Here is a 44,475-nt window from a genome sequence, read left to right as displayed (position 1 = left end):
ACCCCGCTTTCCAGACCCCAGTTGTACAGGTATAACTCGGCTTCGTTTCCGTTCAAATAGCCATGCCCGCCATTGGTCACTGTACCGCCCGACACGCGGGCTTGTCCCGCTACGCTACCGTCCGCTGCCTCATGGATGATTACGTCCCCGGTTCCCCACTGTACCGGCTCGCTAAACGTCATGTTCAGCCAAGGGGTTAAGCTCGCTCCGCTGCCTTCCGGACTCTTGTCCACCAGCTGCGGCGCCGTTTGGTCCATCGTCCGGAAGCTCCACGTCCAGGGGCCGCGAATGCCGCCAAACCCTTGCCCCGCTCCATCCAGGAACATTCCGGAGGTGATTTCCACGTAATACGACGTGTCGTCTACCAGCGGAGAGTTCAGGCTAATAATCGCCATATTCCCGCTCAACCGCACGTTCCCTCCGCTCAGCCGGTCTACCATCTGGTTGTCCGACTCCCGGTACACCGCGATTTCTCCGGTTCCGAGATGAATCGTTTCGCTAAAGCGAATCGTGAGCTCTGGCTGCAATGCCGAGCCCCCGCTTTGCGGCCACAGGTCCGTATAGTACGGTGCTTGATCTAACGTTGTAAACGACCACTCTCCTACGCCAAGAACTCCCGCAAACGGGTTCCCGCTCCGGTCCACCAGCGTTCCCGGCGTGACTTCCACGTAATACGATGTCCCGCTTTCCATCCAGTTGTACAGGTGCAACTCGGCTTCGTTTCTGTTCAAATAGCCATTGCCGCCATCGGTCACCGTACCGCCCGAAACACGGACTTGTCCCGCTACGCTGCCGTCTGCTGCCTCATGGATGATTACTTCCCCGGTTCCCCACTGTACCGGTTCACTAAACGTCATGTTCAGCCACGGGCTTAGGCTTGCTCCGCTGCCTTGTGGACTTTTGTCCATCAGTTGCGGCGCGGTTTGGTCCATCGTTCGGAAGTTCCACGCCCAGGGGCCGCGAATGCCGCCAAACCCTTGGCCTGCCCCGTCCAGGAACATCCCGGAGGTGACTTCCACGTAATACCTCGTGTCGTCCGCCAGCGGAGAGTTCAGGCTAATGATCGCCATATTCCCGCTTAACCGCACATTCCCTCCGCTCAGACGGTCCACCATCTGGTTGTCCGACTGCCGGTACACCGCGATTTCTCCGGTTCCAAGATGAATCGTTTCGCTGAAGCGAATCGTAAGCTCCGGCTGCAATTCCGAGCCACCGCTTTGCGGCCACAAGTCCGTATAATACGGCGCCTCGTCCCGCGTCGTGAACGTCCACTCGCTCGAACCTAGGACTCCCGCAAACGGATTTCCGCTCCGGTCCACTAGCGTCCCCGGCGTGACCTCCACGTAGTATGACACCCCGCTTTCCAGACCCCAGTTGTACAGGTATAACTCGGCTTCGTTTCCGTTCAAATAGCCATGCCCGCCATTGGTCACTGTACCGCCCGACACGCGGGCTTGTCCCGCTACGCTACCGTCCACCGCTTCATGGATGATTACGTCCCCGGTTCCCCACTGTACCGGTTCGCTAAACGTCATGTTCAGCCAAGGGGTTAAGCTCGCTCCGCTGCCTTGTGGGCTCTTGTCCACTAGCTGCGGCGCGGTTTGGTCCATCGTCCGGAAGTTCCACGTCCAGGGGCCGCGGATGCCGCCAAACCCTTGGCCTGCTCCATCCAGGAACATCCCGGAGGTAACTTCTACGTAATACCTCGTGTCGTCTGTTAGCGGAGAGTTCAGGCTAATGATCGCCATATTCCCGCTTAACCGTACGTTCCCTCCGCTCAGCCGGTCTACCATCTGGTTGTCCGACTGCCGGTACACCGCGATTTCTCCGGTTCCGAGATGAATCGTTTCGCTGAAGCGAATCGTAAGCTGCGGCTGCAATGCCGAGCCCCCGCTTTGCGGCCACAGGTCCGTATAGTACGGTGCTTGATCTAACGTTGTAAACGACCACTCTCCTACGCCAAGAACTCCCGCAAACGGGTTCCCGCTCCGGTCCACCAGCGTTCCCGGTGTGACCTCCACGTAGTATGACGTCCCGCTTTCCAGCCCCAAGTTGTATAAGTATAACTCGGCTTCATTTCCGTTTAAATGCCCATAGCCATCGGTTAAGGTGCCGCCCGATACATGGGCTTGTCCCGCTACGCTACCGTCCACCGCTTCATGGAGGATTACGTCCCCGGTTCCCCACTCCACCGGCTCGCTAAACGTCATGTTCAGCCACGGGCTTAGGCTTGCTCCGCTGCCTTCCGGACTCTTGCTCACCAACTGAGGCGCGGTTTGGTCCATCGTCCGGAAGTTCCACGTCCAGGGGCCGCGAATGCCGCCAAACCCTTGCCCCGCTCCATCCAGGAACATTCCGGAGGTGATTTCCACGTAATACGACGTGTCGTCTACCAGCGGAGAGTTCAGGCTAATAATCGCCATATTCCCGCTCAACCGCACGTTCCCTCCGCTCAGACGGTCCACCATCTGGTTGTCCGCCTGCCGGTACACCGCGATTTCTCCGGTTCCAAGATGAATCGTTTCGCTGAAGCGAATCGTAAGCTGCGGCTGCAATGCCGAGCCACCGCTTTGCGGCCACAGGTCCGTATAGTACGGCGCCTCGTCCCGCGTCGTAAACGTCCACTCGCTCGAACCTAGGACTCCCGCAAACGGGTTCCCGCTCCGGTCCACCAGCGTTCCCGGTGCGACCTCCACGTAGTATGACGTCCCGCTTTCCAGCCCCAAGTTGTATAGGTATAACCCGGCTTCATTTCCGTTTAAATGCCCGTAGCCATTGGTCACCGTGCCGCCCGACACGCGGGCTTGTCCCGCTACGCTACCGTCCACCGCTTCATGGATGATTACGTCCCCAGTTCCCCACTGTACCGGTTCGCTAAACGTCATGTTCAGCCAAGGGGTTAAGCTCGCTCCGCTGCCTTGTGGGCTCTTGTCCACTAGCTGCGGCGTGGTTTGGTCCATCGTCCGGAAGTTCCACGTCCAGGGGCCGCGGATGCCGCCAAACCCTTGGCCTGCCCCGTCCAGGAACATCCCGGAGGTGACTTCCACGTAATACCTCGTGTCGTCCGCCAGCGGAGAGTTCAGGCTAATGATCGCCATATTCCCGCTTAACCGCACATTCCCTCCGCTCAGCCGGTCTACCATCTGGTTGTCCGACTCCCGGTACACCGCGATTTCTCCGGTTCCGAGACTTGGTTCCTGATCAAATAGCAAACTAAGCAAGGGAGTCAACGAAACTCCACTGCCATAGGGAAGCATTTGCAATAGTTCCAACGGATCGTCGGCCATTATATAAAAGGTTTGCGGTCCAACATCATACGTTGAATCCGTAACGGTTACGGCATTGTCCGGGTCGGCGTAATGGATTGGGTCTTGTTCCGTCAACCCATTCGCATTCGCATAAAACGGATTCGTCAGGTTTATGACTTGTGAGGTTAATAAAGTAACTTTTAATATATGATCAACTTTTTCCAGCTTTCTTTTTTTTCTGGCCATAGTCATGTCTCCTAACCCATGTTAGTAATATGAAAGCGATCTATGATATCTTTGGAACTTGCATAATCCTGCTGGCAGCTCCACACAAAATCTCCGAAATGCAAAACAACCTTATGAGCTTTGCTTAATGTTTGGCGGTCATTTTTAATAGAGTTCATTTTGCTGTATAAAAACTCGTACCCCATCCGGTTTCTCGGTAATATGTATAATTTGAAATACGGATTGCTGATCATATCGGCAAATAAATCGTCAAAACGGGCTAAAGCCGTACCTGCCTTCTCTTCTGAACCGGATTTGACCAAATAGGCAAGTTCCATCAGTTTTTGCTGCAGTTGCTCAAAAATCCTCCGGAACAGCTCCCCATCCTGCTGTAGTTTATGTATGTTCCTCCTAAAAAAGGAGATATCGTAACCGGAAGAGTCCTTGTCAAACAACCATCCCGTGTCGACGATTTTTTCATGAAGCCTCTGCCTGATCACCTCGTCCAGAAACGCAAAATTCGTCCCTTCAATCCGTGCGCCCTCCCGGGTCGTGTTGATAAACTCAACCCCCGAACTAGAACGGATGTAGAACTCCATCTCCTTTTTCATTTTGATAAAGGAAGGATTGCTTACCACCTTCTCCCCATTCACGCCTTCAATCTGAATCATCCCTTCCCCATAGGGAACTCCCGTTGAATTCGTTACCCCGGAAGCATAGTATTTCTGGCTGCGGTAAGCCAGATTTTGTCCTACCAGGATAATCGTACTTGCTCTCATCCGAACCATACATTGTAAGGCAATCACGGCAACAGATGGAGCATCATTGATAATTGAAGGCGCTTCGCCCGATTCTCTGCGAAGCAATCGGGTCGATACCTCATCCTGGGATATAATGACGTGCATTCGAGGACCTGGATAAGTATCGAGGGTATTTCTGCCAACCGTACTTCCAAAAATAAGCGGAATCGTATCGATCTGTTCATCAATTATTTTTCTGATAACGTTCAAGTTATAGGGATTCGGATCGTAGCTAAAAGTGCCGTGTGGGTATATTCCGTGTTCTATTAAGGCATTGATTGCCGATCCTACTGAAAAAATATAGGCAAGCCCCTTCTCTTTTATCGTTCGCAGATGCTCTATTTCATCATTAAGCGAAGGTCCGGCCGACACAATAACAACTGGTTTTCCTTCAATGGATGGTTCTCCTTTTTGCAGAAAATTAGGAGTATTTAATACAAACGGTAGGTTATGTATGCTATTTAATGCCCATTCTTTTTCATAGATTTGATTCACTTTCATTCTCTGTTGCTTATAGTTCACTAATTGGCGGAGGGTGTCATTAAATTGCTTGAGCTCATCCGGGAATATCCTCGCATAACCAGGCCAAATGGCCACCATGATTCTGGAGACCCGGTCGATAAGTTCCGCTAGCATAGACACCGTTTTTGCTAAAGGATCTCCTAACATAATTTGATCGGCAGAAGACAAAATCTCACACTCATTGGAAGTACTTTGCTCTAAGAAAGCCGACATAATTCCCGCGTTGGGTTCGAAAATGGAAAAAGGAATTTCGGGATGTATACGTTGAAAAGCCTTAATATGATACCCAAGGCCGATGCCGAAAAAAATAACATGCGATTCCTTCATCACATGTTCAAATTGGGCAACCCAAGCCGCGATTTGAGTTCCAGAATCAGCTTGTTCATAAATAAAATTTTCTGCACCATTTTGAACTACCATTAGATTGTTGCCCCCGCTTCCAGCAGGAACAAGCTTAATATCATCCCTGGATGTTAATTGCGCCAAGTGCGGAAAACGCTGTTGGATGATGAAATCGCAACGACTTTGCATCGATTGTCATTCCCCTTTGGTTCTATGTTTTTGATTCAATTCTCCCCATGAAATTAATCCCTTTCTGGTAAATTCGACCTACTTCAAAAAAATTCCTTCATTTTCGACATTGCCTTTGAGCGACAATAGATAGAGGCAGGTGTCCTCGCTGATGCGATCGAGGTCGAAGACACCACGCATGTCGGTACCGCCTTTTAAACGGGTTTTGGCTAACTTTTACACTACTAATGCCTATGAGCTGCTCATTGCCGATTTCTACGAATCATGTCCGGGATGGACGCAAGTTTTGGATTGATGAGGCGGAAGGGATCAAAGCGCTGCGGATCATTTCGGAGTTGTACCGTTCGTCGCGAACGAAATAAAAAACGCCGTCCTTGAATGAGGGTGAGAAGCGCGGTGCGTGACCTTTCGGTTACAGCAGTCTTCTCATCTTCATTAGGATCGGCGTGAGCAAGGACCCGCGTTTCTTTTCGCGCGAAGCCTCATTCCGCATTGACTTGGCCTGCTCTTTGGCCAGCCGCCGCATCTGTTCGCCTACCCTGTACCTCTCAATCTCCATCTGAAGATCGCGGATATGTTGTTTGGCAATATCCAGGTTGTTGATGTTCATTCATTTCATCTCCATTCATCAGTGATTCATTGTGTTGGGGTTTCAATAATGCTTAGGGTTGGCATTCCACTTTCTTGCCCTTTCTCATCATAAAGCTCCCAATGCAGCAAAGCCAGGTACAAAACGGTTTTAATTCTTTTTTCCAGAAATGCAAAAAAAACCGGCCTCTCGTTTGTTCGGAGAGGTCGGCTTTTGGAGTTTGGCTTGCGCGCTTTAGGAAATTCCCTTCACTAGTTGGCTAAGAGCTTCTTTGGTAGGCGTAAGCGGGCGGCCGAGCACTTTTTCAAAATCATTGCTTTCGACTTCCAAAGTGCCTTCGCGAATGCCTTGCTGAATCCCTACCAGCATCGGATTGACGAAATCCGGGACGCCGGCGGCTTTCATGATCTCCGCATAAGCGGCGTCGTCCACTTGCTGCACTTGCACGTCCTTACCCAATACGGTCCCAAGTGCGGAAGCCAGCTCTTCCTGCGTCAACAGCTTGCCGGAGAGCTCGTAGGCCGTATTTTCGTGTCCGTCTCCCGTCAATACCGCTGCCGCCGCTTCCGCGTATTCTTGTTGAAGCGCCCAGCCCACCTTGCCGTTTCCTGCCGAAGTCACCCAAGGGGCTCCCGACAAAACGGCCTGAATGCTCGAAGTTTCATTTTCCAGGTACCAGTTGTTGCGCAGGAAAGAGTAAGGAATTCCCGTTTTCAAAATTGCCTCTTCGGTAGCCTTATGCGTCGGTGCCAGCATGTTTTTGCTTTCCTGGGCATTGGCGATGCTCGTGTAAGCTATAAATTTGACTCCGGCACGCTCAGCAGCCGTTACGGCATTTTGGTGCTGCCGGATTCTCGTTTCGTTATCGCCATCCGCAGAGATGAGCAGCAAGCGGTCAACACCTTTAAAAGCCGTTTCCAACGTTTCCGGATGGTCAAAATCGCCTTGCCGCACCTCTACGCCCCGCGCCTTAAGTCCTTCCGCTTTCTCCGGGTTTCGCACGCTCACAGCCAGATCGCCGGCCGGTACGGACTTAAGCAGCGTTTCAACCACTTTCGTACCCAGTTTTCCTGTTGCGCCAGTCACTAAAATTTTCATCGGCTTTTCCTCCATTATAAATGTTGTAGTTAGTCTAGTTATAACGCATTTGGTTACAACTGATGTATAAATAAAAGCTCTTATGTGAGCTTTTATTGAAACTTTTCGATGAGCTGACTTAATGTCGTTTGTGCCAGCCTATGTTCCATCGCCAATTGAGCGTCTTTCAATTCCGCTTGGAGGACGTTTTCGATATTCCGTCCCACCGGACAAGCAATATTGGAATTTTTGTGAATACGGAACAGTTGGTTCTCCTCCGCCACATTCACGGCCCGATAAACATCCAGGAGCGAGATCCGGTCCGGTTCCTTGAGCAAGACGGCTCCTCCCACCCCTGGCCGCACATCCACCAACCCCGCTTTTTTTAGCATCCCCATAATTCTTCGGATGATCACGGGATTCGTGTTCACGCTGCCCGCGATAAAATCCCCGGTGCAATCCGGAGTAACCGCAATCAGGGAAAGGGTGTGCACGGCAATCGAAAAGCGCGTACTGATCTGCTTCAAAGAGTATCACCACCGTTGTAACCAGTATAGTTACAAATGTTTGCTTTGTCAACTGCCTCGACGCACGTAGTAATATGCGTACTGGCGCTTTCAGCTGTTAAAGCATTACCGCCCCGCTCACTTATAAGGGTAAAACGGGAGCAAAAATAACAACCGCTTTTTTGAATTTTTTTGCCCCCATCCCCTTTGGCGAAAAAAAGCCGGCAATAGTGCCGGCTTTTGGCAGAGCGTACGCTTCAGGAACTTTTCATCATCCGGGACATCTCCTTGATCATCTTCCGCTTCCATTTGTTCACTCCTTGTTGCGTCATATTCAGCTCGCGGGCAACTTCCCCTTCTGTCTTGTCCTGCAGATATATTTTGTAGATGATCTTTTTCCCCGTATCGGAGGGAAGCGCGTTAATCAACTGTTTCACAACGATTTTGTCATCAGAAGACGAGGTGAAGCAAGTTTCCGACGGTTCGAATCCGTTGAACGAACATTCCCGCTTTCTTACCAATTTGGCTTTGTACTGAATCCTCCAAGCGATCCGATAAACTTCTTTCCGATATTGCTCGTACACGGTTGGCTGTTCTTTCATAACTACTTCCCCCTTTCATTCATCTTCTACCTATAGGGAAATCCAATGGGCCAATTTACAACCAAAAATGCTTAGGTAATTAGTATCATTTCATTTTTTTCTAATTACTGGTTTTTATTCGCCTTGGGTAGAGTATTTGGGGATATTGAACTACTCCATCACCAACCCGCCCGTTACAGGCGTATACGTTCCCGTTACGAACCCGGCATCGGGGCCAGCCAGAAAAGAGATAACACCGGCTACGTCATCAGGTTCCGCAACCCGGCCAAGCGGGGTGAAGCGGCTGATCATTTCTTTTTCCTTGTCCGGCATGAACGCCGTGGCATCGGTCTGCACCAAGCCGGGAGCGACGACGTTGGCGGTGATTCCGTAAGAACCGAACTCCTGCGCAATATATACGGCGAACGTATCCAATCCGCCTTTGGCGGTGCCATGGGCAATCATGTTCGGCGAAGGATCTTTACCCAGGGTGCTGGATACGTAGATGATTTTCCCGAAACGCTGCTCGACCATCGCCGGAATCACCGCTTGCGTGGTGACGAAAGCCGCTTTCAGTTCATCATTCAGCTTTTGCGAGAACTCCTCCCAACACATTTCGGCAAAAGGCTTAAAAGGAAAGCTCATGTTGGCGTTGCATACCAAAATATCGACCCGGCCAAACGCCGCCTTGGCTTGAGAAACGAGCTGCTGAACCTGGTCTCCCTCGCGTACGTCTGCCTGAACGGCGATCGCTTCCCCGTCTTTTGCCCGAATCTCGCACACCACCGCTTCCGCCGCTTCAGCGTTCGATAGATAGTTGACGACGACCTTCGCTCCGCGTTCCGCCAACATTAAAGCAGTTGCCCGGCCTATCCCCCGGGCCCCGCCCGTTACGATCGCCGCTTGACCTGTCAATTTCATAGAAAAATCCTCCTTTGAACGCTTTTTTATTAAGCTGCCTGCTCCTTCGCGGCACTTCCTATTCAGCTTTTCTTACGCTCGTATGGCTGCCGTCATACAAAGCCACGATCTTCAGCGCTGCCTCTTGAAGCTTTGCCGCCATGTAGGGAGGCTCCAGAATAAGCAAATCCGTCCCGAATTGCAGCAAAAAATTCGTCAGCCACTTGGACTCCGGCAGCGAAGTGCGGATCAGAAAGGTCCCATCGGCCTGCCGCTCGATTTCGTGGTCCTCAAAACGATCCGCAGCATGCACCTTGGCATCCCCGGAAATTTGGAGAACCAGATCGATCTTCGGACAGTTCGCGTCCCTCTTCCATTCCCGGCGCGGGCTCTGATCTTCCGTCAAATCACGGCGGGTAAAGGATTCCTCCAGCACCTGGAGTTCTCTAATCCGGGACAGTCTGAACGTCCGAAAGGCCTTACGGGACAAGCAATACCCGTGCAAATACCAAACGTATCCTTTCAGCGCAAGGCCCGTTGGCTCTATGCAGCGTTTCGTGTCCTCACCCTTCGCATTCAGGTAATGAAACCGGATCCGTTTCAGCCCTTTGACGGCCTGCTGCAGAGACTCATATTTTTTGCGCTCCGAGTCGCTGTTTTTCCACGGGGCAAAATCGATCTGGAGCTGATGACCGCCGGAGAGCCGCTCCTGCTCGGCTTGGCTCACCAGGGTTCCGACCTTTTCCAGAAGACGGTCGATATTGGAGGCTTCCAGCGCCTGTGTTGACTGAAGACCGCGAAGTGCGGTCACCAAAGCAGTCAGCTCATCAAACGTCAGCATCTGCCGATCCAGGCGATAACCTTCCATAATTTCATAACCGCCGTCCGTCCCGGTATACGAGACTAAAGGGATTCCCGCTAGGCTAAGCGACTCCAAATCGCGGTAAATCGTCCGTAGCGACACCTCCAGCTTGTCGGCGAGTTCCTGGGCCTGCACCCTTTTGCGGTTCAATAAAATCATGGTGATCGCCATGAGACGTTCCAGCTTCATCGTGCTCCCCCTTCCTAAATCCGTTGCTTTCTATCATCATAAACGATACCGGCTGCCCTACAAAAGCGAGTTAATGGGAGGGAACATAACCGTCTTGTTGAGCTTGAGCCCCGTCCGCCTGCTGCGGCAGTTCCAGTTTTTCCTTTGTCATGAACAGCGCCGAAACAAGCGCCAGCACAGCCGGGATCAGGCTCCAGGCGAAGGTTCCCGCGATCGACGAAGCCAAACCTTCCGTGATTGCACCAAGGGTGGCCGGATCCAGCGATTGGCGCAGCTCCGGATTGAGCAATACGTAAGGATCGCCGAAATCGATCCCTTCTCCGGCGGCTCCCGCTCCGCTGCCCCCTAAAGCTTCGGTCAGCTTGGCGGTCAGCGCATGGCTTTGCAAGATCCCGAAAATCGTAATGCCCAGCGTCATTCCGAGCGAACGGTTAAAGTTCAGCGTCGAGGTTGCCGCCCCACGCTGCGCCGCCATGAACGGGTGAATGGCCGCGCTGCTCAGCACCGAAAAGGTTGAGCCGATGCCAAGACCGACAAGGGTCATATAAAGCGTGATCAGCATCCGCGGGGAATCCGCATGCAGTGTCGTTAACAGCGCAAGTCCTGCGATAAGAAGCAGCAGCGTCGATGCCAGCACGGAACGGTACGGAAATCTGGACACCAGATACCCGCCTGCGGTTGCCGTCACGACCGAGCCGACCATCATCGGCAGCAACACAAGCCCCGAATTGGCGGCCGTCCCGCCGAGCACCCCTTGGATATAAATCGGGATGAACACGGATGCAGTCATAAACGCTGCGCCTCCCAGCATGCCGACGAGATTGCTCGTCGTAAACAGCCTGCTTCGGAACATCCGGTAGGAGATGATCGGTTCGGCCGCCCTTTTTTCCACAAAAACGAGCAGTACCGCCAATACGAGAAATCCGGTGAACAGCCCTAAGATTTGCGGGGAGTTCCACGCATATTGCTTGCCGCCGAGCTCCAGTGCAAACATGAGACATACGACAGCGCCGACCAGCAGGATTGCGCCCAAAATATCGATTTTCTGCTTGACGTGCTTCGCCGATTCCCTGTAATAGAACGCGATCAAAACAAATGCAATCAAACCGAGCGGCAGGTTAATGTTAAAAATCCACTCCCAATGAAGATGCTCCGTAATATATCCGCCAAGTAGCGGGGCCGCAATGCTCGCAAAGCCAAACAGAGCCCCGAACATCCCCGTCATTTTGCCCCGGTTCGCTGGCGGAACGACGTCAAACATGATCGTGAAGGCGATCGATACCATCGCGCCGGCCCCGATCCCCTGAAGCGCCCGGTATAAGCTGAGCTCTACAATAGATCCGGCGGTCCCGCATAATGCCGAGGCGATCATAAAAACGAGGATTCCAAACACGAAAAACCGTTTGCGTCCATACATATCCGACAGCTTGCCGAAAATCGGCATTCCCGCCATTTCCGCAACCATGTACGCCGAAGTCGCCCAAACAAACTTGTCGAGCCCTCCGATCTCGCCGACGATCGTCCCCATCGCGGTAGCGACGATCGTATTGTCCATGGAAGCCATCAAAATGGCTAACAGGAGCCCGGTAATGACGACTCCTATTTTATTGCTTGCTGCTTTAGTCACGAAAATCCATCCTTCCCTGCCATCAAAGTTGTTTTCTGGAACCAGTGTAAAACACCGTTGTTGACAACTGCGTGTCAGGAAGGGGGAGCATTTTTTTAATCAAAAATAAAAAACTTTGATCCGGTGGATTCGGTGATAGGAGGATTGAGTAGAAGTTTGAAGAACAAGTAAAAAGGTTGTTTCTCTCAATAGGAAAGGAGTGGTTATCATGCATTTCAAACTATCGGAAGCCATCGAGATTTTGGCGCGTACGCCGGTGGCTTTGGAAGCTTTTTTATCCGGCTTAAGCGAAGATTGGTTAGTGTGCAACGAAGGCGAAGGCACTTGGAATGTCTCGGAAGTGGTCGATCATCTTATCGAGGGGGAGAAGAGCAATTGGATGCCGCGGCTGGAATCGATTCTTCACGATGGTGGAAGCAAGCCTTTGCCTCCCTTTGACCGGTTCGCTCATTTGAATGAACAATTGAATCCTCCGATTGAACAACGGCTGCGGGAATTCAAAGCCCTCCGGATGCAAAATATCGAAAAAATCAAGACGCTCGTCGATCCATCCTCGCACCTGGAGCGAACGGGCATCCATCCGGAGTTTGGCGAAGTGAAGCTAAGGGAGCTGCTGTCGACGTGGGTGGTTCATGATTTAACGCATCTTGCGCAAATTTCCAGGGTTATTGCTAACCGATACAGGGAGGATGTCGGGCCGTGGGTGCAGTATTTGGGGATATTGAGTAGGTAATCGAAAAATACAGGAAAGTGGCAAGCCACGCCGCCTTGAATATTGTTTGGCCTAGTAAAAAAGAAATGCCCGCCCGGTTGTCCGTCCGGTAAGCGGGTCCATTTTTCTATTTTGGGGAACGATGAGGGCCTCTAACTGCTCTCAACCTGGCTGAATTAACGCTTTCGTCTGACACACATTTTCTCATCCGGGTGATGTCATCTCCAAATCCCCGGTGCCGTAATGCCCGATGTTCCCTTACATCTCATCCCTTTTGGGAACGGTTTTATTCAATTAATGATAGAGATAGCTCGTTAAGTAAATCTTTAACTTTCAAAATGATCTTTTGTGCCTATTCTCGATGGATATTGATTAAACATGACATATTGTCCACCCTGGTTATATAAGTAATCAAGTAAATAAAGAGTACTTGATCGAGTTTTACCCCGATATTCTGCCCCAATAACTCAGTCAAATCATCTTGATCAAAATAATTTGACCCCAACGTCCCTTTTTGCTTCAAGCAAATTGCCCGCAACAAAGACTTAACCGCCATCTCACCAAGTATTATCTCAGGCATATACATATGGTCTTCCAACAGCAGTTCTGCCAGATTCATATAGTTTCTTGATAATTCACATCCAGACTGTATTGGGTCGCTTTTATTTTGGCTATCCATCATAATTGAATCACTCCATTAGGAGTACGTTTAAATCATTCCAGTATTCATATTCTAGCATTCTATAAGTATTGTAGGCAATAGCCTACAGAAAATCCCTTTAAGAAAATCGTACGCTATTAATTAACTACCAAAATAAGGGGTTAAAACTGTGGAAAATCAAAATAAACCAAGGGAACTCCTCACCTTCGGAAGAGTTTTAAGGAAGCTCCGAAAAGAAAATCAAATGACGCAAGATCAATTGAGCTTGTATTCCCGTGTTGATCGATCATACATAAGCGAGTTAGAGAATGCGGAGAAAGCCCCGTCCTTGTTGACCATTATTTCATTGACTAGGGCACTCCACATTAGCACTGCGGCCTTTTTCGAGAGATTTGAGGAAGAGATGTAGCTATAAATTGAATTTGATTCATTATAATTCAAAATCGCTCACTACTAAGCACGATAGCCTACTTACCATTATTTTGTGATTATTGAAATCTACCAAAAGTTCAAAGGGGCTTCCTTCGTCTATTTATTTGTATCTTTGAGTTTACAGAAAGCTTTAATTACTATTCTGATTTTGTTTAATCAGCCTAATTTAAAAATCATAAGTTTATGTTCAGGGATACCGTTAACCAGGAAATTAGACTTTAAGTTCCACTAAGATCAGATAAAACTGGCATATCGGACAAACCTTGAATTGAATTCGGTATTTTATATCTCACTACGTTCAGATAAAACGGACTGACGTTCTATGCTTTTTAGAGTTCCCTTTGCTACTTTATATCCCACTACGCTCAGATAAAACCCTCATTTTTTGCAGCCAGAAAACCTTGTTGTATCAGTATATTCAGGTTAGACTGTTTATTCATTTTGCATTGAACCGCGAGTCCTGTAAATAGAGTCTCCTTAAAATTCGCTCTTAGCCCTTACAGTATAAAGGATACGGTCGATTCGACAAATTTTTCGTCCAATGCAGATTGGAAGTAATCGCACCTTAGTCATATCTCTTTTATACTGCCCTTAGGTTTTCAATAATCCCTAGTTTAAAGCATTCGGCACAATTCCCTGACTTTCCTCCAAAATATTCACAAGCATATATTTTGTTCATTTTACGCCTCTCCCAACCAATTAAGAGAAACGCCCGCCGGTGTCCTTTAGTGGCTCTGACTTCTACTTTGGATGCTGCTCTAACGGACACCATGGACCTTATCCGCCTATTTCCCGGGTATTTCCCAGCCTAACGGACACAGGCGTCCCTATTTCGCTCTAAACCTGTTCACCCAGGACGATTTGAGGTAAATAAGGTCTTCTGTGTCCGTTACATTTTGCAAACTCCCGTTTTTTCGCAAATAACGGCTCTGGTGTCCCTTAGCCCCCAGATTCCTCTTCTCCTCCCCTCTCTACCTGCGCATCGCTCTCTACCCATGCCCGAAATTTTATAAATATTATGTAAAAAATAAAAGACCGGCATCCTCCGGTCCTTACAATAAACTGATTATGAGATTTCTTCCAGATCGTATTTTTTGATTTTATTGTAAAGGGTGGCCAGGGAGACGCCGAGCATTTGCGCGGCTTGTTTGCGGCCTTCTAAAGTATTGTCCGTCCGCTTTAGCACTTGGGCGATCCCGGCGCGTTCCGCTTGCTCGACAGCTTCTTTTAAGCTTCCGCCGCCTTGACTGGCCGGCCGCCGCTCCGCGTGCTCCTGGCGGATGTAATCCGGCAGGTCGCGCGGCTTGATTGTGTTCCCCTCGGCCATGCAAACGGCGTAATCGATCACGTTTTTGAGCTGGCGAACGTTGCCGGGCCAGTGATACCGGGCGAAAATATCCATCACCTCCGGCTCCACGACGTACGCTTCGGCATCCTGGCCGTTGGCCCGCGTCTCGTGCTTCAGCATGGAATCCACAATCGCTTCGATATCGCGGTGCCTGGCGCGCAGCGGCGGCAGCTGCAGCATGAAGGCGTTAAGCCGGTAAAAAAGATCCTCCCGGAACCGCCCCTTCTCCACCATCTGGGCCAAATCCTTGTTGGCCGCGGCGATCACCCGCACGTCCACCTCCAGCTCGCTAATGCCGCCCACCCGGCGGATGGCCGATTCCTGCAGCACCCGCAGCAGCTTGGCTTGAATATCGTAAGGCAGCTCCGAAATTTCATCCAAAAAAAGCGTGCCTTGATGCGCCAACTCAAACAAACCGAGTTTTCCCCCTCGTTTGGCGTTCGTAAAAGCGCCTTCCTCATAGCCAAACAGCTCGCTTTCCAGCAGCGCTTCGGGGATGGCGGCGCAGTTGACGGCCACGAACGGCTTATTGCTGCGGTCGCTCTCATTGTGAATCGCCTGAGCCAGCAGCTCCTTGCCGGTCCCGCTCTCCCCGTAAATCACGATTGAAATCGCGGACCGGGCCACCTTTTTCGCCTTGGCGATCACCGCTTTCAGGTCACCTTCCGCGCCGATGATATGCTCGAAGCTGTATTTGGCTTTGCTCAAGCTGTTCATGCCTTGCTGCAGCCGTTTGAGTTCCTTGCTGTTCTTTTCCAGTTTCTTCACCAGCTCATGGACCTCGACGGCGCCTTTGCAGATCGATACCGCTCCTTCCACCCGACCGCCCAGAACGATCGGGGCCATATCGACGACGTACTCGACATTCCGCTCCTTCCGCCGTATGCCAACCACGACCTTATTCTGTTTCATCACCTCCACCAACTGTGCGTTGGGGCGAACCGACAGCAGCGGCTTGCCGACGATCTCCGCTTCGGTCACCCCGGTGATCCGGGTATATTCGGGATTGATGAACAGAACGACCCCTTCCTTGTCAATGACCAGCAGCCCATCCTGAATCGAGCGGAGCAACGCGAAAAAGTAATCATCCAACGTGCCGGACGGAAACTGTCCCTTTTTATCCCACATAACGCCTCCTTGAATACGGTTTCATCCTATTTTAAAAAAAGAAAGAAGCGCGATCAATGCGCAAACCGCGCTTCTTTTGCCGTCATACGCACGGCACAGCATGCTTCTTTACCGGCCACCTGCATAGCACACTATTCTAATCCAGCTCGATCTCCAGCTCCAAAAACGCCGAGGAAAGGCTTTTGCCATGCATATCGATCGCCAGCGAACGGGTCACTCCGCCGCCCAACGCCTTGGACATAACGAAGTTCAAAGCATGCAAACGCGGCAGTTCATAACGTACCACTTCACCCTGGACAATATCGCTAAAAAACTCCCGCACCTTCTCCGCGGTAACCTGTGCCTTTACGGCTTCATAATCGGCTTCCTTGTACACGATCAGTGAAATGTTGGAGATATCGCCTTTGTCGCCTGTCCGGGAATGGGCAATTTCACGCAGCTTCATCCTCTACACCTCCTCGTAAAATACGGCAATCTCAATATCATCGGCCGGCACCAACACGGACGCAATCGAGACGATCTCTTTGACGCCCGCCCGGGCTCCCCCGCCTCCGGCCGGCCCGTTCGTGTACAGCGCCTCCACTTCATTGCCGATCAAGGCCGCATGCTTGCGTTCGAGCGTTCTTCCCGCCACCCGCAGGCGGACTTCGCTTAGCCCGTTAAAATCAGCATTAATCATACGGGAAATTTTATTTCCGTACAATGAATTTACTCCGATGTAATCCACGCGCAGCTCCTGGATCGGCACCTGCAGCAGCTCCAGCCGTTTGGCCACGATTTCTCCGGCCAGCTTGGCCCGTTCGTAAGCCCCGCTGCCGCCGTAGCTCATCTCGCCTTCGCCGATATAACAATCCTGATATCCCACGCTCGTCTTATAAAAGCCCGTCTTGGCTTTTCCCTTTGCCCCCGTCACTCTAACCTGGTTCAAGCCGATTTCTTCAACGGTCAGCTCCGTAAAATCGGCCACCACATCAGGGGTCAGATAATTGGCCGGGTCGTGAATTTCGTACAGCAGCTGTTCTTTAATCGTATCCTTATTGACCACGCCTCCGGTATCCGGGAGCTTCTCGATCACAATATTTCCGGCGCTGTCGACCTCGGCGATCGGAAAGCCGATGTTCCACGGCTCCGGCACGTCTTTGTAGCCCGGATCGGCGTAGTAGCCCCCGGTAACCTGCGCTCCGCACTCCAGCAGATGCCCGGCCACCGTTCCTGCGGCCAGCAGATCGTAATCCTCCATGCTCCAGCCAAACTCGTGAACGAGCGGGGCGATCGCCAGCGCCGGGTCGGCCACACGGCCGGTGACAACGATATCCGCTCCGTTATCCAGCGCTTCCACGATTCCTGCGGCCCCGATATAGGCGTTGGCCGAGACGATCGAGGAGCGCAGGGAACCAAGCTTCTCGCCAGTTTCGATGGTCGGGTAGTCGATATATCGGTCGATTTTGTCCGCGATATCGTCACCGGTCACAGCGGCGATCTTAAGGCCGGTAATGCCGAGGTTCTCGGCGATCTCTTTGATTTTTTGCGCCGCGGACAGCGGGTTGGCCGCCCCCATATTTGTAATGACTTTCACATTGTGCTGCTTGCAATGGGGCAGCACTTTGACCATCCGGTGCTCTAGCAAATGGTTGTAGCCCTTGGTCGGGTCCTTCAATTTCTGCTGCTGCGCGATCGCGATGGTGCGCTCCGCCAGACATTCGAACATGATATAGTCGAGGTTGCCTTTTTCCATCAGCTCCAAGGCCGGTTCCAGACGGTCACCGGCATACCCCGCTCCCGCGCCGATACGGATTGCTTTCATTGCTTATCAGTCCTCCACTTTTTTGTCTTTATATCGATATGGTTCCTGTGATGAGCGCTATCGCGGTAAACACAAGCGACGTGCCCCAAGCCCACTTGAAGGTAAACTTCTGGTGTTCCGCCAGGTCCACCTCGGAGAGGGCGACGAGCAGAAACGTCGACGCCGTCAGCGGGCTAAGCGGAAAGCCGACGGTCATTTGTCCGAAGATGGCGGCCCGCCCGATTTCGATCGGATCCATCCCGAAGTTGGCCACCGCTTGGGCTAAAATCGGCAGCATCCCGTAATAGAACGCGTCCGGCGTAAACACCAGACTCAGCGGCATGCTGATGACGGCCAGAATCAACGGCAGGAACCGCGCCATCGAATCGGGCACGAGCGAGACGAGCGAATCGGCCATCGCGGCGATCATCCCCGTGCCATTCAGGATGCCGGAAAAAATCCCGGCCGCAAAAATCATGCTGGTCACGAGCACAATGCTTTTGGCATGCGCGTTCAAACGCGCCGACTGGTCTTTCAGGTTGGGATAATTGACCAGCAGGGCGACCGCAAACCCAATCATAAACAAAATCGTATGCGGAAAAATATGCGTCATCAGACCGACGATCAACAGCACCGTAAACACCGCGTTAAACCAGAACAGCTTGGGACGGCGCATCGCCTTTTGTTCCTCGGTCAATTCTTCTTCCATGTTGTAGTTGAAATCAATGACGCCCAGCCGCTTGCGCTCCTTTAAGCCCAGGAAAAAAGCGACCGCCAGCACATAGATAATCCCGCCGGCCATGGACGGAAGAATCGCGGTGAACATCTGGCTGGCATCGGTTTGCAGCGCGGACATCGCCCGCGCCTGCGTCCCCGACCAGGGAACGAGATGCATCGTCCCTGCCCCCAAAGCGACCACACAAGGCAAGATCAGCTTGTTGATTCCGATGCGCTTGTAAATCGGCAGGAAAGCGGTGATCGTAATCATGAAGGTCGCGGTCCCGTCGCCGTCCAGATGCACGAGCATCGTCACCGCCGCCGTGCCGACAATAATTTTCAGCGGATCGCCTTTGACGGCGGACACCACTTTTTTAATTATAGGGTCAAACAAACCGGCATCGGACATCAGCCCGAAGTAGAGAACGGCGAACATGAGCATAATGCCCGTCGGAGCCACCTGGATCACGCCGTTTAAAGTTGCCTCCCCCAGCTGATCCCAAAATCCGCCGATCACCGCGAACAGAACCGGTACGATCACCAGCGCGACAATGACCGAAACCTTTTTGGTCATAATTAAATACAGAAATAGAGCAATCGTCAAAACACCTAGCAAAGCCAGCATATTCTAACCTCCGGATACAGACTGTACTGCAAAATAAGCCCCAAGCGCTATACCAGCTCCACGATCGTGGACACGCCCATGCCGCCGCCGATACACAGCGTAGCCAGGCCGCGTTTGGCACTGCGCCGCTTCATCTCGTACAGCAGCGTAACGAGCACCCGCGCGCCGCTGGCTCCGATCGGATGACCCAGCGCCACGGCGCCGCCGTTGACGTTCAGCCGGTCCTCCGGAAAGCCCAGCTCGCGGGCCACCGCCAGCGCCTGCGCCGCAAACGCCTCATTGGCTTCGATCAGATCGATGTCGGCTACAGTCAAGCCCGCTTTGGCCAGCGCCTTGCGGGTGGCCGGGATCGGCCCGGTGCCCATGATCGCCGGATCGACGCCGGCGCTCGCGTTGGCGCGGACAACGGCCAGCGGCTTAATGCCGAGTTCCTCGGCCTTGCTCCGGCTCATCAGCACCAGCGCGGCCGCGCCGTCGTTGATCCCCGACGCGTTGCCCGCCGTCACGCTGCCCGCCTCGGTAAAGGCCGGTTTCAGCTTTGCCAGTTTCTCTACTGTAACCCCTTCCCGCGGGCTCTCATCTGTGGCAAAAATCACAGGCTCGCCCCGGCGCTGCGGCACGGATACGGGTACGATCTCCTCGGCGAACACACCTTTGCGGATGGCCTCAACCGCTTTTTGCTGGCTGCGGGCGGCGTACTCATCCTGCTCTGCGCGGCTGATGCCATACTTCGCAGCGATGTTTTCCGCCGTAATCCCCATGTGGTAGCCGCCCATGGAGCAGGTCAAGCCGTCGCTCACCATGCTGTCCACCACCGCCCGGTCGCCCATCCGGTACCCTTGGCGCGCTCCGGGCAGCACGTAAGGAGCGGTGCTCATCGATTCCATGCCGCCGGCCACTACGATCTCCGCCTCCCCGCTATAGATGGCCTGGGAAGCAAGGTGAACCGCTTTCAACCCGGACCCGCACAACAAGTTCAACGAAGTCGCCGGCACATCCTGCGGCAATCCCGCCAGCAAAGCGGCGCGCCGCGCCGGGTTTTGCTTTTCGCCAGCCTGAAGCACGTTCCCCATAAACACTTCATCCACCATGTCCGCGGAAATCTGCGCCCGGCTTACCGCTTCCCTGATTACGGCGGCCCCAAGCTCCGCGGCGTGAACTTCCCCAAGCGCCCCCATAAAAGCCCCAATCGCCGTACGTACGGCGCTTACAATGACTACCTCGTTCAAATCGCTTCCTTCCTTTCGTTTAAAGAGATTGTTCTTCCCGGTGCCGGAAAACCGGACTTTATGAGCTCGCACTTAAAGTTGCGGCAGATTAACGGCAAAAGACGCCGTTGTTTTTGCTTTTACCGTGTCCAGGTCTACACCGTCCGCCAATTCGATCAGCTCCAGCCCCCGCTCCGCAAAGCGGAACACCGCCAGCTCGGTGACGATCAGGGACACCACACCGACGGCCGTCAGCGGCAGCGTGCAGCGCTTGACGATTTTCGCCGCGCCGTCCTTGGCGCAATGCTCCATGGCGATGATGACTTTTTTGGCGCCGGTGACCAAATCCATCGCTCCGCCCATGCCCGGCACCATTTTTCCCGGAACCATCCAATTGGCCAGATTGCCCTGCTCATCCACCTCAAGTCCGCCGAGCACGGAGACGTCCACATGACCGCCGCGAATCAGCGCAAACGACATGGAGCTGTCGAAATAGCTGCCTCCGGGGCGAAGGCCGGTCGGCTGGCCGCCCGCGTTCACCAGATCCTTGTCCGTCTGTTCGTTCACATCCGTCAGGCCGATAAACCCGTTTTCGGATTGAATCTGGATATCGATCCGCGGGTCCAAAAAAGCGGGGATCAATGTGGGCAGCCCGATGCCGAGATTCACCACATCCCCGTCGCGGATTTCCAACGCCACCCGTTTGGCGATTTTCTGTTTGGCCGTCAGCGCCTCCGTTTCGCTTCCTTTCATTCCCGTTCACCTCCGCCTTGCACGATTTTGTCCACCAATATCCCTGGAGTGACAATACTGTCCGGGGCCAGTTCGCCGGTCTCCACGATTTGTTCAACTTCCGCAATCACCAGATCCGCGGCCAAAGCCATGATCGGGTTAAAATTGCGCGCCGACTTGCGGAACACCAAATTGCCCGCGCGGTCCGCCTTGTAAGCTTTCAGTAGAGCCACGTCGGCGTGCAGCGGGGTTTCCAGCAAATATTCCCGGCCATCCACAGTCACCTTCGGCTTGCCCTCTTCCACCAGGGTGCCGAGCCCCGTGCGGGTCAACACGCCGCCCAAGCCGGCGCCGCCCGCGCGGATCCGTTCGGCGAACGTACCTTGCGGGGTCAGTTCCACTTCCAGTTCGCCGGCGATCATTTGCCGGCCCGTCTCCGGATTGGTGCCGATATGGGAGGCGACCAGCTTCTTCACCCGGCGCTGGACGATCAGCGGCCCGCAGCCTTTGTCCACCGTCCCCGTATCGCTGGAGATCAGCGTCAATTGATCCAGCCCGCTGTCCAGGATCGCCCGCACCAAACCCTCCGGCGCGCCGACGCCCATGAATCCTCCCATCATGACCGTCATTCCGCTCCTCAGGAACGAAAGCGCCTCTTCGAGCCGAATTACTTTGTCTTTCAACTTTCCCTTCACCTCGTTGCAGCTCAAAATGTGTTTCAATTAAACTAACAAGCAAAAACCGTGCCAAACTTCGATGCCAGTGGCGAAAAGGCCCGGCGCTCCAGCAAAAAATAAAAATCCGGAGGCAATGTCTCCGGACTGGACGGCCGCCAATATTTCCAAACATTTAGAACAGAACCCGCTCCAAGGAAGATGGTTCCGCGATCTGCAAGCGTTCCAGCTTTTCATAATGGAATCCCAAATATTTAGAAGAAAAGAAAGCAAACGATGCGTTATCGCTCATTTTTGAACCCAATGTGAACTTTGGCCAAAAAAACTTTTTTCTCCGCATAAAACAGTCAAGGCTAACTTCTTTTTGCAGGGAGGCGGTGTATCATATTAAAAAATCGCGCTGCCCGGCGTGGCGTGAATCACCACCGTTATTTGGAAAGGAGTTCATCCGCGTGCGTACCCAAATCCAGACCAAGCAAAACCAATCCGCGCAGTTGAACGTCAATCCGCAAATGCTCCAGACGTTTCGGCTGCTTGCGATGCCGGATGGCGAGTTGGAACGCCTGATCCGCGAAAAGGCGTATACCAATCCGTTTATTGAAATCCTGCCGCCGCGGTCAAATAGACGTATGTCCGCCAGCCTATCCGGCCAAGCCACCATGGGCTTGGCCACCGAGTTCTTGGGCTACAAGTTGAAAGCGAAAACAACAAGAGAAGAGGAGATCTGGGAGGAGTTAAAATTCGGTGTGGACGATCCTGCGGTGAAAAAAGCTCTGCAATTCCAGATCGGGAATTTGGACGAGGCAGGATACTTGCCCCCGGACATTGATCGCCTTGCCGAGCGGGCCGGCATTTCTCGCGCCGTGTTTGCCAAGGCGCTTCGGCTGCTGCAGCAGGAAGGCGCGCCCGGGATCGGCGCCCGTTCATTACAGGAGTGCCTGGAACTGCAGTTGATTCGCGAAGGACAGAAAAATTCCTTAGCCTATGTGATGGTCCACCGCTATATGGAGGAAATGGCGCGGGGCGACTTACAAACCATTGCCAAGGAAACCGGAGTTCCTCTTGCAAAAGTAGCGGAAAGCCTGGCCTGCATCCGCAGACTGCAGCCCCGGCCGGGATTCGTGTACGGAGACGCCGGGCCATCTCCTGCAGCAAAGGATATCGCCGCCAGCGTCACATCAGACGGCGGCCGCCTGATCATCGTCTTAAATTCGGTCAAGACCGGCCTGTATGAAGACACCGGCTATCTCGAAAGCATAAAAGAGGCATGCTCCGGGGAGTTATGGCAGCAAATCGACGAGGCGCGGACGCTGGCCCATCAATTGGATTACCGCCGTACGGTATTGTTAAAAGTGGTAACCGCGATTGTACGGAAGCAGCGGGCTTTTTTTCAAGGCGGCATCCATGAGCTCAAACCGCTTAAGCTGGAACAAATCGCCCGCAGCACGGGGATGCATCCGTCCACCGTCAGCCGCGCGATCAAAGACAAATGGCTGGATACGCCCTGGGGCGTGTACAGCTTCAAATATTTTTTGGCGGGAGGAATCGAAGCGGGGTCCGGTGATATGCTCGCCGCCAGCGCGGTCAAACAAATCATCCGCGAGTTGATCGCGGACGAGGATAAAACGAAACCTCTTTCGGATCAGCTTATCGCCGATCTGCTCCAGGAACGGGGGATCTCCATTTCCAGAAGGACGGTCGCCAAATACCGGACGCAAGCAAAAATCCCCCCAGCCTCGCAGCGTAAAATGAACCTCCATCTATAAAGGTAAAATAAACCCGGAAATAACAACGTGTTTTTGTGAACTTTCTGTGAATTAGAAAAATCTCGCCGCTGGCGAGATTGGCGAGGTCCGCTGGCGAGGTCTTTTGCCCGCGCAATCCCAAACCTTGGATGCGCAGGAGGGTCTAACGGACACCAGCGACCTTATCCGCCCATTTCCCGGGTATTTCCCAGGCTAACGGACACTAACGCCCCTATTTCGCTCTAAACCCGTTCATCCAGGCCGTTTTGAGGTAAATAAGGTCTTCTGTGTCCGTTTACATTCTGCTAACCTCCGTTTTTTCGCAAATAACGGCTCTGGTGTCCCTTACCTTAGCCCCCAGACTCCTCCTCTTCTCCTCCCTCGGAATTTTTCTACTTTCTGATATGTTGAAAAAGCCTGCAAAGTGCAGGCTTTTCCGTATCCTAGCGCCCTCAGTCCTTCCGCTCCTTGATCATCTCCAGAAACTCGAGAATGATATCGGAAACGGCGTCTTCTTCAGACATATGGATAAACTTGCTTGTATGCAAAATGTCGCCTTTAAACAACTCAATCAGCTTTAACGTCGATTCGGGATCATTTTCCCTTGCTTTGCGCAGCAAATTCAGGAACTCTTCATCATCCGGGACAACTCTTTGATCATCTTTCGTTTCCATTTGTTCACCCCTTGTTGAGTCATATTCAACTCGCGGGCGACTTCCCCCTCTGTTTTGTCCTGTAGAAAGAGTTTGTAGATGATCGTTTTCCCCGTATCGGAAGGAAGCGCATTGATCAACTGTCTCACAACGATTTTGTTATCAGAAGATGAGGTGAAGCAGGTTACGGCCGGCTCGACTCCATTGAACGAACATTCCCGTTTTCTCACAGTCTTGGCTTTGTACTGAACCCTCCAAGCGATCCGATAAACTTCTTTGCGATATTGCTCGTACACGGTGTGTTGTTCTTTCATAACTACTTCCCCCTTTCATTTTCATCTTCTATATATAGGGAAATTTTGGGCTATTATATACAACCATAATTATAAAGCTAATTATTATTATAACATTTTTTCTAATTATTGGTTGTATTTTATCCAAATAAATTTCTCTATATAAGTGAAAGGCCCAAAAAATCAAAGGAGGTATTAGCATGCAAGTTGCGGATATCGTGTCGTTGGTTGCCAATGTCGGGTTTCCTGTAACGCTGTGCTTCATTCTGATCAAGTATGTGCTGCAGACCGTCGGCGATAAATTGGGCAAAATCGAAACCTCTCTAGAAGAGCTTTCCGAGCAGGTGCAGCAGTTGGAAAGCATGGTGGACGATGAAAAAACGGGAAACGCGTTCTCCACGAAAAAAATAATCTAGCAAACTTTCAGACATCCGGACTGGAAAGGTTGTACCGCCGGGGCGGCTATAAGCTGCCCCTTATTATACATATTCCCGGTTGCTCCATTTTAGAACATTCGTCCAATGATTTTGACAGAAAAAAATCCCGCCAAGGCTCCCATAGCCGGCGGGACAGAAATTATGCTTGTTTCTCAAACGGATAACGCAGTCCCCACGGTTCGCGGATTTTGTCAAGCAGGCGCATGATGGCCAGCGATTCGTCCAGGGGGATTTCCGCGCTTTCGGTCAGCCCGGCGCTCAAGGCCCGTCCGACCTCCTCCGCTTCAAACACATATCCCTTCGTTTTACGGTCGTCGACGAACGTTTCCGCTTCTTCCCCATCCGCGTACAAGGTGGCGGTTTTGGCGTTTAAGAAGCCAGGGATGTATATTTTCCCGTGGGTGCCGTGAATGTACGCATCGTTGCCGATCGCCAGCCGGACGGCTCCGTTCAGGGAGGCGATTTTGCCGTCCTCATAGGTAAGCAGCACGGAAAAATGCTCGTCCACTCCAGTTTCCCCCAGGTGAGCTGTGCTTTGGATGCGCTGCGGATTGGCGCCCAGCACCATCGCGGCAAAGGAAACCGGATAAATGCCGGCATCCAGCAACGCGCCCCCGCCCAAATCCGGATTGAGCAACCGGCCGGCCGGATTCCAGTCCACACGGAAGCCGAAGTCGGCTTTCACCAGACGCACCTCGCCGATCCGCCCGGCGTTCAGCCACTCCCGAACCTGGCGAATCGCAGGCAGAAACCGCGTCCACATCGCTTCCATCATAAAGAGCTTGCGTTCCCGCGCGTAAGCGATGAGCTCCTCCAGCTCGGCGCTGTTCACCGTAAATGGCTTTTCGCATAAAACCGCTTTGCCGGCCCGCAGCGCCAACATGACATTGTCCTTGTGCAAAGGATGCGGAGTGGCCACATAAACCGCGTCCACGTTCGCATCCGCCAGGAGCTCTTCATAACTGCCGTAAGCCTGCGGGATACGGTATTTATCCGCAAACGCCTTGGCCTTTTCCAGCGAACGAGATCCTACTGCGTATGCCTCTCCATTCCCGGCATGGGCCAGATCCTCCACAAATTGCTCGGCAATCCAGCCTGACGCCATAATGCCCCATTTGATTTTCGCCGTATCTCCCACTTGCCAATCCCCCTCCTGAGCCAAACGAATAATTTTCTCCATGATTATACTCTTTTCGGAAGACGCAAGGAAATCACCTGCATATATCCGAAAGGAAAATTCAAAAAACTAGATTCCAAATATTGATATTGTTGCTGAATAAGGATATTATTGGATATAGATGCGGCCGGAGGTGCACATCTGGAAGCGCATCCAACGGTGGAAGCAGCATACGTTTTTGACCCACCGAAAAATTTCGTTGGAGAAAGGATGGATGTGATTTGAAAAAAGCCCTAGCCCTCATTTTGTCCAGTGTAATTTTGGTAGCGCTATCAGGAGTATCACCAGCGAAAGCCGCGTCCCCTATCGTAGTCAATTCAACGATTCTGGTGAAAGCGGGGGAAACGTTTGACGGGAAAGGCCAGACTTATGTGGCGAATCCCGACACCTTGGGGGACGGCGGCCAAGGAGAAAACCAGAAGCCGATTTTCAAATTGGAAAACAACGCTACCCTGAAAAACGTCTATATCGGCGCACCGGGCGCCGACGGCGTGCACGTTTACGGCAACGGCACCATCTCAAACGTGACCTGGCTTGATGTAGGCGAAGACGCTCTGACGCTCAAAAAGTCCGGTACGGTCAATATTACCGGCGGCGGAGCGTATAAAGCTTACGACAAAGTGTTCCAGGCCAACGCGGCCGGCACGATCAACATAAAGAACTTCAAAGCTAACGACATCGGCAAATTAGCCCGGCAAAACGGCGGCACTTCGTATAAAGTCGTGTTCACGCTGGATAACTCGGACATTTCCGATGTGAAGGACTCCATTTTCAGAACGGACAGCAAATCGAGCACGGCCAAAATCACAAACACGCGGTATCATAATGTACCCACACTGTTCAAAGGGTTTGCTTCCGGCAACACCAGCCAATCCGGCAATACGAAGTATTAGAAGCGCCTCTCCCACTGCGTTTTTGTAAAGATCCCGGGAATAACGACAAAAAAGGGGTCCTGCAGAAATAGGGGAATTTATTGTCCCTATTTGAGTAAGGTGAGGACAACCAGGTGCTTTTTCCCATCCTAGTCCCAAAATAACGACATTAATTTCCTCTATTTTGCGCAGGAGCGAGCAAATCTCGAAAATAACGGAACAAATTGTCCCTATTTCCAACAGGGGGCGGGGTTTGCGCAAAAAGGGACCGCCGGAGCGAATTCCTCCGGCGGTCTTTCCGATCAGAAATTACACCTCGGTGGCTTTGATCCAGGCATCCGCGATCAGGCCGTGTCCCGCTGCCGAAGGATGGACGCCATCCGCCGCCCAGTAAGCCGGCTTAGCTTTGGCGGATGCCGCCGCAAACAAGCCGTCGAGCGGAACGAGGATCGCTTCAAATTCACGGGCGAGCTCGCGCGTGATGGCGATTTTCGGGTCAAGGTCAACGCGCCACTGTTTGCGGTCCTCCGGAACCGGCAGCACAAACGGCTCCAGCAAAATCAGCTTGGCATCCAACCGCTCCTTGGTGCGTTCCAAAATGTTGCGATAAGTCGCCTCAAATTGCTCTGCGGTTGTCACGTCGTTCGAATCGTACCCCCGCCAGGTGTCGTTAATGCCGATCAGAATCGATACCCAAGTTGGTTTGAGGTCAAGGCAATCCCGGTCCCAGCGGTTTTTCAAATCGATGGTCCGGTTCCCGCTAATGCCGCGATTTACAAAAGAAAGGTTTTTCTCAGGAAACAGATGCCCCAGCCGCGAGGCCACCATCAGCGGATAACCGAAACCCAGCGATGCGCTGTCTTCGTAATTTCTCCCGCAGTCGGTAATGCTGTCTCCCTGAAACAATACAACGTCATTCTCCTTAAAAATCATGTGTGACTGTTACTCCTTTCGTTTCCCCAAGTTAGTCCGGCGTTCGGAGCGGATCTTATGTAAGCGTTGTCGAATCTGGGCTGGCAAACCGCCCGCTGTCGTACGCATATATTATAAGCCATTTGCCGGCTTGCCGGAATACGGCGATTATCGGACAATTCAGGGCGGTTGCCGGGCAACCGCCGGTGCGATCGCCCTATTCTCCCGCAGCTGCGGCGGCAATCGCAAACGTCACTACCGCTCCGCCGTCCTCCGCGTTGCCGGCCTTAATCCAGCCCCCGTGGCTTTCAACGAGCCGCTTGGCGATGTAAAGGCCCAGGCCGGAGTGGCCTTCCGCCTGCCCGCGCGCTTTGTCGGCCCGGTAAAAACGCGCAAACACCTTTTTCTCCTCTCCAGGGTTAAAACCGGGACCGGTATCCCGAATCCGAAAAAGGAGTTGCTCCGCCGCAGCTTTGAGGTCAACTTCGATCCGCCCGCCTTCCGGAGTGTAAGAAATGCTGTTGGAAATAATATTTCCGAGGATCCGCTCCAGCTTTTCCGTATCGATCCGGTATTTCCCCCCAGCTCCTTCCGGGTGAAAGAAAAGGTGAATCCCCTTGTCCCCGGCGGCCGGCTCGAATTGCCCCACCAGTTTTTCAGTCCAGGGGACAAGCTCCACCGGCGAAACATTCAGCCGTCCTTCGAACCTTTCCAACTCGGCGCTGTATTGAAGCTGGCGCACCAGCCCGGCGCTTTTTTGGGCATTGTCGTGGATCACCGAAAGATAGCGGCGGCGCTTGTCCTCCGAGCCCCCAGATTCCAGCAAAGCTTCGGCATAACCCGAAATGAGCGATATCGGCGTTTTCAGATCATGGGCCAGCGCTTCGATCATTTCGGCTTTTTCCCGCTCCAGCCGCCACTGCGCGGACAAGGAAGAACGAAGCTCCTCTTGCATTTGCGCGAACGCGGCGCACAATTGGCCAAGTTCATTGCCGGACCGGTACTCAATCGTGAAGTCCAAATCCTTGTCGGCAATTTTGCGGGACGCCTGCATCAGCATGCGGATCGGCTCGTTCATCCGCCCGGCGATTCGTCTTGCGAACAGCAGCGTAAACAACAGGATATAAAAAAACGGCGACAGTAAAATAGCGATGTAAACGGCCGCCAGCCAGCCGCGGCCTTCGGCGTACGTCGGGCTCAGCGTATAGGAAAGCAGGACGGCGCCCGAAATCCGCCCGTCCCCGCCGATCACCGGCACCGTCTGGACATACCGGCCGCGGAGGCCGGTCACCGTGTTCAGCCCGTCGTACAATTGCCGTTTCCCTGCAAAAATTTGGTCGCGGAAAGTTCCATAGATATAGTCTCCTTCGCCGTCGACCACCTGATAAAGGAAGCCGGCCGCGGGCACTTTGGCTTCCAGCGCTTCCCTCCGGGACGGATCGAGCAAAGCCGTGTTTTTCTCCCGGATGTATTCCTTAATGCCTGGAATTTGCTTTTCATAGTAGTTGGCCGGATAGATGCTGCTGTTTTCCATCCGGGTGAACAACAGAGCTCCAAATGCATAGGTGATGGCGGTGGCCACCAAGCTGAGCACCAGGATCAGCGCAAAGCCAAGGATAAACTGCGATTTCAGCGACCAATGGGCGATTTTTTTCATGTGCCTACCCCTTATTCCATTTGTAGCCGATGCCCCATACGGTCTGGATATAGTCCCCGAACGGATCGGCCGCGGCCAGCTTGGCCCTGATTTTTTTGATATGTTCAACGACGGTGGACGAGTCGCCTTCCGCATCCAACCCCCAAATCCGTTCATACATCTGCTCCCTGGAAAAAACCTGCCCCGCGTGCAGTGCGAGCAGCTCAACGATCTCGTATTCCCTCCGGGTCAGCGCCGCCGGCTCGCCGCAAACCGTCACGGCCATGCCTTTCAGGTCGAGCTCCAGGTTCCGCCAGCGAAGAAGCGTCTGTGCGGCTTTTTCCGTACCGGCAGTGCCGGCGGTATCGGTAGTCCCCGCAGTGCCGGCGCTCTGTCTGGCGCGTTCCTCCCGGCGCAGGTTGGCCTCGATGCGGGCGAGAAATTCCCGCAGGCCAAACGGCTTGACGATGTAATCATCGCCTCCGAGCGAAAAGCCCTTGACCCGGTCGTTTTCCGACTGCCGGGCGCTGACGAAAAGGATCGGACAGCGAACGGTGTCGCGGATCGCCCGGCACACGTCGAAGCCGTCCCGCCCCGGCATCATGATGTCCAAAATGACCAGATCGGGCTGCGAGTCCGCCAGCTCGATGCCGCGGTCTCCGTCGTACGCGGCCAACACGTTGTGCCCTCTTGCCGTCAGCTCGTCTGCCAGCAGCTCCACCATATCCCGTTCGTCGTCAACGATCAAAATCGTACTCATCGCAACCTCCGCCAATCTATTCGTAAGTTTTGCGTCCTTCCCAGCGGACAAACCATATTGTACCGCAGATTGTGAGAACGATAAACGCGGCAAGTGCCAGCAGGAGGGCGGTGTTGGCCTGCCGGAGGTACAGCTCAAGGGCCAGGGCGCCTTGCCCCTGCTGAAATTCCGGCTGTTGCTGCATCAGCGGCAGCAGCGACAACCTGACCGGCCAGGCCCAGGGGACGAATGTCCAAATCCGCTCCCCGATGGCCGTGGCGCCGACGATCGCGGCGAGCAGAAACCCCGCCCCGCCGGCAGCGGCGGAGGCGCCCATCCCGAAAGCGAGCGCCAGCCATATGTGCAGCGCGCAAAGCGCCAGCGAACCAAGCGCCGCATACGCCGCCCCCGCGAGAAAGAAGCCGGCATCGGCGTTGGCTATGCCAAGCAGCGTCCCCATGCCGATGACGAGCAGCAGCGTGGCCGCGAGAATGCCGCAGCCAATGGGCAGCATCACCATCAGCAGCTTGCCCGCGTAGCTCAGCGCTCGCGGTTGCCGCCGCCCAAGCAGCCCGCCGAAGCGCCCGGCCTGCTCCTCCTGTATGGCGAGCATCCCGGACAGCAGGCCGATGGCAAGCGGCAACGCGGAGGTAATCAATTGGAAGAACGCGTCGTACATCGAGTTCGCCAGCCCCGGCGTTAACGGCCGGCCCGAATAATACCATAGCAAGATTCCCGCGGCCAGCGGCGGCGCCGCAAACACGAGCCAGCGGTAACCGGTGCGCTTGGTGAGCAGCCAGTCGGTGCAAAGAATGCGCAGAAGAACCATCGTTAGCGCACCTCCCTGCGGCCGTACCACAGCGCGGTCAGGAACAGGCTGATGGCCAAAAACGCGATGGCGGCCGCGAAACCGGCCGGGATGACGGCACCGCTAAGCAGTGGATCGCCGGCCGGCAGCGGGACGCCGTTCGGATGGACCCCGACGAGCGGGGCCATCAGGCGGGTCGGCCAGCTCCAGGGGACAAACAGCCAGTACGGCTTCGAAGCGGCAAGAACGCCCGCGAACATCCCGGCCAAACCGAGCAGGAGCGAGACCGCCTGGCCCTTCCATGCCGCGACGAGCAGATGCAGCGGGATCAAGGCCGCCGACAGCAGCCAGACCACCGCGCTGGCCATGGCAATCTCCGCGAAAGGGATCGGGCCATCGGCAATCAGCAGGCCGGCGATCAGGACCGACACGACCAGCACACCGGTGGAAATCAGCGTGTGCCCGGCCAGAACGGCCGTTTTCGCCAGCCACAAACGCCGGGGCGAAACCGGTAGCGCCCGCAAGGAGCGGTCGGCGCCCGATTTTTTCTCGCGGGCTTCCGTCAGCCCGCACAACAGCGCGGTCCCGACCGGCACAAACAGCACCGGCCACCAGTTAAACACCATGAACAGCAGCGCGTCCCAGCCGCCGATACTCTGGTCAGGCATCAGCATTTTGACGACGATCGCGTACAACACAAAGAACAAAGGAGCGCCGCAAGCCAGTTTTCTGGCAAAGGTGCGTTTGGATTTCAAAGTTTCCGCCCGAAGCAGATTAAGCATGGCTTGTTCCCTCCTTCGCCCGGTTGCCTTGGACTACTTCCATAAACAGCGCCTCCAGGTCGCTGCCGCGCCGGTTCGTCCCCTCATAACACAGCCGTCCCCCGCTGATGATGCCGATGTCGTCGGCGGTATGCTCCACTTCGCTTAAAATATGGCTCGACAGAATCACCGTGATGCCCCGCTCCGGAAAAGAGCGGATCAGTTTGCGCAGATCCTGAATGCCAAGCGGGTCAAGCCCGTTCGTCGGCTCGTCCAAAATCAGCAGCTTCGGGTTCTGCACGAGCGCGACCGCGATGCCCAACCTTTGCTTCATGCCCAGCGAAAATTGGGACGCCTTTTTACGGCCGGTACCGGTCAAGCCGACGATCTCAAGCACCTCCCGGATCCTCGTTTCGGGCAGGTTCAGGAGCCGGGTGTGCACCAGCAGATTTTCGCGGGCCGTCAAATTGCCGTACAGCGCCGGGGATTCGATCAGCGCCCCGATCTCTGCCAGGCAATCGCGGCTCCACGGCTTGCCGTTCACCCATATTTCGCCGGAGGTAGGCCGCAGCAGTCCCGCGATCATTTTCAGCGTTGTCGTTTTTCCGGCCCCGTTGGGCCCCAGCAGTCCATATACCGTGCCCGGGCGAATATGAAGCGAAACGCCGGAGACGGCGCTCTGTTTGCCAAAGCGTTTTTCCAGATTTACCGTTCGCAATACTTCATTCATTTCCCATCATCCTCTGTCATTATTCCGGGGATTTCCCCCTATGCCAGAGAGCTTATCAAGCAATTATAAAGAATCGCTAAAGATGGGCTCGCTGCATCCGAAAAAAATTTCAGCTCTATTTGTTCAAAAAATTGTTTGAAATTTGACACAAAATGTTCAATAATATAATCAGACACAAAACGTTCACAATTTCATCTTGTCAGTGAACGAATTAAAGTGCGAGTTCAAAATGGCCGGTTTTCAGCAGCTAAGATCAAAAGCAGGCTTTTTGAATTACCTCTTAAAGGAGCTGACCCTCATGTGGCAAAACGGAAGCGATTCTAAAGGCACCGCATTTTTGTGGATTGTTGCGCTGGGTACGTTTTATGCCGTGTTTTACACGATGTTCACTCTTTTCTCGATTCATGGATAATAACACTTCGTTTTTGTAATCGCTAACAGACAAACCTATACAACAATACTGCGCTTGATACGATGCAGTTTCCATGCACCCAATAAAGCAGCCGCAAAAAAAACAAACCGCTTGCCCGTCCGCATCATGCGAACCGGGTCAAGCGGTTTGATTTTTGCTTCGCGTTCCACGCAAAGAGAGCGGGTGCTCGTTGCATCCCGCCCTCGTTCGCTCTGTTGTTATAACATTATGCCGCGCTGTCCAAAACCTCTTGCGGCACTTTGATTTCGGAAATTTCGTTGTGCTTGGAGATCGTGCTGTTTATCTTCATATCGAACGAAACGCTTTGGCCGTCCTGGCTCATTTCCATTGTCATCTCAACATTCGATTTCGTCGGCAAATAAGTTTCTTTGTTCACGGCGCTGGTAATTTTGATGCTTTTAATGTTCATTTGTTCCAGCATTGCTGCCGCCTGCTCGTTCCCGCCGCCGGACTGGCTCATCAGCGATTTCGCCAGCTCTTTGACGCCGTCGCCGGACACATCGGCCGTCAGGATATATTCGCCGCCTTCTTCGGAAACTTTCGCCTCGCTGGCAATCGACTTAAACTGCTCCAGCTGTTTTTCCGGGCTCGCCGATTGCTGCATGCTTGCCACGATTTGATCCCGCTGCTCATCCGGCAGTTTCATCCAGGAACCCGCGGCGTTCGTGAAGATGCCATCTTCGGTGACGTATTGCTCGAATTTCTGTTCCCCGCTGTCCGGGATGGACATTTGCGTTTCATTGTACATGGCCAAAGGTTCCTTGGTCATATCAATCTTCATCTTCGTGTCGACCTTTTGCTCTTGCTTCTGCTCCCCTGCGGTCACGACAATATTTTGGTTCACGCTGGCTTCCATCGAGAAGCTTTTCAACTCTTTGCTGGCTTCCGTTGTCTTTTGGATCAACTCGTCCACCGTCGGTACAGATCCGGTTTCGGCGTTACCCGATGTCTCCGCGGTTGCCGGCGTTTGCGCTCCACCTTCGGCATTGCCGCCTTTTGCTGCCTTTTCTCCCCCACATGCTGTCAAACTTACTGCCAAAATTGCTGTCAATAGTACTGTGACCCACTTCTTCAAAAGCTTGTCCTCCTAAATTATGTATTCTTATCAATGTTATCTAACATGCTGTGAAAGGAATAGGGAAAATAGTCCGATTTCTCCAAAGTCCAAGGTCCTCATTATATAGTTATTTAGAACTATCCTTTGCTTCCGGAGGAACGAAAACGTGTAAAAGTTTATAATAGAAATATTCCTATATAGAAGTATAAGGAGTTTTCACCTTGAAAAATATTCTGGTTACCGGTTACCGTGCGCACGAGCTCGGCATTTACAGCAATAAGCACAAAGGCATCCCCTATATCCGCCAAGCCATCGCCGCCCGGCTCATTCCGCTGGTGGATGAAGGGCTTGAATGGGTGATTACGCCCGGGCAGTACGGCGTTGACCTGTGGGCCTGCGAAGCCGTGTTTGCCTTGAAGCGGAGGTACCCGCAGTTGAAATGCTCCATCATTACGGCCTACAGCCGTCAGGAAGAGAAATGGAGCGAAGAGAAACAACAATACTACCGGCAAATCCTGCAGCAGGTGGACTTTTTCGCCGAAGCGAGCAAAGAACCGTATACCGGGCCTTGGCAGTTCAAGGCCAGGGACGAGCTGTTATTCCGCAAAACGGACGGCATCCTGCTCGTTTATGACGAAGACGCGGGCGAAGCCAGCCCGAAATTTTTCAAAGAGCGCGCCTTGAAAAAACAAACCCAAGACGGATACGCCTACTTCAGCATCGGCTCCGAAGAAATCCAGGCGATCGCCGACGAAGAGCAAGTCGCATATATCGATGACAGCTTCGACGGTAGTCTCGATGGCAGCTCTGACGACAGCTCTGATGGCAGCTTGGACGGGAACCTCGGTGGTAGCCCGGAATACGAGTGACAAGCAAGCTTCTCGGAATACAAATCGTTTTCTACTAATGCCATGCCAGTTTCCCACCAAATGCAAAAGTGCAGGCGATATTTGTCGAAGCTGCTCAATATGGGCGGTTCAAATGCAAAAGTGCAGCTCACACTCGCCCAAATAACCATAATTTGTAAATTCAGGCGAAATCAACTGCACATTTGCATCCCATTCCCCTTGAAACGTGAAATTCGGAAGAATCAACTGCACTTTTGCCGTTGGTTCTGCAAAATAAGAGAGAGAACGTCTGTTTATCGGCCAAGTGTTATACATAGCTTAGCCGCTTGCAAGAGTGCGGACGGTCAAGCCTGCCTCGTAAGGTATCGGCTATAGGCCTTCCACTAAAACGTAGGCGGGCCCGCCATCCCCTTCATCCAAGCCGCAGTTCCCCACTCACATCCCTACCGAGGCGGAGATGGCCGCAAATACGGCCGCAATAATCCACAGGACGGCGAACAGCTTGATGATCACTTTGATCCATTGGCCGAAGTTAATGCGGGCGATCGCCAGGCCGGCCAGCAGCACCCCGCCGGTCGGGGAGATCAGGTTGGTCAGGCCGTTGCCGAACTGGTAGGCCGTGACGATCGCTTCGCGGTTGATGCCGACTAAGTCGCCCAGCGGCGCCAGCACCGGCATCGTCAATGCCGCTTCGCCGGAGGAGGAAGGCACCAGGAACGTGATGACGTTATGCACCAGCAGCATGATCGTCGTAAATGCGTAACTCGGCAACCCTTTCAGCAGGTTGGCCAAAGAGTTCAGAATCGTGTCGATGATCATGCCGTTTTCAGCGATGACCAGAATCCCGCGGGCCAAACCGATAATGACGGCGGCATAAATGAACTCGGCGCAGCCTTTGACGAAATTTTCCGCCATTTCGCGCTGGTTCATCTTCGACACGATGCCGGCAAACAGCCCAAGCGCAAAAAACACCGCCCCGATTTCGGTCATGTACCAGCCTTTGGCCAAAATCCCCCACACGATCAGCCCCAAAGTGGCGACAAATCCGCCGACGATCAGCTTGTCCCGTACGGAGAAAACCACCTCTTCGCCGCTATCCTCCTTAAGAAAAAGCGGACGGGTCAGCAAATCGCTTTTGAAGACGATCGATTTCTCAGGGTGCTTTTTGACCCGGTGGGCATACCACATCGTAAACGCGATCGAGACGCCCGTAAACACGATCCATTCGATAAATCGCAGCCACAGCTGCGGATTTCCGTGGACTCCGGCCACCCCCTGCGCGATCAGGACCGAAAACGGATTGGTTGTAGAGCCGACGTAACCGATTTGCGTACCCAAAAATAGAATCAGGATCGCGGTCATCGAGTCAAATCCGAGTGCAAACATCAGCGAAATGAAGATCGCGTACAGGGGAATCGTCTCCTCGCTCATCCCGAACGTGGAGCCGCCGAGGCTAAAGATCACCATGGCGATCGGAATGACGAGAATCCCCTTGTTTTTGAGCCGCCGGGCCAACGCCAGCAGCGCCCGGTCCACCGCCCCGCTCTGCAAAATAATGCCAAAGGCCCCGCCGACGATCAGCACGAACGCCACGACATCCGCGGCATTGATCAAACCTTCCATCGGTGCGCTCAAAATCTGCGGGATCCCCTGACGCAAATTCCCGTTTTCGCCGCTTTTCGGCACGGTGTGATACGTCCCCGGCACGATCGCCGATTTGGTCATGCCGTCGACGGTAACCTCCTGGCGGTCAAACTGTCCGCTCGGCACAACCCAGGTCAGCGCGGCCATCAGAACGATAATGGCAAAAATCAACACATAGCTATGAGGCAGGGACCATTTCCGTTTTTTATTTTCCGCTTCCATTGAAATCCCCTCTATTTCCGGATTTGTATAAACTAAGCAGTAAACATGTCGTTATAAGACGTCTTCTTCAAAATAACATTATTCCCTAATTCCCCTAATTGGGCCAACCTTGTCATGCGTAATCAAACCGCCGGAAATCGTCAATACCGCCTTGGCGCTTCTTAAGTCCGCAGCTGGGGTTCGCAGCAGATTGCGGTCGAAAACGGCGATGTCCGCATATTTGCCCGGCGTGAGCGTACCCGTCTTCTCTTCCATGTAACAATGCTTCGCGCCGTTTACGGTCCATGCCCTCAGCACCTCCGCCGCCGGCATGCCCCGTTCGGGGTACCATCCGCCTTCCGGCGACCCGTCCGGGAATAACCGGGCCGTTGCCGCGTAAAGCGAATCCGGCACGCTCGTGATGAACAACGGCAAATCCGTGCCGATCGTCACCGTCACGCCGGCATCCAGCATCGCTTTATAATCGTAAAAACGGCTCTCCCCCGTTTTCCCTGCTACCTCGCCCATATAGGCTTGTTCAAGGGACGGATTCAATAACAGAATCTGAGCGTACACTTCCGCAAAAATCCCCAGATCGGCCATCCTCGCCAAATCGTCCGGATGAGGATATTCCAGATCGCTGATAGAGTGCCGGATGTCCCAGTTTCCGTTTAGCTTGCGGCACTTCTCCAGTATCGAAACCGCCCGGCGGATCGCCGCGTCGCCTTCGGCGGTCAGCGTACACTTCAACCCGTGGCGGTCCGCCTCAAAAACCGCAGCTTCAATCGCCTCGTAATCGACCGGCCGCAGGTTCGTCACGCCCGGCAGATCGGCATATGGCTCCAGCATATCTCCGGTATGATCGGCCACCACGCCGTCCACCATGATCTTGTAACCTTGGAATCGGAGCTTGTCGCCGCTATAGCGCGCTTTGTAATCCAGCCCGGCCGTAACGTTAAGCGGCTCCAGCACAGGCTCCAGCGCGAAGTGAACCCGCAGTGGGAGCCGCCTGCTCTCCTCAAGGCTCGTCAACACGGGCAGCAAGCCGGCGTAGTCGTCAAAGCCGATATCCTTGATCGAGGTCACTCCGCGCCCCGCCAGCATGCGGCAAAACTCCAGAAACTCGGCTTCCACCAATTCCCGGTCACGCAGCATGTCCCGCAGGAGCAGCGCCCGGGCTTCCGCGCTGCACCGGTCCGGCGTAAATCCGTATTTCGCGATCGCAGTCGCGTTCATCCAGCAGTAGCTTTTGTTACGATTGATCGCTATCACCGCCCGGTCCGGAAACGCCTTGTCCAACGGCCCCTGCTCCGGCAGGCCGCCCCAGTCGGCGGCATCCCAACCGAAAGCGTATACATTTCCGCGAGCAGGCAAGGTTTCGGCATACCGGAGCAGCATATCGAGCGCCTCCCCGCTCGATGCCGCGGCCGATAAATCCAAACCTCGGTGCATCGACATATATCCGGTAAAAAACACATGATTATCGTGAATCCCGGGCATGACCAGTCCGTCTCCAAGCTCGTAGACCTTCGTCTCCGGCCCGATCCACTTCACCGCCCCGGACTTTGGCCCAACCGCGCTGATCCTCTCGCTGCATACGGCTACAAACCCTGGAGCGGTCTCGTCTTCCGTACCGGTAAACAGGGCGTTTGACAACAGCACGATATCCGCACAGGCATCATTTGTCGCTTTCATCTTAACCCTCCTACGCTAGTCTTTCCCGATATATTTCTCAAGCGCTTCCATAATCCGCCGATCGGTTTCGTCAGGGCGCTCATAATAGTGGAAATCGGTAATTTCCTGTCCCAATAACCCCTGATACCCATAATTGTTCAGCGTTTTGATCATGGACTCCAGCGGAAAGGTTCCATCGCCCCAAGCCAGGTGGCCGTAAGGCGTCCCATCAATGAAATGGAGGTGCACGATCGATTCGCCTAGCGCATCAAACCACTGCTCCAGCGTCTCTCCGGCAATGCCCATCGCCGTGGTGTCCACCATCAACCGGAAGGCCGGAGAAGCGATCTCATCCAGCATTCTTTTGGCGTCCGCGAGCGTGGTCACAATCTGCGACTCTTCCGGGCGCAGCGCCTCCATGGCGATCACCACGCCTTCCTGTTCCGCTATACGGGCCAGATGGGACAGCATGTCCGCAGATCTCGACCAGGCCTCCTCCTTCGTTTCGTTCAAGTAACCGTAACCTGAATTGACCGTCATCAACTTGCAGCCGAGCTCGGCTGTCGCCTTAACCGCATTGGTGAAATAGCTTTTGCTTTTGGCGAATTGTTCGGGGTCGGGGGCCGCGATATTATACGGATAAATAATCGATTCCGGCGTAAACGCGCCGATTGTCAAGCCGCGGGCCGACGCCTTGCGCCGGACGCTTGTGCAGTCGGCGTAGCTTAGCGCATCCATATAAAAATGCGGCGCCCCTCCCCACAATTCAACCGTACGCATGCCGGCCTTTTCCACCGAGTCCAAAAAATAATCCAAGGAGTAAAACAAATAGTGAATATTCATTCCCGCAACTTGCCGGCGTTGTATGCTGGACATAATAACAACTCCTTATAAGAGACTTTGAATCATTTGGTTTAAGAAATCCGCCCTTTCGCCAATACGTCTTATAACGTTATATCCAAAAATATACAGCCCCGCATTATGCCGAAGCTATAGAGATAGAAGCTATAAGGATACGTTCCAAAGCGAAACTCGCGGCAAAAGGGCGGAAGCGGTTAAAGCGTAAACCGGTAGCGGTCTCCGATGATATATTGCTTGCCGACATGAACGGGCAAACCCTGATCATCGCAAATCACCGTCTTCATATAAAACAGCGGTTTGCCGATCTCAGTTTCGAGCAGCCGGGCTTGTTCCTCATCCGCCAGCACGATTTCCAGCGTCGTTTCCCCCGGCTGATTCGGATCGATCCCGTATTTGTCACGCAGCAGGTCATACAGTGAGCCTTCCAGCGGTTCATCCAGCAAAAAAGAATACCGATGCCCCGGGTAGTAATTGTTCTCCAGCATCAGCGGGTGGTCTCCGGCGTATCTTTTTCGCTGAATATAGATCGCCTTCTCCCCTTTCGCCAGTTTAAGAACGTGCTGGAGCTCGGCATCGGGAGCCACGATTTCCCTTTGAGTCACCTCGCTGCGGGAAGTATACCCGTTCGCCTGGCAAGCCGCCGTGAAGCCGATCAGATGCTCGATTTTCCGGCCGATTTTGGCGTGGCTGACAAAGGTTCCTTTGCCCTGCCGTTTGGTCAAGTAACCCTCCTGGACCAGCTCCTCGACCGCTTTGCGGACGGTGATGCGGCTGACGTTATAACGCTCGCTGAGCTCCGTCTCCGTGGGAATTTTCTCCCCCTGCTGAAACATGCCGTTGAAAATATTCGATTGGATCGCTTTTTTCAATTGTATATATAATGGTTCAGGATGATCTGCGTTTAACATGGTTACCTCGCTTGTTATATAACGTTATATTCCCTCTCTCAAAGCGTATCAAACGTTTTCATTTTGCACAAGCGAGTACCGTTAATTTTTCCACCTAAATTCATTCGTACGAGACGCCGAAGCCAAACGATCCTTCCACCAGGCAGCTGGCCGCCGCAAAACGCGAGCCTTCCTCCATGGCTTTCGGGATATCCCGGTCCTGAAAATAACTCAGCAGAAACGCGGCAATATAGGAGTCCCCCGCTCCCATCGTATCCACCGCCTCGACGATGTCCGGCGTATGGAAATGGAAGTTGCTTCCGTCATAGACCATCGATCTGTCACTGCCGCGGGTGGCGGCGATCAGCCGGTTTCCGCCTTTCCATTTGGAGCGGATATATTCCATCGTGCTTTCCTCCGACATATGGCTGCAGGAAAAGAAGGCAAAATCCGCGTACGGGATATACCGCTCCACCTGCTCGTCCTCGAAATCGTCGGAGAAGTCGAAAGAGATCGGGACGCCAAGCTCCTTAAGCTCGGGAAGCAAATGCCCCGTATGGCTGTAGAGTCCCGTATGCATCACGGCGAAGGAGCGGATATAGGCCTTGTCCTCTTCGTCGAGCTGAAGGGGATTCAGCCGCGTGACGCCGCCCTCATTGCTTCCCAGGAACACCCTGTCGCCATTTTCCAGCGTCACCCGGGCGCAGCCGTTCTCTCCGCTGTAGTGGCGGCACCGCGAAATATCGATGCCAAGCTCCCGCACCGTGTTCTCGACATGCCGCGCCTCGCGATCATCTCCGAACACGCCTACAAAAGCGGCTTCCACGCCGAGCTTCTTCGCAAATACGCTGAAGTTCAGCGCATTGCCGCCCGGATACATCGTTTTTAGATGAACGTATTTGTCCACCACATTGTCGCCTATTCCTAAAACTTTCATGTTGTCACCTGCTTTCGATCAGTATGCCACTTTCCCCATGTAACGGCGGGTTTCCAACGGATGGTTGCGCACGTCCGCCAACGCCTCGCGGTACACGCAGAGGATGCTGTAGAACAGAATCGGGTTAAAAAACTCCACCACTTCATCGGCGATCGTGCCGATCCCGAGTTCCTTGGCGTCCACGACTTCCACTTTTTCCGCATACTGCTTAAGGAAAGTCAAGGCGCGTTCGTCCAGGGCGCGGGTACGTCCTTCGTTCATCATCAGGATAAACGGCGTTTCTTTATCCGTTACTTCAAACGGACCGTGGAAATATTCGCCCGAATGGATCGGCGCGGCGTTCAGCCACTGCATTTCCATCAGGGAGCAGATGGCGAAACCGTAAGCATGGCCATAGGAAGCACCGCTGGACAAAATATAGAACAGATCCTCCGCGCGGTATTTGTCCGCAAACGTTTTGGCCCGGGGAGCCACCAGCTTTTTCCCGGCGACAATGATCCCGTTGATCTTCCGCATGCCGCTTTGAAAAGCATCGTAATGGACGTATCCTTCAACCGTGTTCAGAATCTCCACCACGAGTTCGAGGATAATCGCCATCGGGTTGTTTTTGACATCGCTGTCCTCTCCCCACTCATACAGGAAAGCATGGTCGGAATACTTCAGCAGCGCGGCTTCCTTGTTGTGCGTCAGGCCGATCGTATGAGCCCCCTGTTCCTTGGCTACCTTGGCCGCCGCCACCGATTCCGGCGTGTTGCCGCCGTGCGAGCAGACGATAACGACGGAGTCTTTGTTCAGCCGCTTCGGCAGCGCATGAACAAATTCGTTGGCCGTATACAGGCCAGTTACGACTTTTTGGGCCTCGCTTTCCAAAAAATATTTCGCCGGATACATGTCGACGAGAGAGCCGCCGCAAGCGACGAGGTAAACTTCCGTAATGCCGTTTTCCGTCTTTTCGCTAATCGTGCTGATCACTTTCGATACGTTCATATTGTTCTCTCCTTTTTATATAACGTTATATAACGTATTATTTACAAATTCAATATAACCGCTTTCAAAACCGGCGTCAAGGCCAAATTGGCTAAAATCCATTTCCCTCAATTTTTCGTCACATTTTGCATACGATATCAAGAATCTCCGGAGTCGTGTTCCCATCAAAGGAGGTATTCTCATGAACGAACAGAAACTGCCCGCCGTTGCTTATTTTTGCATGGAGTACGGGCTTCATTCCGATTTTAAAATGTACGCCGGCGGCCTGGGCATTTTGGCCGGTGACTATATCAAAGGCGCCAAAGATTACGGCGCGCCGATCGTCGCGGTCGGCATCAAGTGGAAACAGGGCTACACCGATCAGCGGATCGGCCCTGACGGCAAGCCTTACGATACGTTTGAAAATCGAGACTACGATTTTCTTGAGGACACCGGCGTGACGGTCACCGTCAAAGTCCGCTCGGCGGACGTTTGCTGCAAGGTATGGAAAATGGAAAAGTTCGGCAACGCGCCGCTTTATTTGCTGGACACGGACCTGCCGGAGAGCGGCAATGCGTGGATTACGGAGCGCTTGTACGGGGGCGGCTTCGGCGAGGAGCGGGTCGCCCAGGAAATCGTGCTGGGTATCGGCGGCGTCAAAGCGCTGCGCGCGCTGCAGATCCCGGTGGATGTCTATCATTTCAACGAAGGTCACGCCGTGCTGGCGGCCACCGAATTGATCCGCGAAAAAATGCAGGCCGGGCTCACGTTTGAAGCCGCCTGGCGCCAGGCTCGCGAGGAAGTGGTGTTCACCACCCATACGCCGGTCAAGGAAGGTAACGAAGCCCATCCGCTCGACCTGCTCGAAGCGATGTCCGCCTATAACGGATTAAGCCGCGAGCAAATGGAGCGCATCGGCGGAAATCCGTTTAATATGACCGTTGCCGGTTTGCGCCTGTCCCGCGTTTCCAACGGCGTGGCCGCGCTGCACGCGGAAACGGCGAACCGCATGTGGCAAGGCGTCGCCGGGCGCTCCGAGATCATCGGCATCACTAACGCGATTCACCTTCCGACCTGGGCCGATCCGCGCATCGCCCGCGCCTACGAGGAAGACGGCGATTTATGGGCGGTTCATATGGAGCTGAAGCGTGAATTGATCGAATTCATCCGGGAGCACAGCGGGGCCGCCTTGAACCCTGACCGGCTGCTGATCGGCTTTTCCCGCCGGGCCGCGCTTTACAAACGCAGCGAGCTGATTTTCTCCAAACCGGAAGTGATCGCCCCCTACCTCGAATCCGGCCAAATCCAAATCGCCTTCTCCGGCAAAGCCCACCCGAACGACGAGGCCGGCAAGCAAATCGTCGCGGGTCTCGTCGCCATGGCGCAGAAGTACCCGGGCAGCGTCGTTTTCCTGGAAAATTACGATATGACGATCGGCGCCATGCTTACCCGCGGCTGTGACGTCTGGCTAAACAATCCGCGCCGGCCGCTGGAAGCGAGCGGTACGTCGGGGATGAAGGCCGCGGCCAACGGCGTGCTGAACTGCTCGATCCTCGACGGGTGGTGGCCGGAAGCTTGCGCGGACGGCGATAACGGCTGGCAATTCGGGGACGGCTACGAGACGGACGATCCTGCGGAAGCGGACCGCCATGACGGCGAAGCACTGTACGATACGCTGCTGAACCGCGTGCTCCCGGCTTATTACGACGATCGGGCCCGGTGGGTGCGGATGATGCGGCGCAGCATCGAGACGATCCGACAGTCCTTTTCGACCGGCCGGATGCTGGAGGAGTATTATCGTAAAATGTATATTTGCAATTAACCTCCGCCGCAAGGCCGCAAAGATAAGGAGCCAAACTGGCAATTTGGCGGGTTAGCGGGTTGGCGGAACGAGATGCGCACTTTGGGCGGCTTTTGGCGGAACTGGGCACCCGCTATGGGCTGACATTATGGAACAGACCGTGCTTCTTTAGGAGCAGACGGTCTGTTCTTTTTGGGTCTTCCGACCGATATTACTTAATGAGACATCATCAGACATAAGGAAGAAGGAGTACATATTTTATGAAAAAGAAACTTCTGCTGTTGTTACTCGCTATGATCTGCATCGTACCCGCCTCGATTTCGGCCTCATCCGCACCTCCTCCCAAAAACGTCGTCCTGATCGACGCCAAAAGCGGCCGCGCTTTTGTACCGGTCCGCATTTTAAGCGGGTTTGAAGGGACAAGTGTCCAGTGGAACGCCGCCGAGCAAAAAATCGATATCGCTAAAGGCGATGTACAGCTTACGATGTTTGTCGGGAAAAAGAGCGCCGCAGTCAATGAGCAGTCTCGTTCGTTAACCGACGCTCCCTTTACTGAAGCCGGAGTCACGTACGTCCCGCTGCAGCAAGTAAGCGAAGAGCTGAATTTGCCGATGGAGCGGGACAAAAGCTTGTCATCGCTCAGCCTGGGGCAAGGCGAGGAACGGTTGACCCTGCCGCTGGCCGGCCGGGGGGCGACGGAAAGCGGCGGTAAGCCGATCGTCAGCG

43 protein-coding genes (1 of these 43 cut by a window edge) are annotated in these 44,475 nt (G+C 53.7%); 9 read left to right on the top strand and 34 right to left on the bottom strand.

Features of this window, described 5'->3' with window-relative positions; genetic code table 11:
- Together ACLD72_RS16520 and ACLD72_RS16515 are read right to left on the bottom strand one after the other, a co-directional pair.
- On the bottom strand, positions 1–3,494 hold a 3,494-nt coding region (locus ACLD72_RS16520; protein ID WP_458475994.1), incomplete at its 3' end, for an Ig-like domain-containing protein.
- Positions 3,495–3,505: 11 nt separating this feature from the next.
- On the bottom strand, positions 3,506–5,326 hold the full coding sequence (locus tag ACLD72_RS16515; protein WP_410996916.1) for a motility associated factor glycosyltransferase family protein: 1,821 nt from the start codon (positions 5,324–5,326) through the stop codon (positions 3,506–3,508).
- 233 nt (positions 5,327–5,559) lie between these two features.
- On the opposite strand from ACLD72_RS16515, the gene ACLD72_RS16510 reads away from it, so the two are divergent.
- Complete coding sequence (locus ACLD72_RS16510) at positions 5,560–5,688, top strand: hypothetical protein (RefSeq protein ID WP_458475991.1); 129 nt, start codon at positions 5,560–5,562, stop codon at positions 5,686–5,688.
- Between the two features lie 50 nt (positions 5,689–5,738).
- Here the strand turns inward: ACLD72_RS16510 and ACLD72_RS16505 are convergent, their stop codons facing one another.
- The 7 genes from ACLD72_RS16505 to ACLD72_RS16475 form a co-directional block, all read right to left on the bottom strand.
- The gene (locus ACLD72_RS16505) at positions 5,739–5,936 is read right to left on the bottom strand and encodes a hypothetical protein (protein ID WP_251590700.1); all 198 of its coding nucleotides are present in this window, start codon (positions 5,934–5,936) and stop codon (positions 5,739–5,741) included.
- A 213-nt stretch (positions 5,937–6,149) separates the two neighbouring features.
- The gene (locus ACLD72_RS16500; RefSeq protein WP_410996914.1) at positions 6,150–7,013 is read right to left on the bottom strand and encodes an SDR family oxidoreductase; all 864 of its coding nucleotides are present in this window, start codon (positions 7,011–7,013) and stop codon (positions 6,150–6,152) included.
- Positions 7,014–7,105: 92 nt separating this feature from the next.
- Positions 7,106–7,519, bottom strand: a complete 414-nt coding sequence (locus ACLD72_RS16495; protein ID WP_410996912.1) for an Rrf2 family transcriptional regulator — start codon at positions 7,517–7,519, stop codon at positions 7,106–7,108.
- A 236-nt stretch (positions 7,520–7,755) separates the two neighbouring features.
- Positions 7,756–8,100 (bottom strand): sigma-70 family RNA polymerase sigma factor, encoded by a 345-nt coding sequence (locus tag ACLD72_RS16490; protein ID WP_251590705.1) that lies wholly within the window; start codon positions 8,098–8,100, stop codon positions 7,756–7,758.
- A 150-nt stretch (positions 8,101–8,250) separates the two neighbouring features.
- Positions 8,251–9,000 carry an SDR family oxidoreductase gene (locus ACLD72_RS16485; protein ID WP_410996910.1) on the bottom strand — a complete coding sequence of 250 codons (750 nt, stop codon included), beginning with the start codon at positions 8,998–9,000 and terminating at the stop codon, positions 8,251–8,253.
- 58 nt (positions 9,001–9,058) lie between these two features.
- Positions 9,059–10,030, bottom strand: coding sequence for a helix-turn-helix transcriptional regulator (locus ACLD72_RS16480; protein ID WP_458475988.1), 972 nt, complete (start codon positions 10,028–10,030; stop codon positions 9,059–9,061).
- A 70-nt stretch (positions 10,031–10,100) separates the two neighbouring features.
- Positions 10,101–11,657, bottom strand: coding sequence for an MDR family MFS transporter (locus tag ACLD72_RS16475; RefSeq protein WP_410996908.1), 1,557 nt, complete (start codon positions 11,655–11,657; stop codon positions 10,101–10,103).
- Positions 11,658–11,865: 208 nt separating this feature from the next.
- On the opposite strand from ACLD72_RS16475, the gene ACLD72_RS16470 reads away from it, so the two are divergent.
- Positions 11,866–12,390: a DinB family protein gene (locus ACLD72_RS16470; protein ID WP_410996906.1), complete on the top strand. Its 525-nt coding sequence runs from the start codon at positions 11,866–11,868 to the stop codon at positions 12,388–12,390.
- 331 nt (positions 12,391–12,721) lie between these two features.
- Here ACLD72_RS16470 and ACLD72_RS16465 read toward each other — a convergent pair whose 3' ends face one another.
- Positions 12,722–13,051, bottom strand: a complete 330-nt coding sequence (locus ACLD72_RS16465; RefSeq protein ID WP_410996904.1) for a hypothetical protein — start codon at positions 13,049–13,051, stop codon at positions 12,722–12,724.
- 148 nt (positions 13,052–13,199) lie between these two features.
- Between ACLD72_RS16465 and ACLD72_RS16460 the strand changes: the two genes are divergently transcribed.
- Positions 13,200–13,439 carry a helix-turn-helix domain-containing protein gene (locus tag ACLD72_RS16460; protein WP_410996902.1) on the top strand — a complete coding sequence of 80 codons (240 nt, stop codon included), beginning with the start codon at positions 13,200–13,202 and terminating at the stop codon, positions 13,437–13,439.
- A gap of 1,089 nt (positions 13,440–14,528) precedes the next feature.
- Here ACLD72_RS16460 and ACLD72_RS16455 read toward each other — a convergent pair.
- The 7 genes from ACLD72_RS16455 to atoD all read right to left on the bottom strand — a co-directional run bounded on the left by ACLD72_RS16455 (position 14,529) and on the right by atoD (position 21,686).
- On the bottom strand, positions 14,529–15,938 hold the full coding sequence (locus ACLD72_RS16455; protein WP_458475984.1) for a sigma-54 interaction domain-containing protein: 1,410 nt from the start codon (positions 15,936–15,938) through the stop codon (positions 14,529–14,531).
- 136 nt (positions 15,939–16,074) lie between these two features.
- Positions 16,075–16,383 carry an AtuA-related protein gene (locus ACLD72_RS16450; RefSeq protein ID WP_213510099.1) on the bottom strand — a complete coding sequence of 103 codons (309 nt, stop codon included), beginning with the start codon at positions 16,381–16,383 and terminating at the stop codon, positions 16,075–16,077.
- Between the two features lie 3 nt (positions 16,384–16,386).
- Complete coding sequence (locus tag ACLD72_RS16445; RefSeq protein WP_410996900.1) at positions 16,387–17,742, bottom strand: acyclic terpene utilization AtuA family protein; 1,356 nt, start codon at positions 17,740–17,742, stop codon at positions 16,387–16,389.
- A 28-nt stretch (positions 17,743–17,770) separates the two neighbouring features.
- Positions 17,771–19,063: a CitMHS family transporter gene (locus ACLD72_RS16440; protein WP_410996898.1), complete on the bottom strand. Its 1,293-nt coding sequence runs from the start codon at positions 19,061–19,063 to the stop codon at positions 17,771–17,773.
- 47 nt (positions 19,064–19,110) lie between these two features.
- On the bottom strand, positions 19,111–20,292 hold the full coding sequence (locus ACLD72_RS16435) for an acetyl-CoA C-acetyltransferase (RefSeq protein ID WP_410996896.1): 1,182 nt from the start codon (positions 20,290–20,292) through the stop codon (positions 19,111–19,113).
- A gap of 72 nt (positions 20,293–20,364) precedes the next feature.
- Positions 20,365–21,024, bottom strand: a complete 660-nt coding sequence (locus tag ACLD72_RS16430) for a 3-oxoacid CoA-transferase subunit B (RefSeq protein WP_410996895.1) — start codon at positions 21,022–21,024, stop codon at positions 20,365–20,367.
- The gene (gene atoD / locus ACLD72_RS16425) at positions 21,021–21,686 is read right to left on the bottom strand and encodes an acetate CoA-transferase subunit alpha (RefSeq protein WP_410996893.1); all 666 of its coding nucleotides are present in this window, start codon (positions 21,684–21,686) and stop codon (positions 21,021–21,023) included. The genes ACLD72_RS16430 and atoD overlap by 4 nt, the downstream gene beginning before the upstream one ends.
- Positions 21,687–22,129: 443 nt before the next feature.
- Here atoD and rpoN point away from each other — a divergent pair, with 443 nt between their 5' ends.
- On the top strand, positions 22,130–23,443 hold the full coding sequence (gene rpoN, locus ACLD72_RS16420; protein WP_410996891.1) for an RNA polymerase factor sigma-54: 1,314 nt from the start codon (positions 22,130–22,132) through the stop codon (positions 23,441–23,443).
- A gap of 431 nt (positions 23,444–23,874) precedes the next feature.
- On the opposite strand, the gene ACLD72_RS16415 is transcribed toward rpoN, so the two are convergent.
- Both ACLD72_RS16415 and ACLD72_RS16410 read right to left on the bottom strand, forming a co-directional pair.
- Entirely contained in the window at positions 23,875–24,096 is a 222-nt protein-coding gene (locus ACLD72_RS16415) for a hypothetical protein (protein WP_251590719.1), read from the bottom strand.
- Positions 24,045–24,389, bottom strand: a complete 345-nt coding sequence (locus ACLD72_RS16410; protein WP_128631912.1) for a sigma-70 family RNA polymerase sigma factor — start codon at positions 24,387–24,389, stop codon at positions 24,045–24,047. The genes ACLD72_RS16415 and ACLD72_RS16410 overlap by 52 nt, the downstream gene beginning before the upstream one ends.
- A 179-nt stretch (positions 24,390–24,568) precedes the next feature.
- Between ACLD72_RS16410 and ACLD72_RS16405 the strand changes: the two genes are divergently transcribed.
- Positions 24,569–24,784 carry a hypothetical protein gene (locus tag ACLD72_RS16405; RefSeq protein ID WP_410996889.1) on the top strand — a complete coding sequence of 72 codons (216 nt, stop codon included), beginning with the start codon at positions 24,569–24,571 and terminating at the stop codon, positions 24,782–24,784.
- Between the two features lie 160 nt (positions 24,785–24,944).
- On the opposite strand, the gene ACLD72_RS16400 is transcribed toward ACLD72_RS16405, so the two are convergent.
- Positions 24,945–25,985 (bottom strand): Gfo/Idh/MocA family protein, encoded by a 1,041-nt coding sequence (locus ACLD72_RS16400; protein WP_410996887.1) that lies wholly within the window; start codon positions 25,983–25,985, stop codon positions 24,945–24,947.
- 242 nt (positions 25,986–26,227) lie between these two features.
- On the opposite strand from ACLD72_RS16400, the gene ACLD72_RS16395 reads away from it, so the two are divergent.
- On the top strand, positions 26,228–26,875 hold the full coding sequence (locus ACLD72_RS16395; protein ID WP_458475978.1) for a pectate lyase: 648 nt from the start codon (positions 26,228–26,230) through the stop codon (positions 26,873–26,875).
- 288 nt (positions 26,876–27,163) lie between these two features.
- On the opposite strand, the gene ACLD72_RS16390 is transcribed toward ACLD72_RS16395, so the two are convergent.
- From ACLD72_RS16390 to ACLD72_RS16355, 8 genes are all read right to left on the bottom strand, one after another.
- Positions 27,164–27,787, bottom strand: coding sequence for an SGNH/GDSL hydrolase family protein (locus tag ACLD72_RS16390; RefSeq protein ID WP_410996885.1), 624 nt, complete (start codon positions 27,785–27,787; stop codon positions 27,164–27,166).
- A 196-nt stretch (positions 27,788–27,983) separates the two neighbouring features.
- A complete protein-coding gene (locus ACLD72_RS16385; RefSeq protein WP_410996884.1) occupies positions 27,984–29,423 on the bottom strand; it encodes an ATP-binding protein in 1,440 nt (479 codons plus the stop codon).
- Positions 29,424–29,427: 4 nt separating this feature from the next.
- On the bottom strand, positions 29,428–30,162 hold the full coding sequence (locus ACLD72_RS16380; RefSeq protein WP_410996882.1) for a response regulator transcription factor: 735 nt from the start codon (positions 30,160–30,162) through the stop codon (positions 29,428–29,430).
- Positions 30,163–30,178: 16 nt separating this feature from the next.
- A complete protein-coding gene (locus tag ACLD72_RS16375; protein ID WP_410996880.1) occupies positions 30,179–30,970 on the bottom strand; it encodes a lantibiotic immunity ABC transporter MutG family permease subunit in 792 nt (263 codons plus the stop codon).
- A gap of 2 nt (positions 30,971–30,972) precedes the next feature.
- The gene (locus ACLD72_RS16370; RefSeq protein ID WP_410996878.1) at positions 30,973–31,731 is read right to left on the bottom strand and encodes a lantibiotic immunity ABC transporter MutE/EpiE family permease subunit; all 759 of its coding nucleotides are present in this window, start codon (positions 31,729–31,731) and stop codon (positions 30,973–30,975) included.
- A complete protein-coding gene (locus ACLD72_RS16365; protein ID WP_410996876.1) occupies positions 31,724–32,440 on the bottom strand; it encodes a lantibiotic protection ABC transporter ATP-binding protein in 717 nt (238 codons plus the stop codon). The genes ACLD72_RS16370 and ACLD72_RS16365 overlap by 8 nt, the downstream gene beginning before the upstream one ends.
- 447 nt (positions 32,441–32,887) lie before the next feature.
- Positions 32,888–33,022 (bottom strand): hypothetical protein, encoded by a 135-nt coding sequence (locus ACLD72_RS16360; protein ID WP_458475974.1) that lies wholly within the window; start codon positions 33,020–33,022, stop codon positions 32,888–32,890.
- A 56-nt stretch (positions 33,023–33,078) separates the two neighbouring features.
- Positions 33,079–33,948, bottom strand: coding sequence for a DUF6612 family protein (locus ACLD72_RS16355; protein WP_410996875.1), 870 nt, complete (start codon positions 33,946–33,948; stop codon positions 33,079–33,081).
- Between the two features lie 203 nt (positions 33,949–34,151).
- On the opposite strand from ACLD72_RS16355, the gene ACLD72_RS16350 reads away from it, so the two are divergent.
- Complete coding sequence (locus ACLD72_RS16350; protein ID WP_410996873.1) at positions 34,152–34,799, top strand: DUF1273 domain-containing protein; 648 nt, start codon at positions 34,152–34,154, stop codon at positions 34,797–34,799.
- Between the two features lie 414 nt (positions 34,800–35,213).
- Here ACLD72_RS16350 and ACLD72_RS16345 read toward each other — a convergent pair whose 3' ends face one another.
- The 6 genes from ACLD72_RS16345 to ACLD72_RS16320 all read right to left on the bottom strand — a co-directional run bounded on the left by ACLD72_RS16345 (position 35,214) and on the right by ACLD72_RS16320 (position 41,969).
- Positions 35,214–36,644, bottom strand: coding sequence for a YfcC family protein (locus ACLD72_RS16345; RefSeq protein WP_410996871.1), 1,431 nt, complete (start codon positions 36,642–36,644; stop codon positions 35,214–35,216).
- A 78-nt stretch (positions 36,645–36,722) separates the two neighbouring features.
- Entirely contained in the window at positions 36,723–38,318 is a 1,596-nt protein-coding gene (locus tag ACLD72_RS16340; RefSeq protein ID WP_410996869.1) for an amidohydrolase, read from the bottom strand.
- 15 nt (positions 38,319–38,333) lie between these two features.
- Complete coding sequence (locus tag ACLD72_RS16335) at positions 38,334–39,173, bottom strand: sugar phosphate isomerase/epimerase family protein (RefSeq protein ID WP_410996867.1); 840 nt, start codon at positions 39,171–39,173, stop codon at positions 38,334–38,336.
- Between the two features lie 179 nt (positions 39,174–39,352).
- The gene (locus tag ACLD72_RS16330) at positions 39,353–40,066 is read right to left on the bottom strand and encodes a GntR family transcriptional regulator (RefSeq protein WP_410996865.1); all 714 of its coding nucleotides are present in this window, start codon (positions 40,064–40,066) and stop codon (positions 39,353–39,355) included.
- A 100-nt stretch (positions 40,067–40,166) separates the two neighbouring features.
- Entirely contained in the window at positions 40,167–40,982 is an 816-nt protein-coding gene (locus ACLD72_RS16325) for a fructoselysine 6-kinase (RefSeq protein ID WP_410996864.1), read from the bottom strand.
- Positions 40,983–41,000: 18 nt separating this feature from the next.
- A complete protein-coding gene (locus ACLD72_RS16320) occupies positions 41,001–41,969 on the bottom strand; it encodes an SIS domain-containing protein (protein ID WP_410996862.1) in 969 nt (322 codons plus the stop codon).
- 181 nt (positions 41,970–42,150) lie between these two features.
- On the opposite strand from ACLD72_RS16320, the gene glgP reads away from it, so the two are divergent.
- A complete protein-coding gene (glgP, locus tag ACLD72_RS16315; protein WP_410996860.1) occupies positions 42,151–43,770 on the top strand; it encodes an alpha-glucan family phosphorylase in 1,620 nt (539 codons plus the stop codon).
- Positions 43,771–44,009: 239 nt separating this feature from the next.
- A protein-coding gene (locus tag ACLD72_RS16310; protein WP_410996858.1) for a phosphodiester glycosidase family protein crosses the window boundary here: on the top strand, positions 44,010–44,475 show its start. Its footprint extends 680 nt past the window's final position; the window shows 466 of its 1,146 coding nt (coding positions 1–466); its start codon is at positions 44,010–44,012; the stop codon falls past the right edge of the window.

This window comes from Paenibacillus lacisediminis (assembly GCF_046567315.2).
The sequence above is the reverse complement of the archived record's forward strand: the minus strand, read 5'-3'. Positions and strand labels throughout refer to the sequence as shown.

Excerpts from the sequence above, each read along its gene's own strand:
- ACLD72_RS16440 (WP_410996898.1), bottom strand. The coding sequence starts at position 19,063 with ATGCTGGCTTTGCTAGGTGTTTTGACGATTGCTCTATTTCTGTATTTA.
- ACLD72_RS16345 (WP_410996871.1), bottom strand. The coding sequence starts at position 36,644 with ATGGAAGCGGAAAATAAAAAACGGAAATGGTCCCTGCCTCATAGCTAT.
- ACLD72_RS16330 (WP_410996865.1), bottom strand. The coding sequence starts at position 40,066 with ATGTTAAACGCAGATCATCCTGAACCATTATATATACAATTGAAAAAA.
- ACLD72_RS16325 (WP_410996864.1), bottom strand. The coding sequence starts at position 40,982 with ATGAAAGTTTTAGGAATAGGCGACAATGTGGTGGACAAATACGTTCAT.
- ACLD72_RS16370 (WP_410996878.1), bottom strand. The coding sequence starts at position 31,731 with ATGCTTAATCTGCTTCGGGCGGAAACTTTGAAATCCAAACGCACCTTT.
- ACLD72_RS16455 (WP_458475984.1), bottom strand. The coding sequence starts at position 15,938 with ATGTGGGATAAAAAGGGACAGTTTCCGTCCGGCACGTTGGATGATTAC.
- ACLD72_RS16465 (WP_410996904.1), bottom strand. The coding sequence starts at position 13,051 with ATGATGGATAGCCAAAATAAAAGCGACCCAATACAGTCTGGATGTGAA.
- ACLD72_RS16505 (WP_251590700.1), bottom strand. The coding sequence starts at position 5,936 with ATGAACATCAACAACCTGGATATTGCCAAACAACATATCCGCGATCTT.
- ACLD72_RS16415 (WP_251590719.1), bottom strand. The coding sequence starts at position 24,096 with ATGGAAACGAAAGATGATCAAAGAGTTGTCCCGGATGATGAAGAGTTC.
- ACLD72_RS16430 (WP_410996895.1), bottom strand. The coding sequence starts at position 21,024 with ATGAAAGGAAGCGAAACGGAGGCGCTGACGGCCAAACAGAAAATCGCC.
- ACLD72_RS16385 (WP_410996884.1), bottom strand. The coding sequence starts at position 29,423 with ATGAAAAAAATCGCCCATTGGTCGCTGAAATCGCAGTTTATCCTTGGC.
- ACLD72_RS16470 (WP_410996906.1), top strand. The coding sequence starts at position 11,866 with ATGCATTTCAAACTATCGGAAGCCATCGAGATTTTGGCGCGTACGCCG.
- ACLD72_RS16480 (WP_458475988.1), bottom strand. The coding sequence starts at position 10,030 with ATGAAGCTGGAACGTCTCATGGCGATCACCATGATTTTATTGAACCGC.
- ACLD72_RS16375 (WP_410996880.1), bottom strand. The coding sequence starts at position 30,970 with ATGGTTCTTCTGCGCATTCTTTGCACCGACTGGCTGCTCACCAAGCGC.
- ACLD72_RS16490 (WP_251590705.1), bottom strand. The coding sequence starts at position 8,100 with ATGAAAGAACAGCCAACCGTGTACGAGCAATATCGGAAAGAAGTTTAT.
- ACLD72_RS16445 (WP_410996900.1), bottom strand. The coding sequence starts at position 17,742 with ATGAAAGCAATCCGTATCGGCGCGGGAGCGGGGTATGCCGGTGACCGT.
- ACLD72_RS16410 (WP_128631912.1), bottom strand. The coding sequence starts at position 24,389 with ATGAAAGAACAACACACCGTGTACGAGCAATATCGCAAAGAAGTTTAT.
- ACLD72_RS16365 (WP_410996876.1), bottom strand. The coding sequence starts at position 32,440 with ATGAATGAAGTATTGCGAACGGTAAATCTGGAAAAACGCTTTGGCAAA.
- ACLD72_RS16485 (WP_410996910.1), bottom strand. The coding sequence starts at position 9,000 with ATGAAATTGACAGGTCAAGCGGCGATCGTAACGGGCGGGGCCCGGGGG.
- ACLD72_RS16340 (WP_410996869.1), bottom strand. The coding sequence starts at position 38,318 with ATGAAAGCGACAAATGATGCCTGTGCGGATATCGTGCTGTTGTCAAAC.
- ACLD72_RS16515 (WP_410996916.1), bottom strand. The coding sequence starts at position 5,326 with ATGCAAAGTCGTTGCGATTTCATCATCCAACAGCGTTTTCCGCACTTG.
- ACLD72_RS16335 (WP_410996867.1), bottom strand. The coding sequence starts at position 39,173 with ATGTCCAGCATACAACGCCGGCAAGTTGCGGGAATGAATATTCACTAT.
- ACLD72_RS16500 (WP_410996914.1), bottom strand. The coding sequence starts at position 7,013 with ATGAAAATTTTAGTGACTGGCGCAACAGGAAAACTGGGTACGAAAGTG.
- ACLD72_RS16510 (WP_458475991.1), top strand. The coding sequence starts at position 5,560 with ATGAGCTGCTCATTGCCGATTTCTACGAATCATGTCCGGGATGGACGC.
- ACLD72_RS16405 (WP_410996889.1), top strand. The coding sequence starts at position 24,569 with ATGCAAGTTGCGGATATCGTGTCGTTGGTTGCCAATGTCGGGTTTCCT.
- ACLD72_RS16450 (WP_213510099.1), bottom strand. The coding sequence starts at position 16,383 with ATGAAGCTGCGTGAAATTGCCCATTCCCGGACAGGCGACAAAGGCGAT.
- ACLD72_RS16320 (WP_410996862.1), bottom strand. The coding sequence starts at position 41,969 with ATGAACGTATCGAAAGTGATCAGCACGATTAGCGAAAAGACGGAAAAC.
- ACLD72_RS16380 (WP_410996882.1), bottom strand. The coding sequence starts at position 30,162 with ATGAGTACGATTTTGATCGTTGACGACGAACGGGATATGGTGGAGCTG.
- ACLD72_RS16390 (WP_410996885.1), bottom strand. The coding sequence starts at position 27,787 with ATGATTTTTAAGGAGAATGACGTTGTATTGTTTCAGGGAGACAGCATT.
- glgP (WP_410996860.1), top strand. The coding sequence starts at position 42,151 with ATGAACGAACAGAAACTGCCCGCCGTTGCTTATTTTTGCATGGAGTAC.
- ACLD72_RS16400 (WP_410996887.1), bottom strand. The coding sequence starts at position 25,985 with ATGGAGAAAATTATTCGTTTGGCTCAGGAGGGGGATTGGCAAGTGGGA.